Source organism: Methylobacterium platani, assembly GCF_001653715.1.
In the GTDB taxonomy this organism is placed as follows: Bacteria; Pseudomonadota; Alphaproteobacteria; order Rhizobiales; family Beijerinckiaceae; genus Methylobacterium; species Methylobacterium platani.
Genome location: NZ_LWHQ01000017.1, coordinates 19,490 through 76,092 on the forward strand (window position 1 = coordinate 19,490; position 56,603 = coordinate 76,092).

51 protein-coding genes and 1 pseudogene (1 of these 52 cut by a window edge) are annotated in these 56,603 nt (G+C 70.0%); 32 read left to right on the forward strand and 20 right to left on the reverse strand.

Annotated features, from left to right (window positions below; all coding sequences use genetic code 11):
• Positions 1-132: 132 nt before the first annotated feature.
• On the reverse strand, positions 133-1,557 hold the full coding sequence (locus tag A5481_RS09885; RefSeq protein WP_048433977.1) for an MATE family efflux transporter: 1,425 nt from the start codon (positions 1,555-1,557) through the stop codon (positions 133-135).
• On the reverse strand, positions 1,550-3,409 hold the full coding sequence (locus tag A5481_RS09890; protein ID WP_048433976.1) for a monovalent cation:proton antiporter-2 (CPA2) family protein: 1,860 nt from the start codon (positions 3,407-3,409) through the stop codon (positions 1,550-1,552). Before A5481_RS09890 ends, A5481_RS09885 begins: the two co-directional genes overlap by 8 nt.
• 207 nt (positions 3,410-3,616) lie before the next feature.
• Between A5481_RS09890 and ispH the strand changes: the two genes are divergently transcribed.
• From ispH to A5481_RS35695, 5 genes and pseudogenes are all read left to right on the forward strand, one after another.
• Positions 3,617-4,618: a 4-hydroxy-3-methylbut-2-enyl diphosphate reductase gene (ispH, locus tag A5481_RS09895; protein WP_048433975.1), complete on the forward strand. Its 1,002-nt coding sequence runs from the start codon at positions 3,617-3,619 to the stop codon at positions 4,616-4,618.
• 300 nt (positions 4,619-4,918) lie between these two features.
• Positions 4,919-5,893 carry a homoserine kinase gene (locus A5481_RS09900; RefSeq protein ID WP_048433974.1) on the forward strand — a complete coding sequence of 325 codons (975 nt, stop codon included), beginning with the start codon at positions 4,919-4,921 and terminating at the stop codon, positions 5,891-5,893.
• Between the two features lie 93 nt (positions 5,894-5,986).
• Positions 5,987-6,271, forward strand: a pseudogene (locus tag A5481_RS35910) (ribbon-helix-helix domain-containing protein).
• The gene (locus A5481_RS34600) at positions 6,268-6,426 is read left to right on the forward strand and encodes a type II toxin-antitoxin system RelE/ParE family toxin (RefSeq protein ID WP_197514166.1); all 159 of its coding nucleotides are present in this window, start codon (positions 6,268-6,270) and stop codon (positions 6,424-6,426) included. Before A5481_RS35910 ends, A5481_RS34600 begins: the two are co-directional and overlap by 4 nt.
• A 30-nt stretch (positions 6,427-6,456) precedes the next feature.
• Positions 6,457-6,582: a hypothetical protein gene (locus A5481_RS35695; RefSeq protein WP_280945096.1), complete on the forward strand. Its 126-nt coding sequence runs from the start codon at positions 6,457-6,459 to the stop codon at positions 6,580-6,582.
• A 22-nt stretch (positions 6,583-6,604) separates the two neighbouring features.
• Here A5481_RS35695 and A5481_RS09905 read toward each other — a convergent pair whose 3' ends face one another.
• From A5481_RS09905 to A5481_RS09925, 5 genes are all read right to left on the reverse strand, one after another.
• Entirely contained in the window at positions 6,605-7,399 is a 795-nt protein-coding gene (locus tag A5481_RS09905) for an SHOCT domain-containing protein (protein WP_048433973.1), read from the reverse strand.
• Positions 7,400-7,467: 68 nt separating this feature from the next.
• Positions 7,468-8,634 carry a glycosyltransferase family 61 protein gene (locus tag A5481_RS09910; protein WP_053082366.1) on the reverse strand — a complete coding sequence of 389 codons (1,167 nt, stop codon included), beginning with the start codon at positions 8,632-8,634 and terminating at the stop codon, positions 7,468-7,470.
• Between the two features lie 45 nt (positions 8,635-8,679).
• Entirely contained in the window at positions 8,680-10,050 is a 1,371-nt protein-coding gene (locus tag A5481_RS09915) for a sensor histidine kinase (RefSeq protein WP_245238824.1), read from the reverse strand.
• 137 nt (positions 10,051-10,187) lie between these two features.
• Entirely contained in the window at positions 10,188-10,865 is a 678-nt protein-coding gene (locus A5481_RS09920) for a response regulator transcription factor (RefSeq protein WP_048433972.1), read from the reverse strand.
• Positions 10,866-10,899: 34 nt separating this feature from the next.
• Positions 10,900-11,277: a PepSY domain-containing protein gene (locus A5481_RS09925; protein WP_048433971.1), complete on the reverse strand. Its 378-nt coding sequence runs from the start codon at positions 11,275-11,277 to the stop codon at positions 10,900-10,902.
• A gap of 224 nt (positions 11,278-11,501) precedes the next feature.
• Between A5481_RS09925 and A5481_RS09930 the strand changes: the two genes are divergently transcribed.
• The 9 genes from A5481_RS09930 (at position 11,502) to A5481_RS09965 (ending at position 19,773) form a co-directional block, all read left to right on the forward strand.
• Positions 11,502-11,927 carry a hypothetical protein gene (locus A5481_RS09930; protein WP_048433970.1) on the forward strand — a complete coding sequence of 142 codons (426 nt, stop codon included), beginning with the start codon at positions 11,502-11,504 and terminating at the stop codon, positions 11,925-11,927.
• 189 nt (positions 11,928-12,116) lie between these two features.
• On the forward strand, positions 12,117-13,469 hold the full coding sequence (locus tag A5481_RS09935) for a hypothetical protein (protein WP_156311839.1): 1,353 nt from the start codon (positions 12,117-12,119) through the stop codon (positions 13,467-13,469).
• Entirely contained in the window at positions 13,420-13,602 is a 183-nt protein-coding gene (locus tag A5481_RS33395) for a hypothetical protein (protein WP_156311838.1), read from the forward strand. The genes A5481_RS09935 and A5481_RS33395 overlap by 50 nt, the downstream gene beginning before the upstream one ends.
• 158 nt (positions 13,603-13,760) lie before the next feature.
• Positions 13,761-14,498 (forward strand): S1 family peptidase, encoded by a 738-nt coding sequence (locus A5481_RS09940; RefSeq protein WP_048433969.1) that lies wholly within the window; start codon positions 13,761-13,763, stop codon positions 14,496-14,498.
• A gap of 133 nt (positions 14,499-14,631) precedes the next feature.
• Positions 14,632-15,501: a S1 family peptidase gene (locus A5481_RS09945; protein WP_048433968.1), complete on the forward strand. Its 870-nt coding sequence runs from the start codon at positions 14,632-14,634 to the stop codon at positions 15,499-15,501.
• A gap of 71 nt (positions 15,502-15,572) precedes the next feature.
• Positions 15,573-15,962: a DoxX family protein gene (locus A5481_RS09950; protein WP_048433967.1), complete on the forward strand. Its 390-nt coding sequence runs from the start codon at positions 15,573-15,575 to the stop codon at positions 15,960-15,962.
• 108 nt (positions 15,963-16,070) lie between these two features.
• A complete protein-coding gene (locus A5481_RS09955) occupies positions 16,071-17,072 on the forward strand; it encodes a sensor histidine kinase (RefSeq protein WP_048433966.1) in 1,002 nt (333 codons plus the stop codon).
• 67 nt (positions 17,073-17,139) lie between these two features.
• On the forward strand, positions 17,140-17,568 hold the full coding sequence (locus tag A5481_RS09960) for a SufE family protein (RefSeq protein WP_048433965.1): 429 nt from the start codon (positions 17,140-17,142) through the stop codon (positions 17,566-17,568).
• 72 nt (positions 17,569-17,640) lie between these two features.
• Positions 17,641-19,773 (forward strand): S9 family peptidase, encoded by a 2,133-nt coding sequence (locus A5481_RS09965; protein WP_048433964.1) that lies wholly within the window; start codon positions 17,641-17,643, stop codon positions 19,771-19,773.
• Between the two features lie 63 nt (positions 19,774-19,836).
• Here A5481_RS09965 and A5481_RS09970 read toward each other — a convergent pair whose 3' ends face one another.
• Complete coding sequence (locus A5481_RS09970) at positions 19,837-20,487, reverse strand: HdeD family acid-resistance protein (protein ID WP_048433963.1); 651 nt, start codon at positions 20,485-20,487, stop codon at positions 19,837-19,839.
• A 248-nt stretch (positions 20,488-20,735) separates the two neighbouring features.
• On the opposite strand from A5481_RS09970, the gene A5481_RS09975 reads away from it, so the two are divergent.
• From A5481_RS09975 to A5481_RS09985, 3 genes are all read left to right on the forward strand, one after another.
• A complete protein-coding gene (locus tag A5481_RS09975; RefSeq protein ID WP_048433962.1) occupies positions 20,736-21,986 on the forward strand; it encodes an HlyD family secretion protein in 1,251 nt (416 codons plus the stop codon).
• Positions 21,987-22,056: 70 nt separating this feature from the next.
• Positions 22,057-23,592 carry a DHA2 family efflux MFS transporter permease subunit gene (locus A5481_RS09980; protein WP_156311841.1) on the forward strand — a complete coding sequence of 512 codons (1,536 nt, stop codon included), beginning with the start codon at positions 22,057-22,059 and terminating at the stop codon, positions 23,590-23,592.
• 3 nt (positions 23,593-23,595) lie between these two features.
• Complete coding sequence (locus tag A5481_RS09985) at positions 23,596-24,543, forward strand: cation diffusion facilitator family transporter (RefSeq protein ID WP_048433960.1); 948 nt, start codon at positions 23,596-23,598, stop codon at positions 24,541-24,543.
• Positions 24,544-24,661: 118 nt separating this feature from the next.
• Here the strand turns inward: A5481_RS09985 and A5481_RS09990 are convergent, their stop codons facing one another.
• Positions 24,662-26,038, reverse strand: coding sequence for a transglycosylase SLT domain-containing protein (locus A5481_RS09990; protein ID WP_048433959.1), 1,377 nt, complete (start codon positions 26,036-26,038; stop codon positions 24,662-24,664).
• Between the two features lie 324 nt (positions 26,039-26,362).
• Complete coding sequence (locus A5481_RS35165) at positions 26,363-26,506, reverse strand: hypothetical protein (protein WP_245238820.1); 144 nt, start codon at positions 26,504-26,506, stop codon at positions 26,363-26,365.
• Positions 26,507-26,518: 12 nt separating this feature from the next.
• On the opposite strand from A5481_RS35165, the gene A5481_RS09995 reads away from it, so the two are divergent.
• From A5481_RS09995 to A5481_RS10045, 11 genes are all read left to right on the forward strand, one after another.
• Entirely contained in the window at positions 26,519-27,559 is a 1,041-nt protein-coding gene (locus A5481_RS09995) for an inositol-3-phosphate synthase (RefSeq protein ID WP_245238818.1), read from the forward strand.
• Positions 27,560-27,561: 2 nt separating this feature from the next.
• Positions 27,562-28,488, forward strand: a complete 927-nt coding sequence (locus tag A5481_RS10000; protein WP_048433957.1) for an HD domain-containing protein — start codon at positions 27,562-27,564, stop codon at positions 28,486-28,488.
• Between the two features lie 133 nt (positions 28,489-28,621).
• Complete coding sequence (locus A5481_RS10005; RefSeq protein ID WP_048433956.1) at positions 28,622-29,794, forward strand: class I SAM-dependent methyltransferase; 1,173 nt, start codon at positions 28,622-28,624, stop codon at positions 29,792-29,794.
• Positions 29,794-30,837 carry a Gfo/Idh/MocA family protein gene (locus A5481_RS10010; protein ID WP_048433955.1) on the forward strand — a complete coding sequence of 348 codons (1,044 nt, stop codon included), beginning with the start codon at positions 29,794-29,796 and terminating at the stop codon, positions 30,835-30,837. Before A5481_RS10005 ends, A5481_RS10010 begins: the two co-directional genes overlap by 1 nt.
• Before the next feature lie 24 nt (positions 30,838-30,861).
• Positions 30,862-32,418, forward strand: a complete 1,557-nt coding sequence (locus A5481_RS10015; protein WP_245238815.1) for a YcaO-like family protein — start codon at positions 30,862-30,864, stop codon at positions 32,416-32,418.
• Positions 32,415-33,239: a sugar phosphate isomerase/epimerase family protein gene (locus A5481_RS10020; RefSeq protein ID WP_048433953.1), complete on the forward strand. Its 825-nt coding sequence runs from the start codon at positions 32,415-32,417 to the stop codon at positions 33,237-33,239. Before A5481_RS10015 ends, A5481_RS10020 begins: the two co-directional genes overlap by 4 nt.
• Positions 33,236-34,471 (forward strand): glycosyltransferase family 4 protein, encoded by a 1,236-nt coding sequence (locus tag A5481_RS10025; RefSeq protein WP_048433980.1) that lies wholly within the window; start codon positions 33,236-33,238, stop codon positions 34,469-34,471. The genes A5481_RS10020 and A5481_RS10025 overlap by 4 nt, the downstream gene beginning before the upstream one ends.
• Before the next feature lie 90 nt (positions 34,472-34,561).
• Positions 34,562-35,311, forward strand: a complete 750-nt coding sequence (locus A5481_RS10030) for a PIG-L deacetylase family protein (RefSeq protein WP_048433952.1) — start codon at positions 34,562-34,564, stop codon at positions 35,309-35,311.
• Positions 35,308-35,937 (forward strand): uracil-DNA glycosylase, encoded by a 630-nt coding sequence (locus tag A5481_RS10035; RefSeq protein ID WP_048433951.1) that lies wholly within the window; start codon positions 35,308-35,310, stop codon positions 35,935-35,937. The genes A5481_RS10030 and A5481_RS10035 overlap by 4 nt, the downstream gene beginning before the upstream one ends.
• A gap of 169 nt (positions 35,938-36,106) precedes the next feature.
• Entirely contained in the window at positions 36,107-37,243 is a 1,137-nt protein-coding gene (locus A5481_RS10040) for a lysylphosphatidylglycerol synthase domain-containing protein (RefSeq protein ID WP_048433950.1), read from the forward strand.
• Entirely contained in the window at positions 37,212-38,624 is a 1,413-nt protein-coding gene (locus A5481_RS10045; protein WP_245238813.1) for an ATP-binding protein, read from the forward strand. The genes A5481_RS10040 and A5481_RS10045 overlap by 32 nt, the downstream gene beginning before the upstream one ends.
• On the opposite strand, the gene A5481_RS10050 is transcribed toward A5481_RS10045, so the two are convergent.
• A complete protein-coding gene (locus A5481_RS10050; protein ID WP_245238811.1) occupies positions 38,591-39,229 on the reverse strand; it encodes a DUF1007 family protein in 639 nt (212 codons plus the stop codon). The two genes, A5481_RS10045 and A5481_RS10050, sit on opposite strands and share 34 nt — an antisense overlap.
• A 175-nt stretch (positions 39,230-39,404) precedes the next feature.
• On the opposite strand from A5481_RS10050, the gene A5481_RS10055 reads away from it, so the two are divergent.
• Positions 39,405-41,837 (forward strand): heavy metal translocating P-type ATPase, encoded by a 2,433-nt coding sequence (locus tag A5481_RS10055; protein ID WP_048433948.1) that lies wholly within the window; start codon positions 39,405-39,407, stop codon positions 41,835-41,837.
• A gap of 12 nt (positions 41,838-41,849) precedes the next feature.
• On the opposite strand, the gene A5481_RS10060 is transcribed toward A5481_RS10055, so the two are convergent.
• The gene (locus tag A5481_RS10060; RefSeq protein ID WP_167350059.1) at positions 41,850-43,085 is read right to left on the reverse strand and encodes an ABC transporter substrate-binding protein; all 1,236 of its coding nucleotides are present in this window, start codon (positions 43,083-43,085) and stop codon (positions 41,850-41,852) included.
• 2 nt (positions 43,086-43,087) lie between these two features.
• Positions 43,088-44,179, reverse strand: coding sequence for a mandelate racemase/muconate lactonizing enzyme family protein (locus tag A5481_RS10065; RefSeq protein ID WP_048433947.1), 1,092 nt, complete (start codon positions 44,177-44,179; stop codon positions 43,088-43,090).
• 316 nt (positions 44,180-44,495) lie between these two features.
• Here A5481_RS10065 and A5481_RS10070 point away from each other — a divergent pair, with 316 nt between their 5' ends.
• The 3 genes from A5481_RS10070 (at position 44,496) to A5481_RS10080 (ending at position 47,961) form a co-directional block, all read left to right on the forward strand.
• Positions 44,496-45,875, forward strand: coding sequence for an ABC transporter substrate-binding protein (locus A5481_RS10070; RefSeq protein ID WP_048433946.1), 1,380 nt, complete (start codon positions 44,496-44,498; stop codon positions 45,873-45,875).
• A gap of 314 nt (positions 45,876-46,189) precedes the next feature.
• Positions 46,190-47,059: a carbohydrate ABC transporter permease gene (locus tag A5481_RS10075; RefSeq protein ID WP_064503921.1), complete on the forward strand. Its 870-nt coding sequence runs from the start codon at positions 46,190-46,192 to the stop codon at positions 47,057-47,059.
• Positions 47,056-47,961 (forward strand): carbohydrate ABC transporter permease, encoded by a 906-nt coding sequence (locus A5481_RS10080; RefSeq protein ID WP_082984914.1) that lies wholly within the window; start codon positions 47,056-47,058, stop codon positions 47,959-47,961. The genes A5481_RS10075 and A5481_RS10080 overlap by 4 nt, the downstream gene beginning before the upstream one ends.
• A 131-nt stretch (positions 47,962-48,092) precedes the next feature.
• Here A5481_RS10080 and A5481_RS33400 read toward each other — a convergent pair whose 3' ends face one another.
• The 7 genes from A5481_RS33400 to A5481_RS10105 all read right to left on the reverse strand — a co-directional run.
• Positions 48,093-50,828, reverse strand: coding sequence for a KGGVGR-motif variant AAA ATPase (locus A5481_RS33400; RefSeq protein WP_156655617.1), 2,736 nt, complete (start codon positions 50,826-50,828; stop codon positions 48,093-48,095).
• Positions 50,825-51,241, reverse strand: a complete 417-nt coding sequence (locus A5481_RS33405; protein ID WP_156655618.1) for a hypothetical protein — start codon at positions 51,239-51,241, stop codon at positions 50,825-50,827. Before A5481_RS33405 ends, A5481_RS33400 begins: the two co-directional genes overlap by 4 nt.
• A 279-nt stretch (positions 51,242-51,520) precedes the next feature.
• Positions 51,521-52,567: an ABC transporter ATP-binding protein gene (locus A5481_RS10085; RefSeq protein ID WP_064503922.1), complete on the reverse strand. Its 1,047-nt coding sequence runs from the start codon at positions 52,565-52,567 to the stop codon at positions 51,521-51,523.
• The gene (locus A5481_RS10090; RefSeq protein WP_064503923.1) at positions 52,564-53,547 is read right to left on the reverse strand and encodes an ABC transporter ATP-binding protein; all 984 of its coding nucleotides are present in this window, start codon (positions 53,545-53,547) and stop codon (positions 52,564-52,566) included. The genes A5481_RS10085 and A5481_RS10090 overlap by 4 nt, the downstream gene beginning before the upstream one ends.
• A 14-nt stretch (positions 53,548-53,561) precedes the next feature.
• Positions 53,562-54,506 (reverse strand): ABC transporter permease, encoded by a 945-nt coding sequence (locus A5481_RS10095; RefSeq protein ID WP_064503924.1) that lies wholly within the window; start codon positions 54,504-54,506, stop codon positions 53,562-53,564.
• A gap of 16 nt (positions 54,507-54,522) precedes the next feature.
• On the reverse strand, positions 54,523-55,503 hold the full coding sequence (locus A5481_RS10100; RefSeq protein ID WP_064503925.1) for an ABC transporter permease: 981 nt from the start codon (positions 55,501-55,503) through the stop codon (positions 54,523-54,525).
• A gap of 248 nt (positions 55,504-55,751) precedes the next feature.
• A protein-coding gene (locus A5481_RS10105; RefSeq protein ID WP_048434804.1) for an ABC transporter substrate-binding protein crosses the window boundary here: on the reverse strand, positions 55,752-56,603 show its 3' portion. It continues 759 nt past the right edge of the window; the window shows 852 of its 1,611 coding nt (coding positions 760-1,611); its start codon lies beyond the right edge, outside the window; the stop codon is at positions 55,752-55,754.

Here is a 56,603-nt window from a genome sequence, read left to right on the forward strand (position 1 = left end):
ATCGTCCGCCCCTATGGTCGGGCCGCGGTCGCGGTGTCGTGTACCGTGACGCTGCAATCGGGCGCTGCTCCAGGTCTCTGATTTTGCCGCATTTTCTTCGCCCGACCGGCGTCCGCTCGGTCGGACAATGCACTAGGGCGTTGGTCCCCCGATCGGTCGCCCCGCCTCTGGCCCGAGGCCCGCCGCCGCCTCCCGCCGCTCCAGCACCCCCACCGTCCGGAACGCCAGCGCGAGCCCGACCACCCCGAACAGCGCTGAGCCGATCCCCGTCCCGGCGAGCGCGCCTTCCGGCCCGGCGAGATGCGCGCCCAGCAGCGCCGGCGGCATGGTGCCGAGCGTGGCCCGGCCCCAGTTGAGGGCGCTCGCGGCGAGCGGGAAGCCGAGGTTGTTGAACGAGGCGTTGCCGAGGAAGAGCAGCCCGTTGAAGAACCAGATCGCCCCGCCGGCGAGGCAGAAGAAGCCGAGGAGGTCGGCGCTGGCGCCCTCGAGCCCGAACAGGGCGGTGAGGGGCCCGCGGCCGAGGAACAGGGCGAGCCAGACCGCCGCGACGTAGAGGCCGGTGACGAGCGCGGCGTCGCGCAGGCTCGCCCGCATCCGGTCGAAGCGGCCGGCGCCCCAGTTCTGGCCGAGGATCGGCCCGACCGCGCCCGAGAGCGCGAACAACCCGCCGAAGGCCACCGGGATCACCCGCTCGACCACCGCGTTGCCGGCGACCGTCGCGGTGCCGAAGCCCGCCATGACGTGGGCGAGGAACGCGCTCGCCACCGGCGGGGCGAGGTTGGTGAGCACGGTGGGCAACGCGACGCGCAGGATCGGCCCGGCATCGGTGACGACCGCGGCGAGGCGCGGCCGCGCCACCATCCGGTGGACCCGCACCGCGCCGGAATAGCCCACCCACGCGAAGGCGAGGCGGGCGAGCACGATCGTGACCGCCGCCCCCTCGATGCCGAGCTTGAGGCCGAAGATCAGCAGCGGATCGAGGAGCGCGGTCACGGCGGCGCCGGCGAGCGTCACGTTCATGCCCCGCCTGGCGTCGCCGACCGCCCGCAGCACGCCCGAGAAGCCCATGCCGAGCGCCATCAGGAGGGTCGAGGGCAGGGCGATCCACAGGAAGGTGCGGGCCGCCGGCACGGTCTCGGGCGGCGCGCCGATCAAGCCGAGGAACGGGGTGAGGAGCGGCAGCAGCAGGGCCGTCACCAGGCCCGAGGCGAGGAGCGCCAGGACCAGGGACGAGGCGGCCAGCCGCCGCGCCTCGCCGACGTCGCCGCGCCCGAGCGCCCGCGAGACCAGGGCGCCGACCGCGATCATCATGCCGATATTGATCGAGACCGCGAAGATCTGGACGATGGTGGCGAAACCGAGCGCCGCCGTCAGCACCGGATCGCCGAGCCGGGCGATGTAGAGCAGCGACAGGAGGTCGACGACGAAGATCGCCATCAGGCCGACCGAGCCCGTCGCCGCCATCACCACGACGTGGCGCAGGGTCGAGCCGGCGACGAAGCGGGCGGAGGGGGAAGCGGTGCCGGGGCCGGTCTCCGGCGGGCGCGCCTCACCCATCGGCGCCGGCCCGCTCGCGGGCGATGATGTCCTCGGTCTCGGGGTTGAGCCCGTGCGAGGCGTGGAGCGGCGCGGTCAGGGGCTCGGGCTTGATCCGCACCAGGCTGCGCAGGGGGTCGGCCCGGTCGAGGGGCTCGCCGGCCTGCTGCAGCACCAGCCGGGCGAGGTCGCGCTTGCGCACGTCGTCGACCGTCCGCGCCGCCTCCTCGGCGGGCAGGCCGAGCGCCTCCAGGGTGGCCCGCCCGAAGGCGAGGGCCGATTCGAAGGTCTCGCGGATCTGGTAGTCGACGTCGCGGCCCATCGCCTCGATCGCCTGGATCCGGTCGAACACCCGCACGTAGGTGCGGGCGGCCGGGAACTCGGCGTGGATGAGGTCGACGATCTTGAGCGTCGCCTCCGCGTCGTCGATGCAGATGCAGACCACCTCGGCCTTGCCGGCGCCGGAGGAGCGCAGCACGTCGAGGCGGGTGCCGTCGCCGTAATAGACCCGGAAGCCGAAGCGGGCGGCGCTGCGGATCTGCTCGACGTCCTTGTCGATCACCGTGACGCTCAGGCCCTGCGCCAGCAGCACCTGGTTGAGGATGTGGCCGAAGCGGCCGAAGCCGATCACCAGGACCCGCGCCTCGGCGCCCTCGATCGCCTCGTGCTCGGGTTCGAGCGGGGCGGTGGCGCGCCGCGACAGCACCCCGTCGAGGACCTTGGCGCCGATCGGGCCGATCAGCATCGTGATGGCGGCGAGCGCGATGGCGAGCCGCCCCGCCGGGCCGTCGACGAGGCCGAGCTCCTGGCCGACCGGCAGCAGCACGAAGGCGAACTCGCCGGCCGGGGCCAGCACGGCGGCGCCGCGCAAGCCGTCGAGCCAGGACGAGCCGAACAGCCGGAACAGGCCGGCCACCAGCGCGACCTTGATGAGGATCGCCCCCACGGTCGCGACCGACAGGCCGAGCCAGTTCTGCCCGACGAGCGTCAGGTCGATCGACATGCCGACGCTCATGAAGAACAGGCCGAGCAGCATGCCGCGGAACGGCTCGATATCGGCCTCGAGCTGGTGGCGGAAGTTCGATTCGGCGAGCAGCAGGCCGGCGAGGAACGCCCCCATCGCCATCGACAGCCCGACCTCTTCCATGATGAGGGCGGTGCCGAGCACGACGAGGAGGGCGGCGGCCGTCATCACCTCGCGGGCGCCGCTGGCGGCGAGCAGCCGGAAGAACGGGTTGAGGCCGTAGCGCCCGACGAGCACCACCCCGATCACCGCCGCCACCGCCGTGCCGGCCGATTGCAGCGCCGTGCCGAGCCAGGCCTCGCCGCCCTCGCCGGTGCCGGTCTGGGCGATGAGCGGCAGCAGCGCCAGGATGCCGACGATCGACAGGTCCTGGAACAGCAGCACCGCGAAGGCGCGCTGGCCGTAGGGCGCCGCGAGGTCGCGGCGCTCCTCGAGGAGCTGCAGGGCGACCGCGGTGGCCGAGAGCGCGAGCGCGATGCCGATCACGGTCGCGGCCCCGCCCGACAGCCCGGTGAGGTATCCCAGACCCCCGAGCGCCAGGGCGCAGAGCCCGAGCTGGAGCGTGCCGAGCCCCAGGATGTCGCGCCGCAGCGAGATCAGCCGCGAGATCTCGAGCTCCAGCCCGACGATGAACAGGAGCAGCACCACCCCAAGTTCCGAGACGCTGCGGGCGGTCTCCGGCTCGGTGATGAGCGACAGGCCCGACGGGCCGATGACGACGCCGGCCACGAGGTAGCCGAGCACGGCGCTCTGCCCGAGGAGGCGGAAGATCGGCACGCCGATCACCGCGGCGGACAGGAAGGTCAGGACCGGCGGCAGGAAGCTGGCGTGGTCGGCGGCGGTCGCCATCGCGCGGGATTCTCCCGGGTTCGAGGTCGGCTCAAGCCCTCCCTTACCCCGATCGGGGCCGTCCGGCTAACCCGGTCTTCACCGGTCCGGCGACGGGCATCACGCACGTGCCGCAGGGGAGGTGTCGCTCGCGCGCGCTTTGGATCGGCGCGATTGCGTGGCACAAGAGGTTGACAGGGACAGCCCCGCCTCGCCACATCCCGGATCATGAGCGCCTCCGTGAACCAGACCGACGCCGGTGCCGCCGCACCCGCGAAGCCGCCCCTCGAGATCCTCCTCTGCGCCCCGCGCGGCTTCTGCGCCGGCGTGGTGCGGGCCATCGACGTGGTCGAGCGCGCGCTCGCCCTCTACGGCCCTCCCGTCTACGTGCGGCACGAGATCGTGCACAACAAGTACGTGGTCGAGAGCCTGAAGCGCAAAGGCGCGGTCTTCGTCGCCGAGCTCGACGAGGTGCCGGACGGCAAGGCCCCGGTGATCTTCTCCGCCCACGGCGTGGCGAAGACCGTGCCGCAGAACGCGAACTCGCGCGGGCTGACCACCATCGACGCGACCTGCCCGCTGGTGACCAAGGTCCACCGCGAGGCCGAGATCCACCACAAGCGCGGCCGCCACGTGCTGCTCGTCGGCCATTCCGGCCACCCGGAGGTCGTCGGCACCATGGGCCAGCTGCCCAAGGGCTCGATCACCCTGGTCGAGGATATCGAGCAGATCGAGGCGCTGGAGCCCGAGAGCCGCGACAACCTCGCCTGGGTGACCCAGACCACCCTCTCGGTCGACGACACCCACCACATCGTCGAGGCGCTCAAGCAGAAGTTCCCCAAGATCGTCGGCCCGCACAAGGACGACATCTGCTACGCCACCACCAACCGCCAGGAGGCGGTGAAGCAGGTCGCCCCCCTCGTCGACGCGCTGATCGTCGTCGGCTCGTCGAACTCCTCGAACTCGCAGCGCCTGCGCGAGGTCGCCGAGCGCGTCGGCTGCCCGATCACCCGGCTCGTCAACCGCGCCGAGGACCTGGACTGGGAGGCCTTCTCCGACATCCGCCGGCTCGGGCTGACCGCCGGCGCCTCGGCCCCCGAGGTGCTGGTGGAGGAGATCATCGACGCCTTCGCGACCCGCTACGAGGTCACGGTCGACACCGTCTCGACCACGACCGAGGACATGGTCTTCCCGCTGCCGCGCGAGCTGCGCAGCGAGGCGGCGGAGTAGGGTTAGTACAACCCTCCCGGTCTGGCGTTCGCAGGATGAGGCGCGCTCCCCTCTCCCGTGTGGGAGAGGGGCCGGGGGATCGAAGATCCCGCGTGAGGGTGGCTCGGGTTCCGCAGTGATCCTGAGCCATCGAGCTACGCAGCTCGATGCTGAGTGGCTTATCCTGAACCCGAGCCACCCTCGCGCGATCTTCGATCGCCCCTACCCCTCTCCCACACGGGAGAGGGGATCCCGCGCCTTTTATTGAAGCGCCGATTTTTCGTTCATTCATCCCACCTCTTCGAGCAAAGCAGAACGGCCGTGGCGGTCTACACCGAGGTTCCGGACGAGGCGCTGGCCGCCTTTCTCGCCGCCTACGAGATCGGCGATCTCCTGTCCTACAAGGGCATCGCCGAGGGGGTGGAAAACACCAACTTCATCCTGCACACCACCACCGGTTCCTACATCCTCACTCTCTACGAGAAGCGGGTGAAGCCGGACGACCTGCCGTTCTTCCTCGGCCTGATGGAGCACCTGGCGGCGAACGGCCTCGCCTGCCCGCAGCCGATCCGCACCCGCGACGGCACCACCCTCGGTACGCTCTGCGGCCGGCCGGCGGTGATCGTGTCGTTCCTGGAGGGCGTCTCGGTGCGCCGGCCGGGGGTCAAGCACTGCCGGGCGCTCGGTGCCGCGCTCGCCGGCCTGCACGCCGCCGGGGCCGATTTCGCGCTTGCGCGGCCGAACGCCCTCTCGGTCGCGGGCTGGCGCCCGCTCTTCGAGGCGGCGGAGGCCCAGGCCGACCGGGTCGCGCCGGGCCTCGCCGACCGCACCCGCCAGGATCTGGCGCTCCTCGAGGCATCCTGGCCGCAGGACCTGCCCGGCGGGGTCATCCACGCGGATCTCTTCACCGACAACGTGTTCTTCCTCGGCGACGAGGTCTCGGGCCTGATCGATTTCTACTTCGCCTGCACCGATTCCTTCGCCTACGACCTGGCGATCTGCCTCAACGCCTGGTGCTTCGAGGCGGATTACGCATTCAACCGCACCAAGGGCCAGGCGATGATCGCCGCCTACCAGGCGGTGCGGCCGCTCGCGCCCCGCGAGGTCGCGGCCCTGCCGTTGCTCGCCCGCGGCGCGGCCCTGCGCTTCATGCTGACCCGCCTCGTCGACTGGCTCAACGTGCCCCCCGGCGCCCTGGTCAAGCCGAAGGACCCGCTCGAATACGACCGCAGGCTCGCCTTCCACCGGAAGGTGGCGGCGGCGGAGGAGTATGGGTGGAGTCCGGTGGCGGTGTAAGGGGCGGCTTCCAGCGACGAACGAGTCTTTCCTCATCGACGTTGGTAAGAAAAATCATACCGATGGCACCGATCGTTCGAGGAAGCTCCGATCATGCCTGCCACGACCAAGCGGACCTTCAGCCTGCCCGACGAACAATCCCACTCCATCGACAGTCTTGTGGCCTCCGGCACCTATGCGACCGGCAGTGAGGTGGTGCGAGCGGGTCTGTGAGCCCTGCAGGAGCGCGATGCGGCGGTCGAAACCTGGCTGCGTGACGAGGTCGTGAAGACCGACGACGCGATGGTCAGCGACCCGGGCCGCGGACGATCTACGGACGACGTGCGAGCCGGGCTTCGCGCCCGCCATGCCGCTCGGCTGCGGGACGCCGAGCGGTGAAACGGGCCATCGTCCTCTCGCCGGAGGCCGAAGCCGATCTGCAGGGCATCTACGACCCTATCGCGGACGGATCCGGGACGACACGCGCCCCCGGCCATGTCGAGCGAATCCCGGCGCATCGCGAGGAATTCTCGACCTTTCCGGAGCGCGGATGAAGACGCGACGATCGTCGCCCGGGGTTACGGGTGACCGGGTTCGAGCACCGGGTCACGATCGCATTTCACCTGACGATCGACCACGTCGTGATCAACCGGATCCTCGACGCCGGCCGGGACGTCGAGAGGGCTTTCGACGCGGATGATGCGTCGTAGGAGACGGCCGGCCCGACTGTCCTCACAACCGCGCCAGCAGCTCCGCCTTCTTCGCCGCGAACTCGGCCTCGGTCAGCACGCCCTTGCGGTGCAGCTCCGCCAGGCGCTCGATCGTCCCGAGCACGTCGCCCGTAGGTGCGGCGGCCGGGTGAGCCGGGGGGACGGCCGCGGGCATCGCCGGCGCAGCCTGTGCAATAGGGTCCGTCTCCCGCTCCGGGGCACCCACCACCGGCAGCTCGTCCAGCCGCACCGGCCCGTGCTGGCTGGTGAAGCTCAGGGAGCGGGACGAGCCCTGCTGCTGCGAGACGCCGCCGATCCGGTGGTCGCCGGTGTCGTGGAGCGTCACCCGGCCGGCGGTCTTGATCGCGAGGCGGCGGGCCTCGGGGAAGAAGGCGTAGCGGGTGTCGTTCTGCGACCCGGAGCTGGCCGGCTGGCCGAGGCCGGCCGGCCACCACGAGCCGCCCGAGGACTCGCTCCGGGATCCGCTCCAAGATTCGCTCCAAGGTCCGCTCTCGGACCCGTCCGAGCCGGTCCAGCCGAGGTCCTGACTCCGGTTCGATCCCGGGCTGGATCCCGGACTTTCCGCGGCGAGCGGTGCGAGCTCGTCGCAGAGCGCGACGACCCGGGCCTTGAGGCCGGCATCGAACATGTCGCCGATCATCGTCATGCCGCCGGCCGACCACTGGCCCATGCCGCCGAGGTCGGGATGGTCGAACTGCGCCATCCGGCCGTGGCCGCGGGCGAGCGCCTCGAGAAGGTGGCGGACGGCGTCCGGGCCGACGCCGTGGCGGGTGGCGATCGCGTCGAGATCGGGCATCGTGGCAACTCGCTCCGGGGGCGGGAGACGGGCTTAGCGCAGTCCCACCCCGGGGGGAACGGCTCGCCTCAGCCGAGACCCGGCAGCACCCCGCGCAGGCGCTCCAGCATCCCCGGCAGCCCCCCGGGCCGGGGCGGCAGGGGCGGGATCGTCGGGGAGAGGTGCCAGGCGCCCGGATCGGCGCGCAGCTCGTGCTCGCGCAGGGTGGCGATGCGGGCGATCTTGTCGAGAAGCTCGGCGGCCACGACCTCCGGTTGCCGGAAGACGAAGTTGACGGTGAAGCCGTCGCCGGCGTGGCTGCTCGTCCCGACCGGGTAGTAGTAGTGCGCCTGCGTGCCGGTGATGAGGTCGATCAGCCGGTAGGTCGCGCTCAGCTTGAGCCGGTCGGCAATGGCGATCACCCGCCGGCCCGGAGGGGCGAAGAGCAGGGTGTGGAAGGCCGAGCCGTTGGCCCCGAGCACGACCCGGTGGCGGGCGAACAGGCGCACCTGCTCGGGGAAGCTCAGGAGCTCGGGGTGGACGATCCGCACCCCGTTGGCGGCCAGCACCGCCGTCACCGCCTCCTCGTTGGCGAAGCGCCGGACCCCGTGCGTCAGCCGGGTCTTCGACAGGTAGACCGGTTGCGGGTCGGCATCGACCTCCTCGGGCGCGTAGTAGCCGCGCCCGATCTCACGGCACAGGTCGGCCAGGACCGGGAAGGCGTAGTCGTCCTGCTGCAGCGCGGCCTGGGGCACCAGGAGGGTGGGGATCCGCAGGGGCCGCCCGAACGCGGCGAGGTCCATCACGCTCAGGCCCAGCCGGCCGAGGATCTCCGGGATGAACGGGGTCGCGCCCCAATTCGCGTCGAGCCCCGGCCCGTGGCAGAGCAGGGTCGGGCGCAGGCCCCCATCGCCGCAATCGAGGAGCGGCCAGAACCGCGCCAGGGTGTTGATGACGAAATGGCCGTAATGCGGGTGGATCGCCCCGACATAGAGGTAGGTGCCCTCCGGCGCCGTCTCGGTCACCGGGCCCTGGCCCTCCGGCCACTCGGTCGTCTGCCAGGTCGGGATGCGGTCGCCGCCGTGGTGGTCGAGGGATTCGGGCACCATCCGGCCGGCGGCGTCGAAGATCGCCGGTACCTTGTCGAGATGGGGCACGCGCGCGAGGTAGTGGGCGTTCTCGACCAGGCGCAGGGCCGGTCGGCCCTCCCGCACCTCGGCACGGCCGTAGAACGCTTCGCTCCGCTGCAGGATCATGCCGCTCTTGTCGGTTCCCGGAGGCCGGTCCTTCGGCGCGGGCCGTCAGGCCTGCGCCGCCGGGCTCGCATCGCCCGGGACCTCGATCACTGCCCTTAAGCCGCCGAGTGCGGCCGCGTCGAGGCGCAGGCGCCCGCGATACAGGGCGGCGAGGTCGGAGACGATCGAGAGGCCGAGGCCTGAGCCGGGCTTGGTCTCGTCGAGGCGCCGGCCGCGGGCGAGCACCGCGACCCGGGCCTCCGGCGGCAGGCCCGGCCCGTCATCCTCCACCGTGACGATGAGGTGCGGGTACTCGCCCTGGCCGATCACCTCGGCGCGGATCGAGACGCGGCCTTGCGCCCACTTGGCGGCGTTGTCGACGAGGTTGCCGATCATCTCCTCGAAATCCTGGCGCTCGCCGCGGAAGCGCAGGCCCGGGGTGACGCTGGTGTCGAAGGTCAGGTCCTTGTCGTAGAAGATCTTGCCGAAGGTGCGGACCAGGGCCGCCACCACCGGCTCGACGTCGGTGAAGGTGCCGAGCGCGCCGGCGAGCGCCGCGGCCCGGGCGCGGTCGAGGTGGTAGTTCACCTGGTCGCGCATCACCGCGGCCTGCTCGCGCACCTTCACGGCGAGCTCGCTGTTGGCATCCCCCGTCGAGGCCTCGTTGACGATGATGCTCAACGGGGTCTTGAGCGCGTGCGCCAGGTTGCCGACCTGGGTGCGGGCCCGCTCGAGGATCTCGCGGTTGGTCTCGAGGAGCAGGTTCACCTCGCCGGCGAGCGGCGCGATGTCCCGCGGGTACTCGCCCGAGATGCGGTCGGCCTCGCCCCGGCGGATCGCGCCGAGCGCCGCCCGCAGCTTGATCAGCGGCGCGAGGCCGAAGCGGATCTGCAACAGGGTGGTGAGGCCGAGCGACAGGCCGAGGAGCGAGAAGGTGATGGTGAGCGCGAGCGTGAAGCGCCGCATGTCGGCGGCGATCTCGTCCGAGGGGCCGGCGACCCGCACGATGTAGCGGCCCTCCTCGCCGAGATCGACGGTGCGCTCGATGATGCGCAGCGGCCGGTCGTCCTGGGCCTTGCCGTAGCCCTTGCGCAGCTGCCCGGCCCCGGCCTCGCCGACCGCGTTGTCGGGGGGCTGGAGCGGCACGCCGACGAGGGAGCGCGAGGTGCGCAGGTCCCGCGGCCGGGCATTCGGCCGGCCGACCTGCCAGTACCAGCCCGACAGGGGCAGGTCGAAGCGCGGGTCGCCGAGCGCCCCGAAGCTGCGCGCCTCGGAATCGGAGGGCGAGACGAGGTTGGTGGCGAGATCGTTGGCGTAGACGAGGAGCCGGCTGTCGAAGGCCCGCTCGGTGGTCTCGCGGTAGAGGGTCGAGAGGATCAGCCCGGCGATCAGCAGGATGAGCGCGCTGGAGATGAGCGACGACACCGCGAGGCGCACCGCGATCGAGCGCTTGCGCCACGGCCGCCAGCCGAGCCAGGCGAGGCGCCCGGCGGCGCGCGGCGGGCCGAGGGCGACGCCGCCGGCAAGGCCGGTCTCGGCGGCCGGCGTCTCGGCCGCGGCGCGACCGGGGCCGGTCACGGCACCGGCCCGCCGGCGCCCGCGTCGATCAGGTAGCCGAGGCCGCGCACGGTCTGGATCAGGTCGACCGCGAGCTTCTTGCGCAGGCGTCCGACGAAGACCTCGATGGTGTTCGAGTCGCGGTCGAAATCCTGGTCGTAGAGGTGCTCGGTCAGCTCGGCCCGGGAGACGACCCGGCCGGTATGGTGCATCAGGTAGGAGAGCAGCCGGTACTCGTGCGAGGTGAGCTTGACCGGGCTGCCGTCGACGAAGACGCGGCCCGACCGGGTGTCGAGCACCACCGGCCCGGCGCTGATCTGGCTCGTCGCGTGGCCGGCGGTGCGGCGGAGCAGCGCGCGCACCCGGGCCAGCAGCTCCTCCATGTGGAAGGGCTTGGTGACGTAGTCGTCCGCGCCGGCGTCGAAGCCGTTGACCTTGTCGCTCCAGCGGTCGCGGGCGGTGAGGATGATGACGGGCGTCTTCACCTGCGCCCGGCGCCAGCCCGACAGCACCGAGACGCCGTCGGCCTTCGGCAGGCCCATGTCGAGGATGATGCAGTCGTAGGGCTCGGTCTCGCCGAGGAAGGCGCCCTCCTCGCCGTCGAACGCCTTGTCGACGGCGTAGCCCGCCTCCTCCAGGGCGCTCACGACCTGGCGGTTGAGATCCCGGTCATCCTCGACCACGAGCAGACGCACGACCCGAACTCCCCGCTGCGAACCAAACCCGGGATCACCACTGGCCGGCTACTTTTCCCGACCGGGCATCCACCATCACGTGCACGAACTGGCCGTCCTTGCGCAAGGCCGTCAGCATGTAGACCAGCGCCTCGTCCCGGCGGCAGAGGTTGGCCCGCACGATGTCGGCCCGGGGCACGGCGGCGCGCGCCGCGCGGATCGCCGCCACCGGCTCGACCACCCGCTTCTCCGCCACCGCCTCGCGCAGGTCGCCGGAGGAGAGGCAGGTCTGGGTGGTCTCGGCGGCCTTGACCGGCCGGGCCGGCACCGCCCCGGTGGCGGTCTCGTCCCGCTCCTCCGCGGCCGCGAGCCAGCCCGAAGCGCCGGCGAGGCCGACGAGGGCGGGAAGCAGGAGGAGAACGAGCTGGCGCATGCCGGGGACCATCGTCGCCGGGCACTGAATGCACCCTGAATGCGAAAGTGCCGGGTTTCCTCGCCTCGGCCCGGTCACATCCTCGTGTGCCGCACGGGACCGGCTCGCGGGCCGGCTGTGGCGCGGGCGCCGCGGGTGAACCGAACCGGCACCGTCCCGGTTATGGTTAAGGCTGCGTTCACCGCGCCGTTCGACCCTGCAATCCGTCACCAGGGAGAGGCTTCTTGCGCCCCGCCGCGATCCCGTTCCTCGCCGCCGCGTGGCTCGTCGCCGGAGCGGCGCATGCCCAGGAGGCGGCTCCCGCGCCGGACCCGACGTCCGGGTCGGGCTCCCTCGTCGCCGAGGCGGCGGGCGGTCCCCTGCTGCTGCGCATCCGCCCCCGCGACGAAGCGCCGGAGGACGGCCCGGGCGCCGACGCGGCCGAGGCCGCCCGCGCGGCGGAGGGCGCTCGCCTCGCCGCGCTCGCCCGCGCCGCGGCCGCCCGGGAGGCGTTCGAGGCGCGGATCACCGCACGGGCCAACCGGGCGATCGCCTCGGTCTGCACCGGCTGCCTCGGCCCGGTGCCGCGTTCCCTGGCGCTGGCGCCGCCGGAGGGCGGGCCCGCAGCGGCGCGGCTGGTCCCGGCGTCGATCGCCATGACGGAGCCCTGAACCGGCCCGCCCGACGGCCGGTCACGGCGATCGCCCCTGCGCGGGCGACGATGCGTCCGCACCTGAAAATGCGCTCGACAACCTCAAGTCGCCAAGACAATCTGAGCCTTAACCGCGGTGATGGGACACGGTGTCCCAAGGGCACGAGCGATGACGGCCGAAAGGCCCGTCGCTGCTCGTCGATGGGCCATGGTCATCGCGCCGCGGCTGGGGGGACGAAGAAGAATGACGGCCGAGATTGCACTTCTGAACCGGTCCGCTCTCGCTTTGGCGGCCGATAGCGCCGTCACCCTGAGAATAGGATCGAGCCAAAAAACCTATAACACGGCGGAAAAAATCTTCGAATTTTCCTGCAACCAGCCCATCGCGCTGATGATCTACAACAATGTGGATTATGTCGGTGTGCCGCTCGACGTGGTCGTCCGGAAGCATCGCGTCGATTGCAAGCAAAAATTCTCGACCCTCAAGCAGGCGGCGGACGAGTTCGTCTCCTACCTGCTGAACTTCAAGCGCACGGCCGATCAGGAAAAATCGTACTTCGCGGCCGTTCTCATCGACAAATATCAGGAAATTTTTAACAAATTCTACGACGAATTCGCGATGTCGTCGCTCAAGATGAAGGGAAAGAAGCTCTCGCTCAACTCCTATGCGACCTTGACCCGCTTGATAACGGCCGCGCTGACGGCCGCTCAAACGACCGTGATGGACGATTTCCTCACCGACATCACGCTCGACCAGTTCAAGGAAGCCTATGGCTCGGTGTGCGACGATGCGATCAAGATCGTGTTTCGATCGCTGGATCCGTCGAGCGAGCACCGGGAGCTTCTCTATCAGCTCGCGTTCGCGGTCATGCGCAGCTCCGACGGCTCCGATTTCCTGACGGGGCTGGTCTTCGGCGGCTTCGGCTTGGACGACCTGTTTCCGACGCTGCATTATTTCGAGATGGACGGAATCTATTTCGGCCAGATGAAAATCATCAATCGCAGCGAGATCGACATCGACCGGAACGGCCATCTCGCGCAGATCGTCTCGTTCGCTCAGAAGGAGATGGCGGAGCGATTCATCTACGGCATCGATGCATCGTTCCGTGACGATATCGCGGATTTCGTCTCGAAAGTGATCGATAAAATTGCAGAAACAAAACCGCGGTCATTTACTGCGTCCGAGAAGCGTACGATTCGTCGAGAGGTGTTGAAAAGCTTCCACAGCACTCTCGACCAGTTCCGGGGGCATGAGCACCAGTCAATACTTGACATCGTCAATTTTATGTCCAAAAAGGAGCTGGCCGAAATGGCCAGTGCTCTGGTCGAGCTTACGTCCGCGAAGCGGCGGTTCTCGACGGCGCAAGAGACCGTCGGCGGGCCCATCGACGTGGCGATCGTGTCGCGCAGCGAGGGGTTCATATGGATCAAGAGGAAGCACTATTTCGACCGTGAGTCGAACCCGGGCTTCTTCAACCGAGTTTACACGCCACAGGCGGTAGGAGATGCGAATGGCCAAGCAAGCGAGTCGCGACCAGCAGGCTCAACCAGCGGGTCGTGAGCCGATCCACGACAATCGCTATGTGGCGGACTGGAACAGGAAAACCCGAAAGGACATCATCCGCGACACCATCGCCGATCTGGGGATGGCGTTGAAGGGGGCCCGGGACAAGGGGCGCCTGTCGGAGGATTGAGGCTCCGTCGTTCGAAAATTGTCGGACGCGGACGCCGCATTGCGGGGTAGCCCCGTGTCGACCCGCGCCTTATGACCGCGTCTGCCTCGCAGGACGCCGCGGACGCTCGCCTGCGGATCGGACGGGCGAGGCGCCGGCCCCGCTGCCCCGAGAGCGACGTGATCCGCCCAGCCCTCCCGATCCTCTTCGCCCTTCTCGCCACCCCCGCCCGTGCGGTGGTCGGCGGGAGCGAGGCGCCCGATGCGGCGCTCGCCCGCTCGAGCGTGATGGTGCTGTCCTCCCGCGGCGGGGTCTGCACCGGCATCGTGCTCGCCCGCGACGTGGTGCTCACCGCGGCCCATTGCGCCGCGCCCGGTGTCGAGCACCGCGTGCATTACCGCGACGAGGCCGGGGCGCCGGTGATGCTCGGGCTCGCCGCCCGGGCGGTGCATCCGGGCTACGATGCGGGGGCGATCGCCGGGCGGCGGCGCTCGATCGACCTCGCGCTGCTGCGCACCGAGACGCCGCTTCCGGCCCGCTTCGTCCCGGCCGCGCTCTCGGAAGCGCCGGTCCCCGCCGGCACGGCCCTGACGCTCGGCGGCTACGGCGTGGCGCGGCCCGGCGACCACCGCAGCACCGGCACCTTCCGCACCGCGACCCTGCCGCTGGTCGAGCCCTACGGCCCGAGCCGCATCCTGGCCTGGCTGAAGGGGCCTGCGGCCTCCGGCGCTTGCGAGGGCGATTCCGGCGGGCCGATCGCCGGGTCGGCGGGGAGCGTCGTGGCGGTGACGACCTGGGCGAGCGGATCCGGGAAGGCGCCGTGCGGCGGCGTCTCGCAGGGCGTGCTGGTCGGGCCGCAGCGGGACTGGATCGCCCGCACGACCGCCGGCTGGGGCGCTCCGGCACGGTGGGAATGAGTCCGCTCGCGCGGACGTGACGCCGGCACGCTCACGGTTTCGTTGCCGCTGCGGCCCCGTGCCGGTGCGGAACCACACCCTCGGCGCGAGACTTCACTTGTCGAGCGTGGCCGCACGCTTCTAGGGTGGTCTCATGCGCGTCTCCCCGTCCCGCCTCCGTTCCACCCTGGCCGCCCTCGCGGTGGCCGCGCCCCTCGGCCTGTGGAGCGGCGCCGCCGGCGCCGTGGTGCGCGGCGAGGTGACCCGCGACCCCGACGGCCTGCGCAGCTCGGTGGTGCGGATCGAGAGCACCACCGGCGAGATGTGCTCGGGCTCGCTCATCGCCCCCGACCTGGTGCTGACCGCCGCCCACTGCGTGATGCGCAAGGCCGGCTACTGGGTCGTGGTCGTCGACCGCACCTTCCGCCAGCGCCGCCTGCGGGCGATCGCGGCATCGATGCATCCGGATTTCGTGCCCGGCACCACGCCGGAGAACCAGCCCGGCACCGACCTCGCCATCCTCAAGCTCGACGCGCGCCTCGGCCCGGATTTCCGCCCCCTCGATCTCCGCTCTGGCGGCGACATCCCGCAGGGCGACACCGTCGCCATCGCCGGCTACGGCGTGGTGGCGGAGAACCGCCGCGGCACCGCCCGGGTGCTGCGCCAGGCCCGCCTCGTCTCTCTCGGCGAGCTTCAGGTCGCCAACACCGTCACGGTGGTGGCCGACCGCGCGACGCTGGCCGAGACCGCCGGCGCCGGGGCCTGCCTCGGCGATTCCGGCGGCCCGATCCTGCGCGCCGGCCCCGGCGGCTACCAGCTCGTCGGGGTGGTGAGCTGGTCGAGCGGCGCCGCCCAGCAGGGCCGGGTCCGCACCGCCTGCGGCGGCTTCACCGCCGTGACGCCGATCGGCCAGCATGCCGGCTGGATCAACGCCCGCGTCGCCGAGCTCGCCCGCTTCGAGCCCGGCGAGTCGATGCCCGCTGGCGCCCGTCCCCATCCGTCGGACTGGACGGGAGGCCGGTGAGGCGCTGACACGAGCTTGACTGTTTCGCGGCCAGGCCGTCCAACGGGCCCCGGTCAACCCCGGAGGTCCCGATGAGCCAAGCCGTGTTCAGTGTCGCCCGCATCCTCGTCGTGGTCCTGTTCTGCGTCTCCGGCGCCCAGAAGCTGATGAATCCCGGCATGGTCGCCGGCGCGATCTCGGCCAAGGGGCTGCCCTACCCGCAGGTGCTGGCCTACCTCACCATCGCGGCCGAGCTCGGCCTCGGCCTGCTGATCGCCCTCGGCTTCTACGCCCGCGCGGCCGCCGTGCTGCTCGCCGTCTTCACCCTCGCGACGATCGTGGTCTTCCACAATTTCTGGTCGATGACCGGCGACGCCGTCCGGACCAACCAGATCCAGGCGATGAAGAACCTCTCGATCATCGGCGGCCTCCTGATGATCGCGGCCGCCGGTCCCGGCCGCTTCGCCCTCAACCGGCGCTGAACGCGAGGCTTTTTCGTCCCGCGGCCGCCGGAACGGCGCCCCTCCCGGCACGTTGACCGGCTCCTGAGGGAGCGCCATCGGCGACGGCGAGCGGAGCAGGTGAGGGTCATGGCCGCGGACACAGCATCGCCGGACGGGGCGGAGGCGGCCTTCCGCAGCTTCGCCGAGGGCGCCGGGCTGATGATCTGGCGCGCCGACCGGCAGGCGCGCCTGATCTACGTCAATCCGGCCTGGACGGAGTTCCGCGGCCGCCCGGCCGAGCAGGAGATCGGCCACGGCTGGAAGGACGGCCTTCATCCCGAGGACCGCGCCGACCACGAGGCCGCCCTGGCGGCGGCCTATGCCCGGCGGGCGCCGCACAGCGCCGAGTACCGCCTGCGCCGCCGCGACGGCGCCTTCCGGTGGGTCCACGGCCACGCCTATCCGCTGCACCGGGACGGGGATTTCACCGGCTTCGCCGGCTCCTGCTTCGACATCACCGAGCGCAAGGCGGCCGAGGAGCAGGCGGCCAAGGCGCTCGCGGAGCAGGAGGCGCTGCTCGCCGAGATCTACCACCGGGTGCGCAACAACCTGCAGGTCACGGTCAGCCTGATCGGGCTGTTCGGCCGCGCCGCGGCGCCGGCCTGCCGCCCGGCCTTCGACGCGCTCGGCCAGCGGGTCCGGGCGATCGCCCTGGTGCAGCAGCACCTGCACGAGGCGCCGCAGATCGCCAGCGTCGACCTCGCCGACTACCTGACGCGCCTCGCCGAGGGCCTGAGCCAGCTGCGACGGGCCGGGCGGATCGCCGTCACGGTCGAGGCCGGGCGCACGGTGCTGCTCGAGCCGCGCATCGTCAACGCCCTCGGCATGATCCTGGCCGAGATCGTCGCGGAATGCCTCGACGGCACCGGGGAGGGTGTGTCCTGCGTCACCCGGGTCGAGGTGCCGGCGGGGGACCCCGGCGAACCGGTGCGGGTGCGGATCGCCTCGAGCGGCGTCGCCGGCGCGCCGCCTCCCGGCGTGCCGCGCCTCGGGCCGCGGCTGATCGCGGCCTATGCGGGCCAGGCCGAGATCGCGGTCTCGGGGGCCGGCACCCCGGAGGCGCCGCTCGACCTGACGCTGCCGCGGTGACGCGGTGGCGGGGACGGGCCGGCCCGCCTATATGCCGGGTCTCACGCCGTCATCATCTTCGGATCCCATGCTGCCGCCCATCGACGAGATCGTCTCCAACTTCGAGTTCCTGGACGAGTGGGAGGACCGCCATCAGTACCTGATGGAGCTCGGCCGCAAGCTGCCGCCCCTGCCCGAGGAGGCCCACAGCGAGGCCAACCGGGTGCGCGGCTGCGTCAGCCAGGTCTGGCTCGAGACGGAGGTCGACCGCTCCGGCCCCGAGCCGCGGCTGCATTTCCGCGGCGACAGCGACGCCCACATCACCAAGGGCGTGGTGGCGGTGCTGATCGCCTTCTTCGACGGCCGCACCGCGACCGAGGCCGCCCGGGCCGACGCGCTCGGGCTGTTCCAGACCCTCGGCCTCTCCGAGCACCTGACGGCGCAGCGCTCGAACGGCGCCCGCGCGATGATGGACCGCATCCGGGCCGATGCCGAGGGGGTCGCGGCGGCCGCGTAACGCCGCGCGGCCCTTGCGGCGGCCGGCCCGGGACGGCACATCCGTGCCGTATGCCACATCCCGGGGAGCCGCATGACCCTTCGCCTGAGCCCGCCCGCCGCCGCACCGACGGCGCCCGCCCGGCCCGTCACCGTCACGGTCCACGGCCGCGCGGTGACCGACCCCTATGCCTGGCTCAAGGCGGAGAACTGGAAGGACGTGCTGAAGGATCCGGCCGCCCTGCCGGCGGAGATCCGCACCCTGCTCGCGGCCGAGAACGCCTACGCGGAAGCGGCGCTCGCCGGCACCACCGCCTTGCGCGAGACCCTGGTGGCCGAGATGCGCGGGCGCATCCGCGAGGACGACGGCAGCGTGCCGGACCTCGACGGCCCCTTCGCCTACTACACCCGCTACCGCGAGGGCGGGCAGCACCCGCTGGTCTGCCGCCGCCCGGCGGCCCTCGTCGCTCCCGGCCTCGTCGGCGACCTGTCGGGCGAGGGTGAAGAGATCCTGATCGACGGCGACCGGGAAGGGGAGGGGCACGCCTTCTTCAGCCTGGAGGGCGCCGCCCATTCCGACGACCACGCCCTCGTCGCCTGGAGCGCCGACACCAAGGGCTCCGAGCTCTACACCATCCGGATCCGCGATCTCGCGACGGGGCAGGACCGCGAGGACCGGGTGGCCGCCACCACCGGCGACGTGGTGTGGAGCGCCGACGGCAAGGCGTTCTGGTACGTCGCCGTCGACGAGAACCACCGCCCGGCGACCGTGATGCTGCACCGCCTCGGCACGCCGCAGAGCGACGACGCGACGGTCTACGAGGAGAGCGACGCGGGCTTCTTCGTCGGCATCGGCGAGACCCAGTCCGGCGCCTACCTGGTGGTGACGGCGAACGACCACGAGACCTCCGAGGTCCACCTCGCCGAGCGCGCCACGCCCTTCGCGCCCCTGCGCGTCGTGGCGCCGCGCGAGCACAAGCTGATCTACTCGGTCGAGCATCGCGGCGACGACGTGTTCGTGCTGACCAACGCCGACGGCGCCGAGGACTTCAAGATCGCGGTGGCGCCGGTCGCGGATCCGGCCCGGGCGAACTGGCGCGACCTCATCCCGCACCGCGCCGGCGTGATGATCCGGTTCCAGCACGTGCTCGCCCGCCATCTCGTGCGGCTCGAACTGGAGAACGCCCGCCCGCGCCTGATCGTGCGCGACGCGGAGAGCGGCGCCGAGCATACGGTCGCCTTCGCCGAGGAGGCCTATTCGCTCGGCCTCTCGCCGGGCCACGCCTTCGACACGGACCTCGTCCGCTTCACCTACTCGTCGATGACGACGCCGGCGGAGACCTACGACTATCACGCCGCGACCCGCGAGCGGACCCTGCGCAAGCGCCAGGACGTGCCGAGCGGCCACGACCCGGCGGCCTACGTGACCCGGCGGCTGTTCGCCACCGCGCCGGACGGCGAGGAGGTGCCGGTCTCGCTGCTGCACCGGCGCGACACCCCCCTCGACGGCACCGCGCCGCTGCTGCTCTACGGCTACGGCTCCTACGGTTCGCTGATGTCGGCGGCCTTCCGCACCAACCCGCTCTCGCTCGTCGATCGCGGCTTCGTCTACGCCATCGCGCATGTCCGCGGCGGCACCGAGAAGGGCTGGCGCTGGTACCTCGACGGCAAGCGCGAGAAGAAGCCCAACACCTTCTCGGATTTCGTCGCCTGCGCTCGCGCCCTGATCGCGGCGCGCTACACGGGGGCGGGCCGCATCGTCGCCCATGGCGGCAGCGCCGGCGGCATGCTGATGGGGGCGGTCGCGAACATGGCGCCCGAGCTCTTCGCCGGCATCGTCGCCGACGTGCCCTTCGTCGACGTCCTCAACACCATGCTGGACGGCGACCTGCCGCTGACCCCGCCGGAATGGCCCGAATGGGGCAACCCGGGCGCCGACCTCCAGGCCTTCGAGACCATCCTGTCCTACTCGCCCTACGACACCATCACGGCTCAGGCCTACCCGGCGATCCTGGCGCTCGGCGGCCTCACCGACCCGCGGGTGACCTACTGGGAGCCGGCGAAATGGGTCGCGCGCCTGCGCGCCACCATGACCGGGGGCGGCCCGGTGCTCCTGCGCACCAACATGGAGGCCGGCCACGGCGGCGCCGCGGGCCGCTTCGACCGGCTGGAGGAGGTGGCGCTGATCTACGCCTTCGCGCTGGCGGCGGCGGGAGCGGAGGCTTAGGCTCCCGCACCTGAACGCAAGAACCCTCCCCCCTTCTGCGGGGGAGGGTTCAGGCGGCGGCTCTCACACCGGCCGCATCGTCCCGCCCGTCCCGACATGCCGGCTGCGCAGCCGGAAGGCCAGGACCAGCATGAAGGCCCCGAAGGCGATGGCGTAGCCGCCCATCCAGTAGGTCAGCACCAGGAGCGACAGGGCCGGGCTCGCGATCAGGGCGATCGCGAACAGCACCGACAGGGCGCCGCCGATCGCCAGCCACCAGCGACCGTGATCGAGGTGGAGCCGGAAGGCGGCGGCGATCATCAGGGCGCCGGTCACCAGCGCCCAGGCGGCGATGAGGTAGACGAAGGCGACCAGCGCGCTGCCCGGCATCAGGAAGGCGAGGACGCCGACCAGGATGTTGATCGCGCCCGCGGCGAGCAGGTAGCCCCAGCGCTGGTGCCGCTCCGCCGCCCGGACCGCGGCGACGATCTCGGCGATGCCGTCGACCAGCATGTAGGCCGAGAAGAAGATCACCAGCGTCAGCAGGGTGGCGCCGGGCGCCACCAGCGCCACGATCCCGAACAGGATCGCGAAGACGCCGCGCAGGGCAATCAGCCACCAGTTGCGGGCGAGGACCGCGCTCATCGCGTCGAGGCGGGCGAGCGGGTCGGTCGCGCTGCCGTAAGGGGAGGCGCCGCCGGGCGCCGTATTCGGAAGGGGAGATGCTGTGCTCATCCGATCATCCTCCGGTATGAGGGCCGCCAAGGTCCGGCGTACCCAGGGTGAACGTCGTCGGAGCGCGGCCGTTCCGCCCGCCCGCGGCCGCTCGAGTACGCAAGACGAGGCGCGCTCGGGTTTCATCCCGGCGCCGGCCCGACTTTTTTGCCGCATTGCGGAACCCGCGCCTCCGCCGCTGCGTCTACAGGGCCGAGGCGGGCGCCTTGGCCCGGCCCGGAGCCGGGCCGTCGCGTGGATTTCACGACATGCTGGACGATCAGTCGCGGGCGGAGGCCCCGGTGGGACGGGACGCGCCGGCGTCCGTCGTGACGCAGGGAAATGCGACGCGGGCCGAGAACACCCGCGCGCTCCAGGAGAACACCCGCGCCCTGCGCGAGCGCGTGCCGCAGGACGAGGCGGCGGGCAAGCCGGGCGACGCGGACGAGACGACGTCCGACGACCGGAGCGACGACGGCAAGCAGAAGAAGCCGGGCCTGGTCCGGCGCCATCCGCTGTGGTTCGTCCTCGGTGCGGTGGTCCTGCTCCTCGCGGCGGCCGGCGGCTACTGGTACTGGCTCACGTACGTCCACCCCTACGAGAGCACCGACGACGCCTTCGTCGACGCGCGCCAGTTCGCGGTCTCGCCGAAGGTGTCGGGCACCATCACCGCCGTGCCGGTGACCGACAACCAGCACGTCGAGGCCGGCGCGGTCCTGTTCCAGATCGACACGCGCGACTACGAGGTCGCGCTTCAGCAGGCGCGGGCGCAGGTCCAGTCGGCCCAGGCGCAGATCCAGGGCTTCGAGGCGCAGATCCTGGCCCAGCAGGGGAGCATCCAGGAGGCCAAGGCCCAGGTCGAGCAGGCCAAGGCGGCGCTCCAGTTCGCCAAGCAGGACGCGGCGCGCTACCAGGATCTCGCCCAGCGCGGCGCCGGCTCGGTGCAGCAATCGCAGCAATCGACCTCGAACCTGCAGCAGCAGCAGGCGAACGTCGATCGCGCCAACGCCGCCGTGACGGTGGCCCAGCGCCAGATCGGCTCGCTCCAGGCCCAGAAGGCCGGCGCCGAGGCGAGCCTCGCCCAGGCCCGGGCGCAGGAGGCGCAGGCGAAGCTGAACCTCGACTACACGACCGTCACGACGGCTCAAGGAGGGCGGGTGGTGCGCCTCACCGGCGCGGTCGGGCAGTTCGCGCAGGCGGGGCAGGCGCTCAGCATGTTCGTACCGGACGACATCTGGGTCACGGCGAACTTCAAGGAGACCCAGATCACCGACATGCGCCCGGGCCAGCCGGTCGACGTCGAGATCGACGCCTATCCGGACCATAAAATCACCGGCAAGGTCGATTCGGTCCAGCCGGGCTCGGGCACCGCCTTCAGCCTGCTGCCGGCCGAGAACGCCACCGGCAACTACGTCAAGGTGGTGCAGCGCGTGCCCGTGAAGATTTCGGTCGACAACTGGCCGAAGGACGTCTCGATCGGCCCCGGCATGTCGGTCGTCCCGACGGTGCGGGTCCGCTGAGGGGCCTGCCGTGAGCGGTCAGAACCCCGCCGACAGCGCCGCCGGCGACCACAATCCCTGGATCATCGCCATGGTGGTGGCGCTCGCCACCTTCATGGAGGTGCTCGACACCACCATCGCCAACGTGGCGCTGCGCTACATCGCGGGCGGCCTGGCGGTCGGCCCCGACGAGGCGGCCTGGGTGGTGACGAGCTACCTCGTCGCCAACGCGATCGTGCTCACCGCGTCGAGCTTCCTCGCCAAGCGCTACGGCCGCAAGGCGTTCTTCATGGCGGCGATCGCGCTGTTCACCGTCTCCTCGGTGCTGTGCGGCCTCGCCTGGAGCCTCGAATCGCTCCTGTTCTTCCGGATCCTCCAGGGGCTCGGCGGCGGCGGCATGGCGCCGCTGGCGCAATCGATCCTGGCGGATTCCTTCCCGCCGGAGAAGCGCGGCCAGGCCTTCGCCCTCTACGGCGTCGCGATCGTGGTCGCCCCGGTGGTCGGGCCGACGCTCGGCGGCTGGCTCTCCGACCAGTATTCCTGGCACTGGTGCTTCCTCATCAACGCCCCGGTCGGCGTCGTCGCCCTGTTCCTGATCTGGTGGCTGGTGCAGGACCCGAAATCGGCGGTCGAGGAGAGGAAGCGCCTGCGCCGCGAGGGCGTGCGCTTCGACATCGTCGGCTTCGTCCTGGTCGCGACCTTCCTCGGCTCGCTCGAGGTCGTCCTCGACGAGGGCCAGCGCAAGGACTGGTTCGGCTCGAACCTGATCGTGGTCTTCGCCTGCCTGATGGTGCTGTCGTTCGTCGCGATGATCCCGTGGGAGCTGAAGCACAAGAACCCGGTCATCGACCTGCGCCTGCTCGGCCAGCGCCAGTTCGGTTCCTGCTTCCTGGTGATGCTCGCCACCGGCGCCATCCTGATCGCCACGACGCAGTTCCTGCCGCAACTGCTTCAGGACTATTTCGGCTACACCGCCACCTGGGCCGGCCTGGCCTTGTCACCGGGCGGCATCGTCACCTGCGTGATGATGTTCGTGATCGGCCGCGTCTCGACGTTCGTCCAGCCGAAATACCTCATCGCCACCGGCGCCACCATCATCGCCTTCGCGATGTACGAGCTCACCAACCTGTACGGTGACCTCAACTTCGGCTTCTTCGTCTGGTCGCGGGTCTATATCGGCATCGGCCTGCCGATGATCTTCCTGTCGATCACCGCGGCCTCGTACGAGGGCATCTCCAAGGACCAGACCGATCAGGCCTCGGCGCTGATCAACGTCGCCCGCAACGTCGGCGGCTCGATGGGCGTGTCGCTGGCCCAGAATATCCTGGCCTATCGCCAGCAATTCCACACCAGCCGGCTCGTCGAGCACATCGTTCCCTCGGAGCCAGCCTACAAGGAGACCTTGCGGGCCGCGACGCAGTTCTTCTCGACCCGCGGCGCCAGCACGGTCGATGCCCAGAACCAAGCCATCGCCTGGATCGGCCAACAGGTTCAGACCCAGTCCGCTTTTCTCGCTTACATCGACGTGTTCTGGGCGCTCGCCGTGGTCTCGGCCTGCGCCGTGCCGCTGGCGATGATCCTCAAGAACGTGAAGCGCGGCGGCGAGGCGCCGGTGGGGGGGCACTGAGCGTTGCCATCGGGATCGAAGCTCGTCGTCTACGCCGCGCTGGCCGGCAACCTCGCCATCGCGGTCACCAAGCTCGCGGCGGCAGCGTATACCGGTTCCGGGGCGATGTTCACGGAAGCGGTGCACTCCTTCGTCGATACCGGCAACCAGGGCCTGCTGCTCTACGGGATGCGCCGCGCCGCGCGGCCGGCCGACGACAGCCACAACTTCGGGCACGGGCTGGAGCTGTACTTCTGGTCCTTCGTCGTCGCGCTGCTGATCTTCACCCTCGGCGGCGCCTACGCGGTCTACGAGGGCGTCGAGAAGCTGCGCCATCCCGAGCCGATGACGACGCCATGGGTCAACGTCGCGGTGCTGGGCCTGTCGGCGGTGTTCGAGGGGCTGTCCTTCCGCACGGCGCGTCGCGAGATGCGGGCCCGCTTCGCCCGCGAATCGCTCTGGCAGGCGGTCGCCCGCAGCAAGGACCCGAGCACCTTCGCGATCATCCTGGAGGACGGGGCGGCGCTGATCGGCCTGGGGCTGGCGCTCGCCGGCGTGGTCGCGAGCGGCTTCCTCGGCCGGCCCGAGGGCGACGGCATCGCCTCGGTGGCGATCGGGCTCCTGCTCGTCGCGACCGCCGGCGTGCTGTTCCGCGAGACCCGCAGCCTGCTCACCGGCGAGAGCGCCTCGCCCCGGCTGATCGAGACCGCGCGGGAGATCCTGGCCGGCGACCCCCGGGTGGTGCGGATCGAGCGGATGCGCAGCCTGCAGCTCGGGCCCGGCACGGTGCTGCTCGCCGTCACCCTCGATCTCGCCCCCGGCCTCTCCGCCGACGGCCTGCGCCGCGCCACCGCGGACCTGCGCGCCGCGATCCGCCACGGCCTGCCGGGCATCGCCCATCTCTATTTCCAGCTGCCGGCGCGGGAGCACGAGGGCGCGGACGCGAGCGAACGATCGGTAAAAAAATCCTGAACGAGCCGGAACCGGCCGGCGCATCATCCGTTGATGCAGTGTCTCCGGCGCCGGGCCGTCCTTGCCCTGCGCTGCTCCCGTGGCCGCTTCGCTCAAGCTGAGGCCCGGGATCACGGGATCAGGGGAGCTGGCTCAGGGCTGCGGGCGGTGCCTCGTTCGGCCTGCGGGTATCGATCTGCTCCGCGATCGCCGCGACTGGCTGGTACAGGTCGAGGCGCTGATCGATCATGCCGTCGAGTCGGTTATAGACCTCGGCGACCGTCAGGCTGCGCAGCTTCCGCCCCTCGCGACGGAAGAACAGGCTGCGATTGGCCTTCGCCGCCGCCCGGAACGATGCCTGGGCCGGCTGATGCGGCTTCTCGGCCGTCAATTCCATGAACTTACCGGCGCTCGCGGCCCCCAGGAAATGCGCGAAGTAGCATTCCGTGGTCGTCAGGTCGCGCCCGAGGCGCTGCTCGACCCGCGAGCGGTCGCGCTTCATCATCTCGCCGGCCATCAGGCTCGCCGCGTAGGGGTCGCGGCGCAGGGCCAGCACCCGGCGCCGGTCGGCGTCCTTCAGCACCACCAGCGTCCCGCCCCGCTTCTCGATCAGGTCGGCCTCGGTCGCATATCCGTGCTTGGCGCCGAAGTTGCGCAGGAGTTCGAGCCAGGTGCCGGTGAGGAACTGGAACAGCCCCTCGGCAGTCGAGGTGCCGGCGCGGACGCTCGGCTGGAAGCTCGATTCCTTGTCGGCGAGCGCCATCAGGTAGACCGGATCGACCTCGGTCTCGCGGGCGGCCCGCACGATGGTCTCGACCAGCGCCCGCGGCACCTTCTTGTCGCCGAACACCACCCGGCCGTCCTCGGTCTCCTCCGGCAGGGCGGTCACCTCGGGCAAGGAGATCTCGGGCAGGGAGATCTCGGGGGCGGGAGAGGCCGCCCGGGGCAGGGAGGCGTCCTGGGCCAGAGAAGCCTCTTGAACCACGGAGGCGTCCTGGGCCGCGGAGCCGGTCTGGGCCAGCGACATCTCCGGCGACAGGGACGCCTCCCGGGTCGACGGCGCATCGGCGCGGGGCGCGTCGTCGCCCGGAATCACCGCCTCCGGCGCCGTGCTCGCCGGCACCGTGTCCTGCACGTCCTGGCGCAGGCGCTCGAGGTCCTGCCGGATCAGCGCAGAGGTGCTCGGAGTCTCCTCGACGAGGGCCGGGCCCGGCCAGTCCGGCATCAGGCCGCGGGACGCGGCGGGCGGACGGGGGGCGGAGAAGTCGATCCGGTCATGCGCCTCGGCCGCCGGGGCCACGGCGTCCTGCGGCAGGCAGGCCGCGAAGGCGACGCCGACCGCGAGCGCCGCGGCGGTCTTGCGGGCGAGCGAGGCCGCCAGGGACACCGTGTGGCTGCGCGCTCTCGAATGATGGCCTTCGCGGGCGGTCAGCCAGCGGATGGTATCGGTGCCCGCCTCGGGCACGAGTCGGCCAGCGTCGTCGGCGCAGGGCGCCGGCTCCGGGTGAACCCCCATCTCCAACCTTTTGTCCTTGGCGCGGAACCGGTCCTGTCGGGGCCGCGCCGTTGCTTCGCTCGTCCGCACCTCTGGCCGCCGGGTGTGTCCATAATGGGACGAGGCCGGGGCAGGCCCGGCGGCGATTTTGCGGCGCGGCCTCCGGCGGGGGGCGGGGCCCAGCGCTGTCAGAGCCTCAGGGAGCGACCGGCGGCGCGCGAAAAAATCGTGCACCCTTCGGGAACCAAAGACTCCGCCGGGCATTTCCAGTCGCCACGCGGAAGTAGAGCGAACGATTGCTCCAGCGCCCCTTCCGGGGTCCGCGGGTCTGAAAGAGGACAATCCCTACCGATGAGCATGCAGCCCGGTCGGCGCGTCGGCGTCGCTTTCGTCGGGATGGGTGGGGCTGTCGCCACCACTGCCATCGCCGGCATCGAGATGATCAAGTCCGGTTCGAATCGTCTCGATGGTCTGCCCCTTGCGGGCCATGCCGTGGCCGGGATGGTCGGTTACAAGGATCTGGTCTTCGGCGGGTGGGACCTCAATGGCGACGATCTCGGCGCCGCGGCGGCCGGTCACGGCGTCCTCACCCGGCAGGACATCGAGAACGGCGCCCAGGTGCTCAACGGCATGAAGCCGTGGCCGGCGGTCGGCAGCGCCAAGTTCTGCAAGAACATCGACGGCGGCAACCGCATCGTCGCCAAGGACCACCGCGAGGCGGTCGACTGCATCGCCGGCGACCTTAAGCGCTTCCGCGAGGAATCGGGCGTCGACGACGTGGTGGTGGTCAACCTCGCCTCGACCGAGCGCTGGCCCGACCTCGACGACCCGACGCTGAACTCGGCGGCCGCCTTCGAGCGCGGCCTCGATTCGAGCGACGAGGCGATCAGCCCGGCGATGCTCTACGCCTACGCGGCGATCAAGAACGGCATCCCCTACGCCAACTTCACGCCGTCGGTCGCCGCCGACGTGCCGGCGCTGGTCGATCTCGCCAAGCAGATGAACGTCCCGGTCGCCGGCAAGGACGGCAAGACCGGCCAGACGATGATGAAGACGGTGCTGGCCCCGGCGCTCAAGTCGCGGGCGCTGCACGTCGACGGCTGGTTCTCGACCAACATCCTCGGCAACCGCGACGGCCTCGCCCTCAACGACAAGGACTCGCTCCAGTCCAAGCTCAACACCAAGGGTACGGTGCTGGATTCGATCCTCGGCTACCCGGTCGAGGATCACCTGGTCCACATCCACTACTATCGCCCGCGCGGCGACGACAAGGAAGCCTGGGACAACATCGACGTCACCGGTTTCCTCGGCCAGCGGATGCAGATCAAGATCAACTTCCTGTGCAAGGACTCGATCCTGGCCGCCCCGCTGGTGATCGAGATCGCCCGCGTCCTCGACCTCGCCAAGAAGCGCGGCGACGGCGGCGTGCAGGAGCAGCTGTCGCTGTTCTTCAAGGCGCCGATGGTCAAGAACGGCCACGGCCCCGAGCACGCCTTCGGCGCGCAGGAGCGCATGCTGCTCGACTGGCTCGGCGTCCACTAGGAATGGCCGCCAACCACGACGCGGCTGGCGGGGCTCACGCCCCGCTCGCCCTGCGCGAGCTTCTCGTGGAGCTCAACGACATCAAGCGCGTCCGATCCGCCGGGCGCGACGGCTCGATCGCCGAGCGGCTCTTCCTCCAGGCCTGGGCGGCGCTGGCCGGCGGCGCCGATCCGGCGGACCTCGCCCTCGACATCACCGCCAAGGCGCTCGCGGCCTCCCGCCTCGGCGACCTCGACGCGGCGTTCCTCGCCGTGGCCGGCCTCTCCGCGGATCAGGCCTCCGCCGTGCTGGTGCGGGGCTTCGACGAGGTCGCCGGCCCGCTCGACCCGGCCCTCGCCGACCGCCTGCGCGCCCGCCTCGCCGCGCCGCGGGAGTGGACACCCGGTCCGCTGCCGCACTTCGCGCGGCTCCAGGCCGACCAGCCCCGGGCCGGCGTCACCTGCCCGGGCAAGCCGCGCATCCTGCTCGAGCCGCCCGAGAACCATGCCGAGCACTGCCTGACCGTCGCGGTCTACGGCGTGGCGCTCAGCCCGTTCTACGGTGCCGACCCGACCACGGTCTTCGTCGCGGCCCTCGCCCACCACCTGCACAACGCCCTGATGCCGGATGCCGGCTTCACCGGCGAGATCCTGCTCGGCGACCACCTCGATGCGGTGATCGCGACCTTGAGCGAGCGGGCCCTGTCGGAGCTGGACGCGCCGCTGCGGGACGTGGTCGCCGCCTCGCGCAAGATCCTGGCGGACGATCGCACGGCGGAGGGCCGGGCCTTCCACGCGGCCGACGTGATCGACCGGGTGCTGCAGATCGCCCAGCACCTGCGGGCCGCCTCGCTCACCATGGATACGGTGCTCGGCGAGATGGCGCTCGTCCATGACGGCCCGGTGAAGGGCTTCCACGATCGGGTGCTCGCCGACATGCGGCTGCCGTGACGAGGGCGGCGGACGCCCTTTCGGGTCCCTCGGGGGATCCGTTCGGGAGTCCGCCCGTCCTTGGGCGTCCGCGCCCGCGCTCTATCTCACGTCAGAGCCTGCTGCAGGGCGGGCGCCGCGAGGAAACGCATCCGTGATCCCGTTCGGGCTCCTCTCGCCGGTGACCGGCGAGGCGCTGCACCACGATACGCCCCATTCCCTGCGCGAGGGCAAGCGCGGCCCGCGCTGGCCGGTGGTCGACGGCATTCCCTACCTGCGGGTCGGGCGCGACGGCCTGATCGGCGAGGTGCTCGGCCATCTCGACAAGGGCGCGCCGGGCCACGCCCTCGAAGTGCTGCTGGCCGACCAGGACGATTGGTGGACCGGGCCGAGGGCCGATCCCGCGACCCTGCGCGACCTCGTGCGCGAGATGAAGTACGTCTCGCTGCGCGAGGCCTGCGCCCGCCTCGGCTGGGGCCGGGTCGGCGACTACTTCGTCAACCGCTGGACCGACCCGACCTATCTCGCCGGCCTCGCCCTGCTGGAGGCGCACTGGAACAAGCCCTCTTGCGCCTTCGAGCTCGCCTGCGGCATCGGCCATTACCTGCGCGAGCTGCAGGGGCGGGGCGTGCGGGTCTCGGGCGGCGACGTGGTCTTCGCCAAGCTCTGGGTCGCCCGCCACTGGGTCGCCGGGCAGCGGCCGCAGCTCGTCTGCTTCGACGCCGCCTCGCCGCACTGGCCGATCGACCAGGCGCCCGTCGACCTCGTGATGTGCCACGACGCCTTCTACTTCCTGCCCGAGAAGGCCCGGATCCTCGAAGCCCTGCGCAAGACCGCCGGCGAGGAGGGATGGCTGGCGCTCAGCCACGTCCACAACAGCGCCCGGCCGGGCTTCTCCGCCGGGCACGCGGTCTCGGGAACCGAGATCGAGGAGCTGTTTCCCGACGGCCTCGTCTACGACGACGACGAGCTGACCCGGGCGCTGGTCGAGGCCCGCGCGCCGGTGCCGGCCGCGCCGGCCGCCCTCGACCACGTCGAGGCCTTCTCGGTCGTCTGCGGCCCCGGCATGCGCCCGGCGCCCCGGCCCCTGGTCGATGGCCTGACCCTGCCGCGGGAGGGGGCGCACTTACGCCTCAACCCGCTCTACGCGCCCGATCCGGCGGGGGGCACCACCATCGCCTGGCCGTCCGAGCGCTACCGCGACGAATACGCGCCGCGTGCCACCTACCCGCTGCACTCCGAGGGACCCGAGACCCTGGAGATGACGCCCGACACCCTCGACCGCGCCCGCATCCGCGAGTTCGTCGACCTGCCGGAGCGGTGGTGATGCCGGATTCGATCGGCTGGGGCATCGTCGGGTTCGGCTGGGTCGCCCGGGACTTCATGGCGCCGGCGATCCGGGAGGCCGGTCACCGCCTCGTGGCGGTCTGCGATCCGGGGGCCGAGGCGCGGGCCGCCGCCGCTGCGCTCGGCGCGCGGGGTCACGCCGACCTCGCCGGGCTCATCGCCGAGCAGGCGGTCGAGGCGGTCTACGTCGCCACCCCCAACCATCTCCATCGCGGCGCCGTCGAGGCGCTGGCGGAATCCGGCAAGGCGATCCTGTGCGAGAAGCCGATGGCGGCCGCGCTCCCCGACGCCGAGGCGATGGCGGCGTCGGTGGCCCGGACCGGCATCCTCTACGGCACCGCCTTCGACCAGCGCCACCACCCGGCCCACAAGCTCCTGCGCGACGAGATCCGCGCCGGCCGGGTCGGCACCGTCACGGCGGTCCGGATCGTCTATGCCTGCTGGCTCGACCGGGGCTGGACGGCGATTCCCGGGCAGGCCAACTGGCGCATCGATGAGGCCCAGGCCGGCGGCGGGGCCTTGATGGACCTCGCCCCCCACGGCCTCGACCTGACCGACTTCCTCCTCGACGAACCGATCCTCGACGTCACGGCGCTGACCCAGGCCCGCGCCCAGGATTACGCCGTCGACGACGGCGCGCTGGTGATCGGCCGGACCGGTTCGGGCGTGCTGGCGAGCCTGCACGTCGCCTATAACTGCCCCGACGCGCTGCCGCGGCGGCGTCTCGAGATCGCCGGCACCCGGGGCCTGCTCGTCGCGACCGACACGATGGGCCAGGAGGCCGGCGGCCGCGTCACCTTCACGAGCGGCGCCACGGGCGAGAGCGTGCCGCTCCCCTTCGACGCGGCGGCCTCGCCGTTCCTGGAGCAGGTGCGGGCCTTCGGGCGCAGCGTCCGCGATCCGGCCGGGCGCGACGCCTGGTCGGCCGCGCGCGACCTCCACACGATGCGCCTCCTCGCCCGCGCCTACGCCGCCTCGCCCTCGCATCTGCCCGCCCGATCCCCCGTCATGCCGGCCGCCTGAGGCCCGCGGAGAAGTTTCCTCATCGTGGACAAACCCACCGCCCCCCGCCCGTATTCCTACGGCCAGAAACGCATCGTCGAGGGCCTCCCCGGGCGCCTGCCGGACGCGGTCCGCGCCTATCTCGACGTGCTGCCCCCGGGAAGGATCGTCGGCTTCCCGCTCGCGCCCCTCGACCGCACCGGGGTGCCGTGCTGGTTCGTGTCGCTGTTCCTCGACGATCCCTACTTCGTCGGCGCGATGCCGAGCGGCATCGGCTACGGCGCCACCGACGACGAGGCGATCATCGGCTCGGTGGCGGAGATCGCCGAGAACCTGATGCCGAGCCTGGCGCTGATCCCGCGCAAGAAGGAGCGCGGCAGCTACCACGACCTCGTGCGGGTGTTCGGTGCGAATTCGGTCGCCGATCCGCTCACCCTCGGCCTGCCGGCGGGAAGCCCGGTCGACCGCGACACCGTGCTCGAATGGACCGGCACCGTGCGGGCGCGCACCGGAGAGACGGTGCTGATGCCGCTCGACCTCGCGGCGACCGACTATTTCGAGCTGTCGCCGCGCTACCAGCCCTTCACCAACCTGATCACCAACGGGCTCGGCGCCGGGCCGGACGTCGAGTTCGCCCTCGGGCACGGGCTGCTCGAGCTGCTCCAGCGCGACGGCAACGGCCTCCTGTTCCGCGCCCTCGACCAGGGCGTGATGCTCGACACGTCGGAAGGCCTGGGGCCAGAGACGCGCGGCATGCTCGACCGGCTGGAGGCGTTGGGCATCCGCGCGATGCCGAAATTCGCCACCGACCAGTTCGGCTTCACCAACGTCTACTGCGTCGGCTACGACGTCGACCCCTCCCGCGCCCCGGCGCCGATCGCGCTCTCGGCCTGCGGCGAGGCCTGCGATCCCGACCGCGAGCGGGCCCTGCGCAAGGCGATCCTGGAATTCCAGGCGGCCAGGGTGCGCAAGACCTTCGGGCACGGGCCGCTGGATCTCGCCCGCTCGATCACCCCGCCGGGCTACGTCGACGCCTTCATCGAGAAGGCGCTGCCGAGCCTCGACCTCGAGGAGGGGAGGGCGCTCGCCGCGATGCTCGACTGGATCGACAAGCCGGCCGAGACCCTGCGGGGCTTCCTCAGCCAGACGGTCTATTCCGAGCGCGCGACCAAGCGCTTCACCGACCTGCCGACGCAACCCGCGCCCACCGGCCAGGACCGCGCCCGCATCGCCCGCGAGCGGCTGGAGGCCGAGGGCTTCGACGTGCTCTACGTCGACGCCTCGCCGCCGGGCGGCGGGGTGGGCATCGTCAAGGCGATCGTGCCGGGGCTCGAGGTCGAGACCATGAGCTACGCCCGCATCGGCGAGCGCAACACGCGCAAGCTCCTCGAGCGCGACCACCCGCTGATCCGCTTCGGTGAGGAGAGCGAGAGCCTGCGCCCGGTGCGCCTGACGCCCGAGGCCCTGGAGCGCTTCGGCGGCCAGCCGCTCTTCGACGTCGCGCTGGCGGAGACGATCGTCGGGCCGCTCTATCCGCTCTACCGCGAGCCGGAATCGCACCACGCGCCGTTCCGCCTCGAACGCCGGGGGAGGGCGGCATGAGCCTGCGCTTCGCCTACAACACCAACGGGGCGGCCAATCACCGCCTCGACGACGCGCTCGATCTCGTCGCGGATGCCGGCTACGACGGCGTCGCGCTGACCCTCGACATCCACCACCTCGACCCGTTCGCGGAAGGCTGGGCGCGGGAAGCCGAGCGGGTGCGCGGCCGGCTCTACGCCTTGGGCCTCGGCTCGGTGATCGAGACCGGGGCCCGCTTCCTCCTCGACCCGCGGGCCAAGCACGAGCCGACCCTGGTGACGGCGGATGCGGCGGGCCGCGCCCGCCGGGTCGCGTTCCTGCACCGGGCCGTCGACATCGCGGCGATCCTGGGCTCGGAGGCCGTGTCGTTCTGGGCCGGCGTGCCGAAGCCCGGCATCGATCCCGCCGAGGCGCGGGGCTGGCTGCGGGACGGCCTGGAGCAGGTCGTCGCCTACGCCGCCGAGCGCCGGGTGGTCGCCGCCCTCGAACCCGAGCCCGGCATGCTGGTCGAGACCCTGGACGACTACGCCGCCCTCGCCATCCCGGGCCTGCGGCTGGCTCTCGATACCGGCCACTGCCTGGTGACGCAGGAGCGCGAGCCCGCCGCGGCGGTTCGCGAGTTCGCCGAAAGCCTCGGCACCGTGGCGATCGAGGACATGGCGCGCGGCAGCCACGTCCACCTGCCCTTCGGCGAGGGCGACATGGACGTGGCGGGCGTGCTCGACGCCCTCGACGCCATCGATTTCGACAGGCTCGTCTGCGTCGAGCTCTCCCGCGAGAGCCACCGGGCCGACCGGATGATCCCGGATTCGCTCCGCTACCTCAGGGAGTGCCGCCGATGAGGATCTGCTTCGTCAGCCGGCGCTACTTCCCGGCGATTTCCGGCATGAGCGTCTACGCCCAGAACCTCTTGCGCGAGCTCGTCGGCGCCGGCCACGACGTCACGATGGTGAGCCAGTACCGGGGCGACGCCTTCGGCACCAAGGTCTATGGCGGCGGCCCGCCGCCGCCGGTCCCGGGCGTGCGGGTGATCGGCCTCGAGCAGCGCGGCGAGCAGGAGAGCGGCGACTTCGAGCGCGACATCGCCACGATGGTCGAGACGATCGCGGCCGAGCACGCCAGGCAGCCCTTCGACGTGCTGCACGCCCAGTACGGCTACCCGACGGGCTTCGCCACGCTGATCGCCTCCGAGCGACTGGGCGTGCCGAACGTGGTCTCGATCCAGGGCGGCGACGGCCACTGGGTCGGCTCGTGCTGCGAGACCCATCGGCTGGCCATGGTGCGGGTGCTGGCCCATGCCAACGCGCTGCTGATCGGCGGCCGCTCCTTCGTGGCCGAGGTCTGCGACCGGCTCGGCAGCGATCCCGGTCGCTTCACCATCGTGCCGGGCGCCGTCGACACCGCGCGCTTCCGGCCGCCGGCGGGCTGGCAGCCGGGTGACGCCGCCGACCCGGTGCGGCTGTTCTACCACGGCCGGGTCGACCGCCGGAAAGGCGTGCTGGACTTCCTCGATGCCTTGAGCCTGCTGCGCCTGCGCGGCACGCCGTTCTCAGGCGTCATCTCCGGCATCGGGCCCGACGTGGAGCCGGCCCGCGCGCTCGCCGCCGATCTCGGCTTCTCGGAGGCCGACGTCCGCTTCACCGGCTACGCCGAGTACGACGCGGTGCCGGGCCTCTACGCGATGGGCGACGTGTTCGTCTCGCCGACCTACGCGGAGGGGTTCTCCAACACCATCCTGGAGGCGATGGCGGCCGGCCAGGCGGTGGTCTCGACCCACTCGGTCGGCGTCTCGGACTGCCTGCGCGATAACGAGAACGGGCTCATGGTCCAGCCCGGCGACGTGCCGGCTCTGGCCGAGGCCCTGCACCGGATCGTCACCGACCGCTCACTTCGCGCCCGCCTCGCGGCGGCCGCCCTGGAGGAGTGCCGGCGGGTCTATTCCTGGCAGGCGGTGGGGCGGCAGATCATGGAGGTCTACGCCGCGGTGAAGGACGAGCGGCCGGATCCCGGGTTCGATCCGGACCTGCCGCACGACCCGAATTGCCGCTTCCGGGCGGAGCCGCATCTGTTGTGAGGTTCGCTCCCGGATCGTGCGCATGTCCCCTCTCCCCGCCCGCGGGGAGAGGAGAACCCGCGCCATCCAAGTCGTCGTCAGTCGAGTCCCATGCCCACAGCCCTCGCCCTCTCGCCCCATCTCGACGACGCCGCCTTCTCCTGCGGCGGCACCCTGGCGCAGCTCGCGAGTGCCGGGTGGCGGGTCGTGATGGTGACGCTGCTCACCGCGAGCGTGCCGGAGCCGGCGGGGTTCGCGCTGGCCTGCCAGCTCGACAAGGGGCTCGGGCCGGAGGTCGACTACATGGCGTTGCGCCGCGACGAGGACCGGGCGGCGGCGGCCGCGCTCGGCCTCGGCCCGCCGGTCCACGTCGCCCTGTGGGAGGCGCCGCATCGCGGCTACGCCTCGGCGCCCGAGCTCTTCGCCGAAACCCGGGCCGACGACCGGCTCGCCGACGACCTCGCCCCGGTCCTCGCGCGCCTGATGGACGAGGGGGCGCCCGACCTGCTCCTGGCGCCGCAGGGGGTGGGCGGCCACGTCGATCACGTCCAGCTGGTGCGGGCGCTCACCGCGCTCGCACCCGCCTGCCCGATTCTGTGGTGGCGCGACTTCCCCTACACCGTGCGCGCCCCCGACCCGAAGGAGCCGTTCCGCGAGACCTTCGCGGCCCTGGCGCCCGTCACCGTGCGCCTGTCCCCGGAGGAGGCGGCGGCCAAGCACGCCGCCTGCGCGGCCTATGCGAGCCAGATCGGCTTCCAGTTCGGCGGCCCCATCGGCCTCGCCGAGCGCCTGGACGCCGAGGGCGCGCGCGAGCATTTCCGCCTCGCCGGCACGATGCCGGACGGGCTCGCCCTCGCGTGAGCGACGGGCCGGCCGCACCGAAGAGCCTGGCCGATCCCGGCGCCCTCGCGGCGCGCCACGCCCTCGTCGCGGCCAGTCCCCACCTCGCGCCCCTGCGCCGCCTCGCCGAGCGGATCCGGGCCGAGCAGGACCGGCCGGTGCCGGAGGCGGACCCGCTGGACGGAGGCGTGAACGCCCGCCTGCTGCTGCTGCTCGAGACCCCCGGCCCGGCCACCGGCCGCACCGCCTTCGTCTCCCGCGACAACCCGACCGGCACCGCCGCCAACCTGTTCCGCTTCCTCGCCGGCGCCGGCATCCCGCGGGGCGACACCCTGATCTGGAACGCCGTGCCGTGGGTGATCCACGCGCCCGGCGCCCGCAACCGGGCGCCGCGCACGGGCGAGATCCGGGCGGCGCGGGCCTACCTGCCGCCGCTCGTCGCCCTGATGCCGGACCTCGCGGTCGTGGTCCTGTCGGGCCGGGTCGCGCAGGGGCTGGCGTCGGGCCTCGCCGAGGCGCGTCCCGGCCTGCCCGCGGTGGCGATCCCGCATCCGAGCCCGACCTATGTCTGCACCAGTCCGGCGGTGCCCGAACGCATCGCCGCGGGCCTCGCGCAGGCGGCCCGCCACCTCGGCCTCCCCGGCTGATTGCCCGCTGCCGCATGGTCCGGCTGGTCATTCGGCGGCGGAGGGCCTACATGGCGAGCACATGCGAGCGGGGCTCGGTCGGAGTGCCGCCGGGCACCCTTGTGCGCGAGCCTGGCCGCGAACGGCCGCGGGCTCGCGCCGGCGACCAGCGGAGTCGGACGCCGACGCGATGAATTTCGCCACGCAGGACAAGAACCTCGCGCAGGCCCAGCGGCTGCGCGACGCGGCGGCCGGGACGGCGCCGCCGCGCGACGAGGATCCGGCCGGGCAAGATCCCGGACAGGATCCCGGGCGTGACCCGTCGGCGCCGGAGGAGCGCCACGCCCGCCACCGCCGACGCTATGCCTGGATCGGCACGGTGGCGAGCGTCGTGCTGTTCGTCATCTCCCTCGGGGTGCTCGGCAAGCTCGTCTCCACCGTCACCTGGGCCGACCTGCGCACCGCCTTCCTGGCGGCGACGCCGAACCAGATCGGGCTCGCCATCCTGCTGGTGGTGGTGAGCTACCTCTTCCTCACCTGCTACGACGCGCTGGCCCTGCGCCAGCTCAGGCTGAAGGTGCCCTACCGCACCACCGCGCTCGCCTCCTTCACCAGCTACGCGGTGAGCTTCAACCTCGGCTTCCCGCTGCTGACGGCCGGCACGGTGCGCTACTGGATCTATTCCGGGCAGGGCTTGAGCCCCGGGCGCATCGCGGCGCTCACCATCGTGGCGGGCTTCACCTTCTGGCTCGGCATGGGGGCGGTGCTCGGCATCAGCCTGATCCGCGAGGCCGAGCCGCTCTCGCACCTCACCTACACGAGCGTCCTGTTCAACCAGGGCCTCGGGGTCGCGACGCTGGCCGCCGTCCTCGGCTACCTCGCCTGGGTCACGGTCGGGCGGCGCAGCGTCAAGGTGCGGGGCTGGCGCCTGGAGCTGCCGGGCCTGAAGCTGTCCCTGAGCCAGATGCTCGTCGGCGCCGGCGACGTCTGCGCGGCGGCCGGCGTGCTCTACGTGCTGCTGCCGGCCGGCCACGGCGTCAGCTTCGAGGCCTTCGTGGCGATCTACGTGCTCGCCGCGATGCTCGGCATCGCCAGCCACGCGCCGGGCGGGCTCGGGGTGTTCGAGGCCACGGTGCTGCTGGCCCTCTCGGGCCTGCCGCGGGAATCGGTGCTCGGCGCGCTGCTGCTGTTCCGGGTCTGCTACTACCTGGTGCCGTTCGTGGTGGCGCTGGCCGCCCTCGGCGCCTATGAGATCGCCAAGCGGGCGCGCCTCACCCCGCGGGAGGCGCCCGACGATGATGCCGCCGAGAGCGACCCGACGCCCTGAGCCCGGGCCCACGCCGGACGGCGCGGCCCCGGACGAGCCGGCCGCGCCGCCGCCGTTCCTGCCGGGGGCGGCCGGCACGCTCTCCTCCGCCCGGCGGGCGGCCTGGCGCGGGGCGTTCTGCGCCGTCCTGATCCTCGTCGGCGGCCTGACCTGGCTGCACGGCCCCGATCTCGGCACCGGATTGATGGCCGTCCTCGCCCTCCTGGCCGGCGGCCTCGTCGCCGCGCCGCGCCGGGGCGAGCCGGTGCCGCGCTCCGACGCGCAAGCCAGGAGCGGCCGCCACGGCATCGCCGAGGCGCTGCTCGCCAACATCCCCGACCCGGTCATCCTGATCGACCGCCGCGCCCTGGTGATCGAGACCAACGCCGCCGCCCGCGCGCTCCTGCCCTCCCTGCGCACGCGCCACCCGCTCTCCTTCGCGCTGCGCGACCCCGACGTGCTCGACGGCATCGAGACGGTCCTGCGCACCGGCGAGCCGCTGAAGACCCTGTATTCCCCCCGGGTGCCGACCGAGCGCACCTTCGAGGTGCAGATCGGCGCCATGCAGGGCGGCGAGGCCGGGCGGGGCGGCCCGAACGTGGTGCTGTTCCTGCGCGACCTCACCTCGGCCCAGCGCCTCGAGACGATGCGGGTCGATTTCGTCGCCAATGCCAGCCACGAGCTGCGTACCCCGCTCGCCTCGCTGCTCGGCTTCATCGAGACCCTGCAGGGCCCGGCCCGGGACGACACCAAGGCGCGCGAGCGCTTCCTCGGCATCATGCGGGTGCAGGCCCTGCGGATGACGCGGCTGATCGACGACCTGCTGTCGCTCTCCCGCATCGAGTTGCGCGCCCACGTGCCGCCGACCGAGGTGGTCGACGTCGCCCCGCTCGCCCGCCAGATCGCCGACGCGCTCGGGCTCATCGCCCGCGAGCGCGGCGTCGCCATCGCCCTCGATGCCGAGCCGGGCCCGCAGCGGGTCCTCGGCGACCGCGACGAGATCCTGCGGGTGATCGAGAACCTGGTCGAGAACGCCGTGAAGTACGGCGGCGACGGCGGCCGGGTCGACGTGCGGCTCGGCCGCCTGCCGGCGGAGGACGGGCGGCCGCCCCAGATCGAGATCGCGGTGCGCGACGAGGGCGCCGGCATCGCGCCCGAGCACCTGCCGCGCCTGACCGAGCGGTTCTACCGGGTCGACGCCGCCTCGAGCCGGCAACAGGGCGGCACGGGCCTGGGCCTCGCCATCGTCAAGCACATCCTCAACCGCCATCGCGGCCGGCTGGTGATCGAGAGCACGCCGGGGGAGGGGGCGACCTTCCGCGCCCTGCTTCCCGCCCACGGCGAGTCCAGGGCGGCGGCCATCCCCGATCAGGGGCAGGCGACGAGCAGCCGCCCGGTATAGTCGACCGCCGCCGCCGCGGCGGCGCCCGGGGTGCCGGTGGCCTCCCCGTCGGGGATCAGCTGCTCGCCCTCCTGGGCCTCCCGGGCCGGGCGGTTGAGCTTGAGCACGCAATCCGGGCTGCCCGACAGCCTGACCGGATCCCCCGGCGGCAGCCCGAAGGCGACGTAGAAGTCCGGGTCGTCGAAGCTCACCACCAGGGTGCGCACCGGAGCGGCGGGCCCCTGCGGCACCAGGGTGAACTCCATGGTGAGGCGCCCATGCGCGAAGCTCGCCTTCGGGCCGGGGCCGGCCTTGAGGACGAGGGGGCGCCCGTTGAGCTTTCCCTGCGTGAAGAACGCGGTCTCGGCCATCGCGTCCAGGCGCTCGACGGCCATCGCGTCGAGCTTGGCCGGATCCGGCACCCCGTCGCGCTTCGAATCGAGGTTCAGGACCGCGAAGGCGGAGTATTCCGGATCGAAGGTCCAGGATTCCCGGATCGCCACCAGGTTGCGCTTCTGGTCGAGCACCAGCTCGGCCCGGGCCTGCACCCAGACGTGCGGGTGCGCGAGCGCCGCTCCCGCCGTGCCGCACAGCATCGCCAAGGCCGCCAGTCCGCGCCCGATCATCATCCGCTCCCGCCTCGGCCCGCGCCCGATCGTGTCCCGACCGTGTCCCGGGACCGCTCCGCCCTCTGGAGCGAGAGCGCGGCGAAACCATGTTCGTGACGCAACGGCCGGCGGCGATCCCGGCCATGTCGCAACGCCGCCCCGCACCCCACATCCGTCGCGGGAGACCGCCACCATGACCGCACCCGCCCGCCGCCTCACCCTGCCCGTCGAGGGCATGACCTGCGCCTCCTGCACCGGCCGGGTCGAACGGGTGCTGAAGCGGGTGCCGGGCGTGCAGGCGGTGGCGGTCAACCTCGCCACCGGCCGCGCCACCCTCGACCTCGCGCCCGACAACGACCCGACCGCGCTCACGGCTGCGGTGGAGGGCGCCGGCTACGCCGTGCCCGAGACGGTGACCGAACTCTCCGTCGAGGGCATGACCTGCGCCTCCTGCACCGGCCGGGTCGAGCGGGTGCTGACAAGCGTGCCCGGCGTGCGGGCGGCGAGCGCCAACCTCGCCACCGGCCGGGTCAGCGTGCGCCATCCCGACGGCCTCGTGCCGCGCGACGCCCTCGAGGCGGCCGTGCGCGAGGCCGGCTACGAGCCGCGCCCGGCGACGGCGCAGGCGGAGGGGGCGCCGGCGGCGCCCCGCGAGGCCGACGCCCTGACCCGCGACCTGATCCTCGCCGCGCTGCTGTCGCTTCCGGTCGTGGTGCTCGACATGGGCGCGCATGGCGCCGGCCACGGCCTTCTGCCCATGGCCGGGATTTTCGGGATTTCCTGGAGCGCCGGCCTCCAGGCCGTGCTCGCCACCCTGGTGCTCGCCGGGCCCGGCCGGCGCTTCTTTACCCGCGGCCTGCCCGGCCTGGTGCGGGGCCACCCGGACATGAACGCGCTCGTCGCCCTCGGCGCCGGCGCCGCCTACCTCTACTCCCTCGTCGCGACCCTCGCGCCCGGCCTGCTGCCGGCGGGCGCGGCCCACATCTACTTCGAGGCCTCGGTCCTCATCGTCACCCTGATCCTGCTCGGCCGCACCCTCGAGGCGCGGGCCCGGGGCCGCACCGGCGCGGCGATCGCCCGCCTCGTCGGCCTCGCGCCGAAGACCGCGCTCCTCCTGCGGGACGGCGCCGAGACCGAGGTGCCGGCGGCCGATCTCCGGGTCGGCGACCGGGTCCGGGTCCGCCCCGGCGAGCGCCTGCCGGCGGACGGCCGGGTCGTCGAGGGCACGTCCCGCGTCGACGAGAGCATGCTGACCGGCGAGCCGGTGCCGGCGGCGAAGGGCCCGGGCGACGCGGTCACCGGCGGCACCGTCAACGGCACCGGGGCGCTCACCGTCGCGGTCGAGCGGGTCGGCGCCGACACCGCGCTCGCGCAGATCGTCCGCATGGTCGAGGCGGCGCAGGGTGCGAAGCTCCCGATCCAGGCCGTGGCCGACCGGGTCACCGCCCGGTTCGTGCCGGCGGTGCTCGGCCTCTCCCTCCTGACGCTCCTCGCCTGGCTCGCCCTCGCGCCGGCCCCGGCGCTCGGGGAGGCCCTGGTCCACGCCGTCGCGGTGCTGATCATCGCCTGCCCGTGCGCCATGGGGCTGGCGACGCCGACCTCGATCATGGTCGGCACCGGCCGGGCGGCGGAGCGCGGCGTGCTGTTCCGCAGCGGCGCCGGCCTGCAGGCGCTGGAGGACGTGCGCGTGGTCGCCTTCGACAAGACCGGCACCCTGACCGAGGGCCGCCCCGCCCTCACCGACCTGATCCCGGCTCCCGGCTTCGATCCCGACGCGGTGCTGGCCGCCGCCGCCGCCCTCGAATCCCGCTCCGAGCACCCGATCGCCCGCGCCATCGTCGCGGCGGCGGCCGAGAAGGGGCTGGCCCTGCCGCCGGTGAGCGACTTCGTGGCGGTGCCGGGCCACGGCGTCACCGGCCGGGCCGGCGGGCGGCCGGTCGCGATCGGCGCCGCCCGTCACCTCGCCGGCCTCGACCTCGCGGGCCTGGAGACCGAGGCCGAGCGCCTGGCCGGACAGGGCCGCTCGCCGGTCTTCGTCGCCCTCGACGGCGTGCCGGCGGCGGTCCTCGCCGTCTCCGACCCGGTCAAGCCCGGCGCCGCCGCGGCGGTCCGGGCGCTGATCGACCAGGGCCTCGCGGTCGCCCTCGTCACCGGCGACGCGCGGGGCACCGCCGAGGGCGTCGCCCGCCGCCTCGGCATCGCCACCGTGCTCGCCGAGGTGCTGCCCGCGGGAAAGCGCGACGCCGTCCGGGCTCTGCGCGAGCGCTACGGCCCGGTCGCCTTCGTGGGCGACGGCATCAACGACGCCCCGGCGCTCGCCGAGGCCGAGATCGGGCTTGCCATCGGCACCGGCACCGACGTGGCGGTGGAGAGCGCCGACGTGGTGCTGATGGCCGGCGATCCCGCCACCGTCGCCGAGGCCCTGCGCCTGTCGCGCGCCGTGATGCGCAACATCCGCCAGAACCTGTTCTGGGCCTTCGCCTACAACGCGGCGCTGATCCCGGTCGCGGCCGGGGTGCTGCGGGCGGTCGGCGGGCCGTCGCTGTCGCCGGTCCTGGCGGCCGGCGCCATGGCCTTGTCGAGCGTGTTCGTGGTCGGCAACGCGCTGCGGCTCAGGCGGGCGTGAGGCCCGGCGGCCTCACCGTCCCGTCGCGAGGGCCGGGCAGTTCCCCTGCTCCAGCGGCCGGAACGCCTGCTCGCCCGGGATCGTCGCGACCGTCTCGTAGAAGTCCCACTCGCCCATCGAGGCGGCGGGCGCCTTGACGCGGAAGACGAAGACGTCGTGTACCATCCGCCCGTCCGGGCGCAGGCGCGCGTTGCGCACGACCTCGTCGGCGATCGGCACCCGGTGCATCGCCGCCATCACGGCGCCGGCCTCGTCGGTGCCGGCGGCGGCCGCCGCCTTCAGGTAGTGGCGCACCGCCGAATAGATCCCGGCATGGATCGCCGAGGGCACGGTGCCGTGGCGCGCCCGGAACCGGGCCGAGAACGCCCGGGTGCCCGGGTCGAGGTCCCAGTAGAAGCCCTCGGTCAGCACCGTGCCCTGCGCGGTCTCGAGCCCGATGCTCCGCACGTCCATCACGGTGAGGAAGAAGGCCGCGAGACGCTGGCCGCCGCCGAGCAGCCCGAAGTCGCGCGCCGCCTTGACGCCGGTGATCGTGTCGCCGCCGGCATTGGCGAGCGCCACGATGTCGGCGCCCGACCCTTGCGCGGTGACGATCTGCGACGAGAGGTCGGCGGCCGGGAAGGGATGGCGCACCGAGCCGAGGACGCGCCCGCCCTTGCGGGCGACGAGCTGGCGCGTATCGGCCTCGAGCTGGTTGCCCAGCGCGTAATCGGCGGTGACGAGCTGCCAGGTCGTGCCGGGCTGCGTCAGGGTCGTCGCGACGCCGGCGACCTGGACGTAGGTGTCCCACATCCACTGCACGATGTGGCTCGGCAGGCAGGAATCGCCGGTGAGCCGCGCGGTGCCGCCCGGGAACAGGCCGAGGCGGTTCTTGGCCTTGAGCAGCGGCGGCAGGGCGAGCTGGATCGAGGCGTTCGACATGTCGGTCAGCACGTCGACGCCCTGGCGGTCGATCCACTCGCGGGCGAGGGCGGAGGCCACGTCGGCCTTGTTCTGGTGGTCGGCGGAGACGACCTCGATGGTCATTCCCCGGCACTCGGCCGCGAGGCAGTCGTCGACCGCCATCTGGGTCGCCGCCACCGAGCCCTTGCCGGTGATGTCGGCATAGACCCCCGCCATGTCGGTGAGGACGCCGATCCTGACCTTGCCGTCCGAGAAGTCGGCGGCGGCGGGGCGTGCGGTGGCGAGGCTCGCGGCGAGGAGGGCGGCGAGGAGGGCCGGGCGCCGCGACCCCGGCATCGAACGCATCGTCACGAGGCCCGGATCCGGTCGAGGCCCGTCCAGTCGAACGCGATGCCGTGGCCGGGCCGGTCCGGCGCCACCGCGGCGCCGTCCTCGATCGCCAGCGGCTCGGCGATGTAGGCGTCGAGGCCGAAGCCGTGCGCCTCGAGGTAGGAGCGGTTCGGGCAGGCGGCGAGGAGGTGCACCGTGACGTCGTGCGCGCCGTGCGACGTGACCGGCAGGTTGAAGGCTTCCGCCAGGTGGGCGATCTTCATGAACGGGGTCACGCCGCCGCAATTGGTCACGTCCGGCTCCGGATAGGTGACGCCGCCGGCCGCGATCAGCTGCTTGAAGTCCCACAGGGTCCGCAGGTTCTCGCCCGCCGCGATCGGCAGGCCGCCCTCGCGCACGACGCGGGCCTGGCCGGCGACGTCGTCCGGGATCACCGGCTCCTCCAGCCAGGTGAGGTCGAAGGGCTGGAACGCCCGCGCGGCGCGGATCGCCTCGTCGGCGCTCCAGCGCATGTTGGCGTCGGCCATCAGCGGGAACCCGTCGCCGAGATGCTCGCGCATCGCCCGCACCCGCTCGACATCCTCGGAGAGCCTGGGCCGTCCCACCTTCATCTTGATGGCGCGAAAGCCCTTCTTCAGGTTGTCGTCGGTCTGGCGCAGCAGCCGGTCGAGGGGCAGCTGGAGGTCGATGCCGCCGGCATAGGCCGGCACGCGCGGATCGTGGCCGCCGAGCAGGGTCCAGAGCGGCTGGCCGAGGCGCTTCGCCTTCAGGTCCCACAGGGCCATGTCGACGGCCGACTGGGCGAGCACCGTCGGGCCGCCGCGGCCGCCGTAATGCTGGCCCCACCACAGGCGCTGCCACAGGTGCTCGATCCGGTCGGCCTCCTGGCCGACGACCTGCTCAGGGACGTCGCGCCGCAGGATCGCCTCGACCGCCGCGCCGTTGCGGCCGCAGGTATAGGTGTAGCCCACGCCCTCGGCGCCGTCGGCATCGCGCAGCCGGACGGTGTTGAGCTCGAAGTCGGGCATGTCGCCGTGCATGCTGTCGCTGAGGGTGACCGCCAGCGGCACCCGGTAGTAGCCGGATTCCAGCGCAACGATGCGGGGCATGGCGTTCCTCCCTGCCTGGCAGCTCATCGGCCGCGCCCGGACAGACCAGTCTTATATTTATGGCCAAGGTCTATTGGCGGGCCGCCATGTGGTCAAGACGTGATCGTGACGTCATGCCGGCGGGCGCCTCGCGATTATTATCGCGGGCGCGCGATGGGCGGCCGGATCGTCGCCCTCGGGGCGATCCATCGTGCGCGATCCAATTTCGGATGGTGCCTACCTTGTGTTGACTTCCGCCGAATTGCCTCCGGGCCCGTCCCGTGCTGATATATCGGACGATCGCCCGATCAACGAGGCGGATGGGAGGAACGGACCGATGAAGCGAGTGATCGCGGGAGCGCTGTCGCTGGGCGCCCTGATGCTGGCAGCGCTGCCGGCCGTGGCGCAGGACAACAAGACGCTCACCGTCTGGTTCAGCAAGGGCTTCTACCGGTCCGAGGACGAGTCGCTCTGGGCGACGATCAAGAAGTTCGAGCAGAAGACCGGGATCAAGGTCGAGCTGTCGCAATACGCGATCCAGGACATGATCCCCAAGACCGTGGCGGCGCTCGATTCCGGCTCGCCGCCCGACGTCGGCTACTCCGACACCTACAACAACCAGGCCGCCGGCAAGTGGGCCTACGAGGGCAAGCTCGAGGACCTCACCGACATCCTCCAGCCGATGATGCCGCGCTTCGCGCCCCAGACCGTCGAGCACGTGCTGCTCATGAACGGGCAGACCGGCAAGAAGGCCTATTACGGCTTCCCGCTCAAGCGCCAGACGCTCCACACCGAGATCTGGGGCGACATGCTGGAGAAGGCCGGCTTCAAGCAGGCCGACATCCCGCAGAAATGGGCCGATTACTGGGCGTTCTGGTGCGACAAGGTCCAGCCGGCCTACCGCAAGGCGTCGGGCACCCGCACCTACGGCATCGGCGCGCCGATGGGCGTCGAGTCGACCGACAGCTTCCAGTCGTTCTACGCCTTCATGGACGCCTACGACGCCCGGCTCGTCGACAGCGACGGCAAGCTGACCGTCGACGATCCGAAGACCCGCGAGGGGCTGGTCAAGGCGCTCAAGGACTACACCGACCCCTACGTGAAGGGCTGCGTGCCGCCCTCGGCCACGACCTGGAAGGACCCCGACAACAACGTCGCCTTCCACAACCGCACCACGGTGATGACGCACAACTTCACCATCTCGATCGCCGCGAAGTGGTACGAGGACAGCGTCAACCCGAACAACACGCCCGAGCAGCGCGAGGCGGCGAAGAAGGCCTACGAGGAGACGATCATCACCGCGCCGTTCCCGGCCCGGCCGGACGGCAAGCCGATGACCTACCGCGCCGACGTCAAGCACGGCGTCGTGTTCTCGGGCGCCAAGAACAAGGCGGCGGCCAAGGAGTTCGTGAAGTTCATCATGGAGGAGGACAACCTCCGTCCCTACGTCGAGGGCGCGATCGGCCGCTGGTTCCCGGTGACGAAGGAGTCGATCGAGAGCCCGTTCTGGCAGGCCGACAAGCACCGCAAGGCCGTCTACAACCAGTTCAAGTCCGGCACCGAGCCGTTCGACTACGTGAAGAACTACAAGTTCACGCTGGTCAACAACGAGAACGTGTTCGCCAAGGCGATGAACCGGGTGGTGAGCGAGAAGGTCCCGGTTGAGAAGGCCGCCGACGAGATGCTGGCCCGCGTCAAGCAAATCGCCGGGCAGTAAGACGGCAGGTCTGATCGTTCGAAGTTAAGGCGCTTCCCCTCCCCCTTGTGGGGAGGGGCTAGGGGTGGGGGTGGTGCAGAAGGCACCTCTGAGCCTTATCCGGCACCACCCCCACCCCCTGACCCCTCCCCACAAGGGGGAGGGGAGGGCGCTCGATCCTTTGAAGGACAGTCCCGCCCAGACCCGCGGAACAAGAGGAGAGGCACACGTGCCTCAACCCACATCATCCAGAGCGGGGTCCGATCGCACGGCGCTCGGGGCCCGCTCTCGGTTTTCGCGTACCCCCCATCCCGGCCTCATCGAGGAGACCGACCATGTCCGCAACGGTCGCTGAGGCAGCGCCGGTCGCCGCGGCCCAGCCCTTCCGCCTGACCTCGTGGCAGGCCTGGGGGCTGATCCTGATCGCGCCCTACCTGCTGATCTTCACTTTCTTCGTCATCTACCCGATCGGCTACGGGTTGTGGCTGGCGCGCAGCCCCGCGAGCTACGTGCATCTGGCGGAAGACCCGATCTTCGCCCGCGCCGTCGTCAACACGCTGATCTTCCTGATCGTCGGCATCAACGTGAAGATGGCGATCGCGCTGCTGCTGTCGGGCTTCTTCACCAACGAGCGGAAGTGGATCCGCTGGCTGTCGGTGCTGTTCATCCTGCCCTGGGCGGTGCCGTCGATCCCCACCATCCTGTCGGTGCGGTTCATGCTGAACCCCGAATGGGGCGTGGTGAACCAGCTGATCTTCCGCTTCACCGGCGACGACGGCCCGAACTGGCTCAACGACCCGTCGCTGGCCCTCACGCTCGCCATCGGCGTCCATATCTGGAAGTCGCTGCCGTTCTGGACGCTGATCCTGCTCGCCGGGCGGCTCGCCATCTCGGCCGACCTCTACGAGGCGGCCTCGGTCGACGGCGCCACCAAGTGGCAGAAGTTTTTGCACGTCACCTGGCCGTCGATGCGAACGCTCTACGTGACCTGCACCATCCTGTCGATGATCTGGACGCTGGGCGACTTCAACTCGGTCTACCTGCTCACCGGCGGCGGTCCCGCCGACCTCACCCACGTGCTCGCGACGCTCGGCATCCGGTATCTGCGCCTCGATCAGGTCGACCACTCGATGGCGGCGGTGGTCTGCGCGATGCCGTTCGTGCTGCCGCTGGTCTACGTGCTGATGAAGAGGCTCTCGAAATGAGCACGACCCTGACAGCCCGCGCGACGCCGTCCGCCGAGGAGCGCTCCGCCGCCCGCACCAACTGGCTGCGCGCGGCCGGCACGGAGGCGAAGCTCCTCCTCATCGGCATCCCGGTCCTGCTCTGGACCGTGATCCCGATCTACCACCTCGTCCTGTTCGCGATCTCGCCGAAGCAGGACGCGATGTCGGGGGCGCTGTTTCCGGCCCACCCGACCCTGCAGAATTTCAAGATCGTCTTCGGGCAGCAGCATTACTTCCTGTCGAACTTCTGGCAGCAATTCTGGAACTCGGCGGTCATCGCCTTCGCGACCGGCGTGCTGACGCTGTTGGTGGCCACCGCGGCGGCCTTCGCGATCAGCCGCCTGAAGGTGAAGGGCGGCCGGACCGTGATGAACATGGCGCTCTTCACCTACTTCATCCCGGCCGCGTTCCTGGCCGTGCCGATGTACAAGACGATGGGAGCGTACGGGCTGCTGAACAGCAAGTGGGCACTGATCCTCGCGATGGTGACGATCGCCAGCCCCTACGCGATCTGGGTGCTGAAGCAGGCCTCCGACAAGCTGCCGGTGGAGCTGGACGAAGCCGCGATCATGGACGGCGCCTCGCCGCCCCAGCTCTTCCGCTTCGTCTACCTGCCGCTGATGGTCCCGTCGCTGGTCGCGATCGGCGTCTACGCGCTGCTGCTCGCCTGGAACGAGTACCTTTTCGCCTTCCTGCTCCTCTCCCGCGACACCGACGTGACCCTGCCGGTGGCCCTGGGCAGCTTCCTGGCGGCGGATGACTCGCCGTGGGAGCTGCTGATGACCACCGGGTTGATCTACGCGATGCCGCCGGCCGCGATCTATTATGTGTTCAAGCGGTATATGGTGGGTGGGTTGACGGCGGGGGCGGTGAAGAGCTGACGGAACGAGCGGTTCAGCAATCTGACATTTGCGGCCGATAGCGAACGTTAGCGTTCGCTATCGGTCTCTTCTATGGCTCAACTACCGCAGCTAATCATGCTTGCCGGAGCAAAAATTCCTATAAATATCGATTATAGGCGCTTTCTCGCACGGTTATATAGATTCACGACGCTACGTCGCGCTCCTGAATGTTTCAATCCTAGACCACGACGGAAAAGCTCGGGTACCTCGTAAGGCGACTTTTCTCCAAATATGATGCCGTGGCGCACGAGTGAGCTGACCTCAGTTGGTGTAAGTCCTAGCTGCGCAATTACTCCATCTGTGAGCGGAACAGACAATTCGTCAGCCTGCGATTTGAATTTATCAAACGCCGTCTTGAGCTCAGCTATCTCTTCTTCCGTTTCTGATACCTTGACACTGCTTGTTGGCTCAACGGCTGTTCTTAGAGATCTGGGAGTGAGGAGCCTGCTGGTGTAGAGGTCAAGCTCCTCCTTGTCCGGCTCGATTTTTGCCGCGCTTGCTAATAAACGGACGAGATCGCGCGGTACAAGGCGACCACGCAGATCAGAGAGAACCGCGATCACCCATGTTGCTGTGTATGCCTCTCTAGTCCTACGTCCAGGTTGATCGTCAGGCCCCAATTTGCTTCCCCAAAGCGGTTCAAGCAGCGTGGCGCGCTCTGCGGCAGGGCGTTCACGAAATCCGTTTGACCAGAGGCCCGGAAGCGCGTTCGATTGGTCTGCTAGCCATGCTGCTAACTCAAGTACGTCCTCTTCAGTCCAGTTGAGGGCAAATGGCGCATACTCCCTGCGAAATTGATCGAGATTTTGTTTGACAGCTGCTTCTACCGTATCGCGGCGTACAAGAGTAAGAATTCCAATCGGTCTACGCGGTTCAGAACGCAGTTTTTGAGGCAAAGAAATTAGCAGCGCTCTCATAGCAGGCTCTACGCCCGCATCCGCTACCGAGCTATATAATTCTTCAAGACCTTCGAATATGGCGATGACGGATTTTTCTTGTCTCCTAAGCTCGCTGAAAAATTCTTCGCCGGCACCTGTAGATCGAGGTCTAAAACCTATGCTCCAAGCGATTATATCTAGCCATATGGAAACCCACTGATTTTCTGTTAAGTTTGAACTAATTCTATCTTTTATGAATGTTGTTGTGTCGTATATGCTGAGTGGCTCGGATAAACCAAGCGCACCGCTGTTAAGACGCCTAGCATCGTCGGCTTCGCGTTGAAATATTTCACTTGATTGAACTGAGGCCGTGACAGGTATTAAATGCGCTGCAACAGCATCTCTAGCTCCAATCAAATCTTGAACAACCAAATTCCAATTATATTTAGATACAATATAACGAGCGGCCAAGGTTTTTCCTGTTCCCTTCGCTCCCTCCGCAATAGCGATCGGCACCTCAGATTTGTATCGAGACGACAGCGCACTAAGCGGCTGCGTGACCAGCGGGCGGGGTACTTTTCCCTGGACGTTTTCAGCTGCTATAAGCTGGTTGGCAAATGACTCAAGCAACTGACGTCGGTTACTCGGTGAAGATTCCGGAGATGCTATAGGCGTGGTATCCTTTCTTTTAAAAGAAAGCTCTGTAGTTAAAAATTCATGGAGACTCTCTGAGAGTGCGCGCGAGAATCCGCTATTTTGCAATTGCTCGACGAAATCGCGCCAATTGCCTGTGGGAACTTGCATATCAGCTAATTCAGGAACGTTGGCTTGAATGTATGGCTGAATTTCTGGTACGGCTGTGTAGATGTCCTGGGATGACGTTACCTCATCAGTGCCAACCACTAGAGTATCGACCAAGCCTGCAATAAGTGGTTCGGTGATTTTTTTATCCATGCCGGTTTGCCGAAAAACGAGCGGCACACGATTCACAACGAGCAGTGGTCGGCGAGGGGTGGCGCCTGCCCGCCGGAACTCACGCGCAAGGAATGCTGAAAAATCCGTCGTAGCGCGAACTGATTGTTCGGCCAAGCTGGTAACGATGATTGGCGATACATCTGGATCCATAGCTAAATTTACGCCAAGCGGAACTAGTCCGGCTCTCACGTCTACGACTATGCCGACCGCCCCAAGTTTTTCACCCACATGAGATAGTAGATCGGCCATCGCAAAAGGGCGCTCTGGCGTCGATAAATGTTCTGGTTTGACTGATGAGCTTGCTAGCTCGTCGATGTCGCGCCGCAACGGCAAGACATAAATATTTCCAGTTAGCAGATGATCGCGCAAGCGCTCTGCGACGAATGTCGTTGTTGCAGGGGCTCCGTCTGTTCCTTCGGAATGTGCAAGGGTAATCAAATCCTCCAAAGAGATTTTCGGTCTTCCGGCAAAAGCTTCAAAAAGATAGCTGATTCCAGGGGCTTCAAGGTCAGCATCAACAAGTAGTATTGGGCCGTTGGCCGCTTCCGCCCAATGCAGTGCAAAGGCGACGGCTGTGGTTGTCCGACCAGTGCCACCCTTCACACTGAGAGCCGCTGCAATAGGCACAGCGCGCCTGTTGGGCTTTAACGCGGGGCGCCGAAAGTCGATCCACCCATCGACAACACCAAACGGTTGCCGTGGGGCTAACGAGACAGTGCCTACTTCTATTTCGATTTCTAGTTCAGAGGCCACAGCTCCGCTGTCTAACGCTATTCGAAGTGGGTTCTTATGTATGCGCGATGGGAAAAGTTCTTCGAGAGCAGTTGCGATGATATCCTCTGCTACGACTGCATCAGTCTGAATCAGAACTCCAAACCACCCGACGCGCGCGGAGACGACCTCTGGAGGAAATGGAGAGGATCCTGGTTCGACGCGCGCGAGACTTCTTGCGACATCGAGCCAAGTCATCAGAGATTGATCAGATATGGTCATCTATTTTTCCTGCACCAATCAATCAGTGACGCGAGCCAATCATAAATCGTATTTGCGTCTTTAACTTTCTCACCATACCGCCATGCTTCATGCAGCACGAGAGGATGGCCTGATAAGCCGGAACGCGCGATCACGATTGGCGGGGCGGGTCGGATGCTCACGCGGGAAATGTTCAGCGCGATCATCAGGTTGACTATATTATGAGAAAAACTGCGGGCTGACTGCGCGTTCGCCCGCTCGTCATCAGTGGATCTTAGATTATTTCTTAGCATATATATAGATTTGAGGCCACATTCAACTGCGTAAAAAAGTAACAGCGCAGCAGAATCTTCTTTGTGCGGTCTTTCTCTTTCGGCGGAGTTAAATAACTCTTCCGAGCGGCGGCGAAGAGTGAGGGCAGGCGGATTGATCATGGTGCGTTGGAAATCCTCCCAGCGCGAATTTTACGAAAAAATCCCGATTGTCAATCGTTGTTTCGAGCTATGGCCTTCTCGGGACGACACCCGAGAAGGCCAAATTATGCAATTTAATAACAATTAAAATAAAACTCTGCACATTTGATGCTTGATTCAGGAAGTAATCGACATTAAAAAAATTCGTACGCCATTTCTCAATTGCTAGAATTATTGCATACTGTCATGGATATCGCGATTTTTCGTCTGTGCGCAGTTTCTTTATCGTTGCACAAATAACTAAGCCACCGCAGCCACACCCCCCGGCATCAACCGCCCTTCCTCCACCGCATGACACGCCACCCCATCCCGAAACACCGGCACCTCCGCCTTGCACCGGTCATTCGCGAACGGGCAGCGCGGGTGGAAGGTGCAGCCTGACGGCGGGTTGATCGGGTTGGGTATCTCGCCCTGCACCGGCACCCGCTGCCTCCCGACATGCGCAAGATCCGGGACCGCATCGAGGAGCATGCGGGTGTAGGGGTGCTTCGGGGCGGTGAAGAGCTCGCGGCCGCCGCCGATCTCGACGATGCGGCCGAGATACATCACGCCGATGCGGTTCGCCATGTGGCGCACCACGGCGAGGTTGTGGCTGATGAACAGGTAGGTCAGGCCGAGCCGGTCCTGGAGGTCGCGCATCAGGTTCAGGATCTGGGCCTGGACCGAGACGTCGAGGGCCGAGGTCGGCTCGTCGGCGACCAGGAACTCGGCCTCGGAGGCGAGCGCCCGCGCGATGGCGATGCGCTGGCGCTGGCCGCCCGAGAAGGCGTGGGGGTAGCGCTTGCCGTCGTCGGGGTGCAGGCCGACCAGGGTTAGGAGCTCGCCGACCCTACCTTGAATCTCGCGCTCGCCGTTGAGGATCCCGAAGGCGCGGATCGGCTCGGAGACGATCCGGTCGACCCGCCAGCGCGGGTTCATCGAGGCGTAGGGGTCCTGGAAGATCATCTGGATGCGCCGGCGCAGCTGGCGCCGCTCGGCGGCTTGGCGCGGGTCGGTCATCGAGATGCCGGCGATCGAGACCTCGCCGTCGGAGGGCGGCATCAGGCCGACCACCATGCGGGCGACCGTCGACTTGCCGGAGCCGGATTCGCCGACGATCGCCAGGGTCTCGCCCTTGGCGACCGAGAACGAGACGTGGTCGACGGCGCGTAAGTATTGGCGCGGCTGGCGCTCGATCACCCGGTTGAGCCAGGGGCGCGAGACGTCGAACAGGCGGCGCAGGTCGCGGACCTGCACGTAGTCGGGCTGGGGAGCGATCACGGGATTCAAGGCAATATGGGGCTTCATGCGGCGGCCTGTCCGGTCGCGTCGTAGAGGTGGCAGGCGACCCGGTGCGAGCCGACCGTCAGGGGCTCGGGCCGGTCGACCGTGCAGCGGGCGAACACCTTCGGGCAGCGCGGGTTGAAAGCGCAGCCGGGCGGGATCGCCGAGAGCCGCGGCATCGCGCCGGGGATCTGGGCGAGGCGGTCGGCCTCGTGCGACAGGCTCGGAATCGCCCCCATCAGGCCCTTGGCGTAGGGGTGGAGCGGATCGCCCACCACCGCCGCCACCGGGCCGATCTCGGCGACGCGGCCGGCATACATCACCGCCACCCGGTCGGCGGCCTCGGCGATCACCCCCATGTCGTGGGTGATCAGCATCACGGCGGTGCCGTGGTCGCGCCCGAGGCGCTTCAGGAGCGTGATGATCTGGGCCTGGACCGAGACGTCGAGGGCCGTGGTCGGCTCATCCGCAATGATCAGCTCCGGCTCGGCAGCGAGCGCGAGCGCGATGACGACGCGCTGGCGCATGCCGCCGGAGAATTCGTGCGGGAAGCCGTCGATGCGCCGCTCCGGCGCCGGGATGCCGACCTCGGCCAGCAGGTCGATCGCCCGCTGGCGGGCGGCCTTGGCGGAGAGATCGGTATGGGTGCGGATCGTCTCCTCGATCTGCCTTCCGACCCGGTAGAGCGGGTTGAGGCTGGTCAGCGGGTCCTGGAAGATCATGCCGATGCGCTTGCCGCGGACCTTGCGCATCGCTTCCGGGGGGAGGTTGTCGATGCGCTCGCCGTTCAGGCGAATCTCGCCGCCGGCGATGCGGCCGGGCGGGTCGATCAGGCCGATCACCGCCGAGCCGGTCACCGACTTGCCGGCGCCGGACTCGCCGACGACGCCGAGCACCTCGCCGCGGTTGATCTCGAAGGAGACGCCGTCGAGCGCGGTCAGCACGCCGCGGCGGGTGGCGAACTCGACCCGCAGGTCGCGCACCGAGAGGACGGGTTGGGACATGGGGGAACCGGGGGTCATTGCAGCTTGGGGTTCAGGGCGTCGCGCAGCCAGTCGCCCAGCAGGTTGATCGCCAGCACCAGGCCGGCGAGCGCCAGGCCCGGAAAGGCGACGATCCACCACTCGCCCGAGAACAGGAAGCGGTTGCCGGTGCGGATCAGCGTGCCGAGGGAGGGCATCGTCTCCGGCAGGCCGGTGCCGAGGAAGGACAGGGTCGCCTCGGTGATGATGGCGAGCGCCAGGTTGATGGTGGCGATGACGAAGACCGGGCCGGTGACGTTCGGCAGGATGTGGCGGGTGAGGATCACCGGCGCCGACAGGCCGATGAGCCGGCCGGCCTGGACGTAGTCCTTGTTCTTCTCGACCAGCACCGAGCCGCGCACCGTGCGGGCGTACTGGACCCAGAACGACAGGCCGATCGCCACGACGATCAGCGCGATCTGCGCATCCGCCTCCATGTGGCCGCCGGCCACCGCCTTGGCGACGCCGTCGACGATGAGCGCGATCAGGATCGCCGGGAAGGTCAGCTGCACGTCGGCGACGCGCATGATGATCGTGTCGACGAAGCCGCCGGCATAGCCGGCGATCAGCCCGAGGCCGATGCCGATAAAGCCCGACAGGAGCACGCCGAGCACGCCGACGAGGAGCGACAGGCGCATGCCGTAGAACACCGCCGAGAGCACGTCGCGGCCCTGGTCGTCGGTGCCGATCAGGAACGGCGCCTGGCCGTCGGCGTACCAGAGCGGCGGCAGGCTGGCGTTCATCAGCTCGAGCTGCGCCGGGTCGTAGGGATTCTGCGGCGAGATGACGGGGGCCAGCAGCGCCAGGGCGACGAACAAAACCGTCGCCACGAAGGCCGCGATGGCGAGCTTCGAGCGCTTGAAGTTGGCGAAGAGATCCGAATCGAGGAAGCGCGCGAGGCGCGACGGTGGCGCTGCGGCGGGAAGGGCGGGGGAGGCCATGGGCTCTAAACAATCCTCACGTCGCCCGCCGCACCGAGAGGCGCAGGCGCGGATCGACGATGGTGTAGAGGAGATCGACCACGAGGTTGATCGTCACGAAGATGAGGGCGACCAGCAGCAGGTAGGCGGCCATGATCGGCACGTCGACGTTCTGCACCGCCTGCACGAAGAGCAGGCCCATGCCCGGCCACTGGAACACCGTCTCGGTGATGATCGAGAAGGCGATGATCGAGCCGAGCTGGAGGCCGGCGACGGTGATGACCGGGACGAGCGTGTTCTTCAGCGCGTGGCCGAAATGGATCGAGCGGGTGGTGAGGCCCCGGGCGCGGGCGAAGCGGATGTAGTCGGTGCGCAGGACCTCCAGCATCTCGGCCCGGACGAGGCGCATGATCAGCGTCATCTGGAACAGCCCGAGGGTGATCGAGGGCAGGATCAGGGCCTTCCAGCCGGAGACGGTCAGGAAGCCGGTGGTCCACCAGCCGATCCGCACCGTGTCGCCGCGCCCGTAGGACGGCAGCCAGCCGAGCGTCACCGAGAACAGGAAGATGAGCAGGATGCCGATCAGGAAGGTCGGCAGCGAGACGCCGACGAGCGAGATGGCCTGGACGAGCTTCGCGCCGACGCTGTCGCGGTGGAGCGCCGAGTACACCCCCATCAGGATGCCGGCGGTGAGCGCGAACAGGGTGGCGCAGAGCGCGAGTTCGAGCGTCGCGGGCATCCGCTCGGCGAGCAGCGTCGAGACCGGCTGGCGGAACTGGTACGAGTTGCCGAACTGGCCGCGCACGGCGTTGCCGGCATAGCGGGCGAACTGCACCAGCACCGGATCGTCGAGGCCGAGGCTCTGGCGGATCTGCAGCCGCTCGGCATAGGGCGTATCGGGTGCCACGAGCTGGTTCACCGGATCGCCGGCGAAGCGGAACATCGCGAAGGCGATCAGCCCGACCGCCAGCAGCACCCCGACGGATTGCAGCAGGCGGCGGAGAATGAAGGCGAGCATGAGGGGTTTTCTTGTGTTCTCGTGTGGTCCGAGACCGCGTCACGGGCTCTGTTTGGGAAAAAAAGAGCGCTTTCCCCTCCCCCTTGTGGGGAGGGGTCAGGGGTGGGGGTGGTGCAGGAGGCACCGCTGAGACTTCTCCGGCACCACCCCCACCCCTAGCCCCTCCCCACAACTTGCAGCGATACCGGGCAAGCCCGGGATCGCCTGGGGAGGGGAAGTGCTCGCATTTGAAAGAGTTCAGTCAGGCCTCACGGCTCCTTCGACACCCAGTACAGCATCATCTGGTTGTCGGCACGCGGCACTAGCTTCACCTTCTTCGACACGCCCCAGGCCAGCGCCTGCTGATGCAGCGGGATGTAGCCCCAATCGTTCATGACGATCTCGTAGGCCTGCTTGATCATCAGGTTGCGGGCCTCCTGGTCGGTCTCGCGCTCGATCTTGTCGGCGAGCGCGTCGACCTTCGGGTTGCAGTAGTTCCCGAGGTTGGTGGTGCCGCGCGGCGAGGACTTGTCGTTGCGGCAGCCGGCGATCTCGTACAGGATGTTGTGCGAGTCCATCGACGACGGCGTCCACCCCAGCATGTAGAACGAGGTATCGAAGGCGGGCTTGAGGATCTTGGCGAAGTACTTCGCCTTGGGCTGGGCGATCAGGTTCACCTTGACGCCGACGCGGGCGAGCATCGAGGTCACGGCCTGGCAGATCGCCTCGTCGTTGACGTAGCGGTCGTTCGGGCAGTCGAGCGGCACCTCGAAGCCGTTCGGGTAGCCGGCTTCCGCCAAGAGCGCCTTGGCCTTGTTCGGGTCGTAGGCCGGGCGCTTGAACTCGCCGGCGAGGGGGAAGAGCGGCGGGGCGATCAGGAGCGCGGCCGGCGTCGCCTGGCCGCGCATCACGCGCTTGACGATCGCGTCCTCGTCGATCGCCCGGAAGAACGCCTCGCGCACCCGCACGTCCTTGAACGGGTTCTTGCCCTTCACGTTGGAGCCGCGCAGCTCGTCGCTGGTCTGGTCCATGCCGAGATAGATCGTGCGCAGCTCGGGCGCGTTCACCACGACCGCGTTGGCGCTGGAACTGACGCGGCTCTGGTCCTGGAGCGGGACCGG

Excerpts from the sequence above, each read along its gene's own strand:
- A5481_RS10075 (WP_064503921.1), top strand. The coding sequence starts at position 46,190 with ATGTCCGCAACGGTCGCTGAGGCAGCGCCGGTCGCCGCGGCCCAGCCC.
- A5481_RS10040 (WP_048433950.1), top strand. The coding sequence starts at position 36,107 with ATGAATTTCGCCACGCAGGACAAGAACCTCGCGCAGGCCCAGCGGCTG.
- A5481_RS10070 (WP_048433946.1), top strand. The coding sequence starts at position 44,496 with ATGAAGCGAGTGATCGCGGGAGCGCTGTCGCTGGGCGCCCTGATGCTG.
- A5481_RS10090 (WP_064503923.1), bottom strand. The coding sequence starts at position 53,547 with ATGTCCCAACCCGTCCTCTCGGTGCGCGACCTGCGGGTCGAGTTCGCC.
- A5481_RS09905 (WP_048433973.1), bottom strand. The coding sequence starts at position 7,399 with ATGCCCGATCTCGACGCGATCGCCACCCGCCACGGCGTCGGCCCGGAC.
- A5481_RS09980 (WP_156311841.1), top strand. The coding sequence starts at position 22,057 with ATGGTGGTGGCGCTCGCCACCTTCATGGAGGTGCTCGACACCACCATC.
- A5481_RS09960 (WP_048433965.1), top strand. The coding sequence starts at position 17,140 with ATGCTGCCGCCCATCGACGAGATCGTCTCCAACTTCGAGTTCCTGGAC.
- A5481_RS33405 (WP_156655618.1), bottom strand. The coding sequence starts at position 51,241 with ATGATCAATCCGCCTGCCCTCACTCTTCGCCGCCGCTCGGAAGAGTTA.
- A5481_RS09935 (WP_156311839.1), top strand. The coding sequence starts at position 12,117 with ATGGTCATCGCGCCGCGGCTGGGGGGACGAAGAAGAATGACGGCCGAG.
- A5481_RS10080 (WP_082984914.1), top strand. The coding sequence starts at position 47,056 with ATGAGCACGACCCTGACAGCCCGCGCGACGCCGTCCGCCGAGGAGCGC.
- A5481_RS10085 (WP_064503922.1), bottom strand. The coding sequence starts at position 52,567 with ATGAAGCCCCATATTGCCTTGAATCCCGTGATCGCTCCCCAGCCCGAC.
- A5481_RS09970 (WP_048433963.1), bottom strand. The coding sequence starts at position 20,487 with ATGAGCACAGCATCTCCCCTTCCGAATACGGCGCCCGGCGGCGCCTCC.
- A5481_RS10030 (WP_048433952.1), top strand. The coding sequence starts at position 34,562 with ATGCCCACAGCCCTCGCCCTCTCGCCCCATCTCGACGACGCCGCCTTC.
- A5481_RS09950 (WP_048433967.1), top strand. The coding sequence starts at position 15,573 with ATGAGCCAAGCCGTGTTCAGTGTCGCCCGCATCCTCGTCGTGGTCCTG.
- A5481_RS09990 (WP_048433959.1), bottom strand. The coding sequence starts at position 26,038 with ATGGGGGTTCACCCGGAGCCGGCGCCCTGCGCCGACGACGCTGGCCGA.
- A5481_RS09885 (WP_048433977.1), bottom strand. The coding sequence starts at position 1,557 with ATGGGTGAGGCGCGCCCGCCGGAGACCGGCCCCGGCACCGCTTCCCCC.
- A5481_RS09975 (WP_048433962.1), top strand. The coding sequence starts at position 20,736 with ATGCTGGACGATCAGTCGCGGGCGGAGGCCCCGGTGGGACGGGACGCG.
- A5481_RS09925 (WP_048433971.1), bottom strand. The coding sequence starts at position 11,277 with ATGCGCCAGCTCGTTCTCCTCCTGCTTCCCGCCCTCGTCGGCCTCGCC.
- A5481_RS09890 (WP_048433976.1), bottom strand. The coding sequence starts at position 3,409 with ATGGCGACCGCCGCCGACCACGCCAGCTTCCTGCCGCCGGTCCTGACC.
- A5481_RS33395 (WP_156311838.1), top strand. The coding sequence starts at position 13,420 with ATGGCCAAGCAAGCGAGTCGCGACCAGCAGGCTCAACCAGCGGGTCGT.
- A5481_RS09955 (WP_048433966.1), top strand. The coding sequence starts at position 16,071 with ATGGCCGCGGACACAGCATCGCCGGACGGGGCGGAGGCGGCCTTCCGC.
- A5481_RS10060 (WP_167350059.1), bottom strand. The coding sequence starts at position 43,085 with ATGCGTTCGATGCCGGGGTCGCGGCGCCCGGCCCTCCTCGCCGCCCTC.
- A5481_RS10045 (WP_245238813.1), top strand. The coding sequence starts at position 37,212 with ATGATGCCGCCGAGAGCGACCCGACGCCCTGAGCCCGGGCCCACGCCG.
- A5481_RS09910 (WP_053082366.1), bottom strand. The coding sequence starts at position 8,634 with ATGATCCTGCAGCGGAGCGAAGCGTTCTACGGCCGTGCCGAGGTGCGG.
- A5481_RS33400 (WP_156655617.1), bottom strand. The coding sequence starts at position 50,828 with ATGACCATATCTGATCAATCTCTGATGACTTGGCTCGATGTCGCAAGA.
- A5481_RS10000 (WP_048433957.1), top strand. The coding sequence starts at position 27,562 with ATGGCCGCCAACCACGACGCGGCTGGCGGGGCTCACGCCCCGCTCGCC.
- A5481_RS10025 (WP_048433980.1), top strand. The coding sequence starts at position 33,236 with ATGAGGATCTGCTTCGTCAGCCGGCGCTACTTCCCGGCGATTTCCGGC.
- A5481_RS35165 (WP_245238820.1), bottom strand. The coding sequence starts at position 26,506 with ATGGCCCGCAAGGGGCAGACCATCGAGACGATTCGAACCGGACTTGAT.
- A5481_RS10050 (WP_245238811.1), bottom strand. The coding sequence starts at position 39,229 with ATGATCGGGCGCGGACTGGCGGCCTTGGCGATGCTGTGCGGCACGGCG.
- A5481_RS09945 (WP_048433968.1), top strand. The coding sequence starts at position 14,632 with ATGCGCGTCTCCCCGTCCCGCCTCCGTTCCACCCTGGCCGCCCTCGCG.
- A5481_RS09995 (WP_245238818.1), top strand. The coding sequence starts at position 26,519 with ATGGTCGGTTACAAGGATCTGGTCTTCGGCGGGTGGGACCTCAATGGC.
- A5481_RS10095 (WP_064503924.1), bottom strand. The coding sequence starts at position 54,506 with ATGGCCTCCCCCGCCCTTCCCGCCGCAGCGCCACCGTCGCGCCTCGCG.
- A5481_RS09965 (WP_048433964.1), top strand. The coding sequence starts at position 17,641 with ATGACCCTTCGCCTGAGCCCGCCCGCCGCCGCACCGACGGCGCCCGCC.
- A5481_RS10020 (WP_048433953.1), top strand. The coding sequence starts at position 32,415 with ATGAGCCTGCGCTTCGCCTACAACACCAACGGGGCGGCCAATCACCGC.
- A5481_RS10100 (WP_064503925.1), bottom strand. The coding sequence starts at position 55,503 with ATGCTCGCCTTCATTCTCCGCCGCCTGCTGCAATCCGTCGGGGTGCTG.
- ispH (WP_048433975.1), top strand. The coding sequence starts at position 3,617 with ATGAGCGCCTCCGTGAACCAGACCGACGCCGGTGCCGCCGCACCCGCG.
- A5481_RS10055 (WP_048433948.1), top strand. The coding sequence starts at position 39,405 with ATGACCGCACCCGCCCGCCGCCTCACCCTGCCCGTCGAGGGCATGACC.
- A5481_RS10065 (WP_048433947.1), bottom strand. The coding sequence starts at position 44,179 with ATGCCCCGCATCGTTGCGCTGGAATCCGGCTACTACCGGGTGCCGCTG.
- A5481_RS10010 (WP_048433955.1), top strand. The coding sequence starts at position 29,794 with ATGCCGGATTCGATCGGCTGGGGCATCGTCGGGTTCGGCTGGGTCGCC.